The 55166-nt window shown below is 69.8% G+C and carries 57 protein-coding genes and 2 tRNA genes (1 of these 59 running past the window's edge); 34 read left to right on the top strand and 25 right to left on the bottom strand.

Annotated features, from left to right (window positions below):
• The 5 genes from ACIGCK_RS00005 to ACIGCK_RS00025 all read left to right on the top strand — a co-directional run.
• The coding region (locus ACIGCK_RS00005; protein ID WP_396662859.1) for a hypothetical protein at positions 1-312 on the top strand (312 nt) is incomplete at its 5' end.
• A 303-nt stretch (positions 313-615) separates the two neighbouring features.
• A complete protein-coding gene (locus ACIGCK_RS00010) occupies positions 616-879 on the top strand; it encodes a type II toxin-antitoxin system Phd/YefM family antitoxin (RefSeq protein WP_396662860.1) in 264 nt (87 codons plus the stop codon).
• Positions 876-1133, top strand: coding sequence for a type II toxin-antitoxin system RelE/ParE family toxin (locus ACIGCK_RS00015; protein WP_396662861.1), 258 nt, complete (start codon positions 876-878; stop codon positions 1131-1133). The genes ACIGCK_RS00010 and ACIGCK_RS00015 overlap by 4 nt, the downstream gene beginning before the upstream one ends.
• 477 nt (positions 1134-1610) lie before the next feature.
• Positions 1611-1686 (top strand) — tRNA-Ala (locus tag ACIGCK_RS00020).
• Positions 1687-1757: 71 nt separating this feature from the next.
• Positions 1758-2180 (top strand): NUDIX hydrolase, encoded by a 423-nt coding sequence (locus ACIGCK_RS00025; RefSeq protein ID WP_396662862.1) that lies wholly within the window; start codon positions 1758-1760, stop codon positions 2178-2180.
• Between the two features lies 1 nt (position 2181).
• On the opposite strand, the gene ACIGCK_RS00030 is transcribed toward ACIGCK_RS00025, so the two are convergent.
• The gene (locus tag ACIGCK_RS00030; RefSeq protein ID WP_396662863.1) at positions 2182-2670 is read right to left on the bottom strand and encodes an aminoacyl-tRNA deacylase; all 489 of its coding nucleotides are present in this window, start codon (positions 2668-2670) and stop codon (positions 2182-2184) included.
• Entirely contained in the window at positions 2663-3253 is a 591-nt protein-coding gene (locus ACIGCK_RS00035; protein ID WP_396662864.1) for a DNA helicase, read from the bottom strand. Before ACIGCK_RS00035 ends, ACIGCK_RS00030 begins: the two co-directional genes overlap by 8 nt.
• Before the next feature lie 105 nt (positions 3254-3358).
• Between ACIGCK_RS00035 and ACIGCK_RS00040 the strand changes: the two genes are divergently transcribed.
• Complete coding sequence (locus ACIGCK_RS00040; RefSeq protein WP_330170778.1) at positions 3359-3916, top strand: peptidylprolyl isomerase; 558 nt, start codon at positions 3359-3361, stop codon at positions 3914-3916.
• 6 nt (positions 3917-3922) lie between these two features.
• Complete coding sequence (locus ACIGCK_RS00045) at positions 3923-4750, top strand: rhomboid family intramembrane serine protease (protein WP_330170779.1); 828 nt, start codon at positions 3923-3925, stop codon at positions 4748-4750.
• A 67-nt stretch (positions 4751-4817) separates the two neighbouring features.
• Here ACIGCK_RS00045 and ACIGCK_RS00050 read toward each other — a convergent pair whose 3' ends face one another.
• Positions 4818-5051, bottom strand: a complete 234-nt coding sequence (locus ACIGCK_RS00050; protein ID WP_330170780.1) for a cell division protein CrgA — start codon at positions 5049-5051, stop codon at positions 4818-4820.
• 54 nt (positions 5052-5105) lie between these two features.
• Here ACIGCK_RS00050 and ACIGCK_RS00055 point away from each other — a divergent pair, with 54 nt between their 5' ends.
• The 3 genes from ACIGCK_RS00055 to ACIGCK_RS00065 are packed head-to-tail and all read left to right on the top strand — an operon-like array spanning position 5106 to position 6738.
• The gene (locus ACIGCK_RS00055) at positions 5106-5945 is read left to right on the top strand and encodes a class E sortase (RefSeq protein ID WP_396662865.1); all 840 of its coding nucleotides are present in this window, start codon (positions 5106-5108) and stop codon (positions 5943-5945) included.
• A complete protein-coding gene (locus ACIGCK_RS00060) occupies positions 5945-6100 on the top strand; it encodes a hypothetical protein (RefSeq protein WP_330170782.1) in 156 nt (51 codons plus the stop codon). The genes ACIGCK_RS00055 and ACIGCK_RS00060 overlap by 1 nt, the downstream gene beginning before the upstream one ends.
• Positions 6067-6738, top strand: a complete 672-nt coding sequence (locus ACIGCK_RS00065) for an anthranilate synthase component II (RefSeq protein WP_396662866.1) — start codon at positions 6067-6069, stop codon at positions 6736-6738. The genes ACIGCK_RS00060 and ACIGCK_RS00065 overlap by 34 nt, the downstream gene beginning before the upstream one ends.
• Positions 6739-6755: 17 nt before the next feature.
• On the opposite strand, the gene pknB is transcribed toward ACIGCK_RS00065, so the two are convergent.
• The 7 genes from pknB to ACIGCK_RS00100 all read right to left on the bottom strand — a co-directional run bounded on the left by pknB (position 6756) and on the right by ACIGCK_RS00100 (position 15706).
• Positions 6756-8465 carry a Stk1 family PASTA domain-containing Ser/Thr kinase gene (gene pknB, locus ACIGCK_RS00070; protein WP_396662867.1) on the bottom strand — a complete coding sequence of 570 codons (1710 nt, stop codon included), beginning with the start codon at positions 8463-8465 and terminating at the stop codon, positions 6756-6758.
• Positions 8466-8536: 71 nt separating this feature from the next.
• Positions 8537-10336 (bottom strand): protein kinase, encoded by a 1800-nt coding sequence (locus ACIGCK_RS00075; protein WP_396662868.1) that lies wholly within the window; start codon positions 10334-10336, stop codon positions 8537-8539.
• Complete coding sequence (locus ACIGCK_RS00080; RefSeq protein ID WP_396662869.1) at positions 10333-11790, bottom strand: peptidoglycan D,D-transpeptidase FtsI family protein; 1458 nt, start codon at positions 11788-11790, stop codon at positions 10333-10335. The genes ACIGCK_RS00075 and ACIGCK_RS00080 overlap by 4 nt, the downstream gene beginning before the upstream one ends.
• Positions 11787-13190, bottom strand: a complete 1404-nt coding sequence (locus ACIGCK_RS00085; RefSeq protein WP_330170787.1) for an FtsW/RodA/SpoVE family cell cycle protein — start codon at positions 13188-13190, stop codon at positions 11787-11789. The genes ACIGCK_RS00080 and ACIGCK_RS00085 overlap by 4 nt, the downstream gene beginning before the upstream one ends.
• On the bottom strand, positions 13187-14428 hold the full coding sequence (locus ACIGCK_RS00090) for a PP2C family protein-serine/threonine phosphatase (RefSeq protein ID WP_396663958.1): 1242 nt from the start codon (positions 14426-14428) through the stop codon (positions 13187-13189). Before ACIGCK_RS00090 ends, ACIGCK_RS00085 begins: the two co-directional genes overlap by 4 nt.
• A gap of 4 nt (positions 14429-14432) precedes the next feature.
• The gene (locus tag ACIGCK_RS00095; protein ID WP_396662870.1) at positions 14433-14963 is read right to left on the bottom strand and encodes an FHA domain-containing protein; all 531 of its coding nucleotides are present in this window, start codon (positions 14961-14963) and stop codon (positions 14433-14435) included.
• Positions 14960-15706, bottom strand: a complete 747-nt coding sequence (locus ACIGCK_RS00100; protein WP_396662871.1) for an FhaA domain-containing protein — start codon at positions 15704-15706, stop codon at positions 14960-14962. Before ACIGCK_RS00100 ends, ACIGCK_RS00095 begins: the two co-directional genes overlap by 4 nt.
• A gap of 149 nt (positions 15707-15855) precedes the next feature.
• On the opposite strand from ACIGCK_RS00100, the gene ACIGCK_RS00105 reads away from it, so the two are divergent.
• Positions 15856-15939, top strand: a tRNA-Leu gene (locus ACIGCK_RS00105).
• Positions 15940-16307: 368 nt separating this feature from the next.
• Here ACIGCK_RS00105 and ACIGCK_RS00110 read toward each other — a convergent pair.
• The 6 genes from ACIGCK_RS00110 to ACIGCK_RS00135 form a co-directional block, all read right to left on the bottom strand.
• Positions 16308-16799: a GNAT family N-acetyltransferase gene (locus ACIGCK_RS00110; protein ID WP_396662872.1), complete on the bottom strand. Its 492-nt coding sequence runs from the start codon at positions 16797-16799 to the stop codon at positions 16308-16310.
• 31 nt (positions 16800-16830) lie between these two features.
• The gene (locus tag ACIGCK_RS00115) at positions 16831-17475 is read right to left on the bottom strand and encodes a GntR family transcriptional regulator (RefSeq protein ID WP_396662873.1); all 645 of its coding nucleotides are present in this window, start codon (positions 17473-17475) and stop codon (positions 16831-16833) included.
• Positions 17476-17586: 111 nt separating this feature from the next.
• Positions 17587-19656, bottom strand: coding sequence for a bifunctional lysylphosphatidylglycerol flippase/synthetase MprF (locus ACIGCK_RS00120; RefSeq protein WP_396662874.1), 2070 nt, complete (start codon positions 19654-19656; stop codon positions 17587-17589).
• Between the two features lie 10 nt (positions 19657-19666).
• Entirely contained in the window at positions 19667-20344 is a 678-nt protein-coding gene (locus ACIGCK_RS00125; RefSeq protein ID WP_396662875.1) for an HAD hydrolase-like protein, read from the bottom strand.
• A gap of 32 nt (positions 20345-20376) precedes the next feature.
• Complete coding sequence (gene nucS / locus ACIGCK_RS00130; protein ID WP_396662876.1) at positions 20377-21072, bottom strand: endonuclease NucS; 696 nt, start codon at positions 21070-21072, stop codon at positions 20377-20379.
• A 9-nt stretch (positions 21073-21081) separates the two neighbouring features.
• Entirely contained in the window at positions 21082-22341 is a 1260-nt protein-coding gene (locus tag ACIGCK_RS00135; RefSeq protein ID WP_396662877.1) for an MFS transporter, read from the bottom strand.
• Between the two features lie 99 nt (positions 22342-22440).
• On the opposite strand from ACIGCK_RS00135, the gene ACIGCK_RS00140 reads away from it, so the two are divergent.
• The 7 genes from ACIGCK_RS00140 (at position 22441) to mnhG (ending at position 29843) form a co-directional block, all read left to right on the top strand.
• Positions 22441-23508, top strand: coding sequence for a LacI family DNA-binding transcriptional regulator (locus ACIGCK_RS00140; RefSeq protein ID WP_396662878.1), 1068 nt, complete (start codon positions 22441-22443; stop codon positions 23506-23508).
• Between the two features lie 118 nt (positions 23509-23626).
• The gene (locus tag ACIGCK_RS00145) at positions 23627-26551 is read left to right on the top strand and encodes a Na+/H+ antiporter subunit A (protein WP_396662879.1); all 2925 of its coding nucleotides are present in this window, start codon (positions 23627-23629) and stop codon (positions 26549-26551) included.
• Positions 26551-27072, top strand: coding sequence for a Na(+)/H(+) antiporter subunit C (locus ACIGCK_RS00150; protein WP_396662880.1), 522 nt, complete (start codon positions 26551-26553; stop codon positions 27070-27072). Before ACIGCK_RS00145 ends, ACIGCK_RS00150 begins: the two co-directional genes overlap by 1 nt.
• Positions 27069-28622, top strand: coding sequence for a Na+/H+ antiporter subunit D (locus tag ACIGCK_RS00155; RefSeq protein ID WP_396662881.1), 1554 nt, complete (start codon positions 27069-27071; stop codon positions 28620-28622). The genes ACIGCK_RS00150 and ACIGCK_RS00155 overlap by 4 nt, the downstream gene beginning before the upstream one ends.
• Entirely contained in the window at positions 28619-29203 is a 585-nt protein-coding gene (locus ACIGCK_RS00160) for a Na+/H+ antiporter subunit E (RefSeq protein WP_396662882.1), read from the top strand. Before ACIGCK_RS00155 ends, ACIGCK_RS00160 begins: the two co-directional genes overlap by 4 nt.
• A complete protein-coding gene (locus ACIGCK_RS00165; RefSeq protein WP_396662883.1) occupies positions 29200-29466 on the top strand; it encodes a monovalent cation/H+ antiporter complex subunit F in 267 nt (88 codons plus the stop codon). The genes ACIGCK_RS00160 and ACIGCK_RS00165 overlap by 4 nt, the downstream gene beginning before the upstream one ends.
• Positions 29463-29843 carry a monovalent cation/H(+) antiporter subunit G gene (gene mnhG, locus ACIGCK_RS00170; protein WP_330170802.1) on the top strand — a complete coding sequence of 127 codons (381 nt, stop codon included), beginning with the start codon at positions 29463-29465 and terminating at the stop codon, positions 29841-29843. Before ACIGCK_RS00165 ends, mnhG begins: the two co-directional genes overlap by 4 nt.
• Before the next feature lie 174 nt (positions 29844-30017).
• Here mnhG and ald read toward each other — a convergent pair whose 3' ends face one another.
• Positions 30018-31115: an alanine dehydrogenase gene (ald, locus tag ACIGCK_RS00175; RefSeq protein ID WP_396662884.1), complete on the bottom strand. Its 1098-nt coding sequence runs from the start codon at positions 31113-31115 to the stop codon at positions 30018-30020.
• A gap of 116 nt (positions 31116-31231) precedes the next feature.
• Between ald and ACIGCK_RS00180 the strand changes: the two genes are divergently transcribed.
• Positions 31232-31741 carry an Lrp/AsnC family transcriptional regulator gene (locus ACIGCK_RS00180; RefSeq protein ID WP_396662885.1) on the top strand — a complete coding sequence of 170 codons (510 nt, stop codon included), beginning with the start codon at positions 31232-31234 and terminating at the stop codon, positions 31739-31741.
• Positions 31742-31765: 24 nt separating this feature from the next.
• Here the strand turns inward: ACIGCK_RS00180 and argG are convergent, their stop codons facing one another.
• Together argG and ACIGCK_RS00190 are read right to left on the bottom strand one after the other, a co-directional pair.
• The gene (gene argG, locus ACIGCK_RS00185) at positions 31766-33208 is read right to left on the bottom strand and encodes an argininosuccinate synthase (RefSeq protein WP_396662886.1); all 1443 of its coding nucleotides are present in this window, start codon (positions 33206-33208) and stop codon (positions 31766-31768) included.
• A 10-nt stretch (positions 33209-33218) separates the two neighbouring features.
• Positions 33219-33956, bottom strand: coding sequence for a Pr6Pr family membrane protein (locus ACIGCK_RS00190; RefSeq protein ID WP_396662887.1), 738 nt, complete (start codon positions 33954-33956; stop codon positions 33219-33221).
• Positions 33957-34053: 97 nt separating this feature from the next.
• Between ACIGCK_RS00190 and ACIGCK_RS00195 the strand changes: the two genes are divergently transcribed.
• Together ACIGCK_RS00195 and ACIGCK_RS00200 are read left to right on the top strand one after the other, a co-directional pair.
• The gene (locus ACIGCK_RS00195; RefSeq protein ID WP_396662888.1) at positions 34054-35340 is read left to right on the top strand and encodes an adenylosuccinate synthase; all 1287 of its coding nucleotides are present in this window, start codon (positions 34054-34056) and stop codon (positions 35338-35340) included.
• Between the two features lie 2 nt (positions 35341-35342).
• Positions 35343-36533 carry a lactonase family protein gene (locus ACIGCK_RS00200; RefSeq protein WP_396662889.1) on the top strand — a complete coding sequence of 397 codons (1191 nt, stop codon included), beginning with the start codon at positions 35343-35345 and terminating at the stop codon, positions 36531-36533.
• An 18-nt stretch (positions 36534-36551) separates the two neighbouring features.
• Here the strand turns inward: ACIGCK_RS00200 and ACIGCK_RS00205 are convergent, their stop codons facing one another.
• Positions 36552-37655, bottom strand: coding sequence for an AI-2E family transporter (locus tag ACIGCK_RS00205; protein WP_396662890.1), 1104 nt, complete (start codon positions 37653-37655; stop codon positions 36552-36554).
• A 41-nt stretch (positions 37656-37696) separates the two neighbouring features.
• On the opposite strand from ACIGCK_RS00205, the gene ACIGCK_RS00210 reads away from it, so the two are divergent.
• The 4 genes from ACIGCK_RS00210 (at position 37697) to ACIGCK_RS00225 (ending at position 42645) form a co-directional block, all read left to right on the top strand.
• Positions 37697-38008 (top strand): chorismate mutase, encoded by a 312-nt coding sequence (locus tag ACIGCK_RS00210; RefSeq protein ID WP_396662891.1) that lies wholly within the window; start codon positions 37697-37699, stop codon positions 38006-38008.
• Positions 38009-38287: 279 nt separating this feature from the next.
• On the top strand, positions 38288-39667 hold the full coding sequence (locus tag ACIGCK_RS00215) for an aminomethyl transferase family protein (protein WP_330170810.1): 1380 nt from the start codon (positions 38288-38290) through the stop codon (positions 39665-39667).
• A 76-nt stretch (positions 39668-39743) separates the two neighbouring features.
• On the top strand, positions 39744-41567 hold the full coding sequence (locus ACIGCK_RS00220; protein WP_396662892.1) for a PEP-utilizing enzyme: 1824 nt from the start codon (positions 39744-39746) through the stop codon (positions 41565-41567).
• Positions 41568-41595: 28 nt separating this feature from the next.
• Positions 41596-42645, top strand: coding sequence for a PEP/pyruvate-binding domain-containing protein (locus ACIGCK_RS00225; protein ID WP_396662893.1), 1050 nt, complete (start codon positions 41596-41598; stop codon positions 42643-42645).
• 21 nt (positions 42646-42666) lie between these two features.
• Here ACIGCK_RS00225 and ACIGCK_RS00230 read toward each other — a convergent pair whose 3' ends face one another.
• The gene (locus tag ACIGCK_RS00230) at positions 42667-43446 is read right to left on the bottom strand and encodes an IclR family transcriptional regulator (protein WP_396662894.1); all 780 of its coding nucleotides are present in this window, start codon (positions 43444-43446) and stop codon (positions 42667-42669) included.
• A gap of 71 nt (positions 43447-43517) precedes the next feature.
• Between ACIGCK_RS00230 and ACIGCK_RS00235 the strand changes: the two genes are divergently transcribed.
• The 8 genes from ACIGCK_RS00235 to ACIGCK_RS00270 all read left to right on the top strand — a co-directional run bounded on the left by ACIGCK_RS00235 (position 43518) and on the right by ACIGCK_RS00270 (position 50398).
• Entirely contained in the window at positions 43518-44360 is an 843-nt protein-coding gene (locus ACIGCK_RS00235; RefSeq protein WP_396662895.1) for an HAD-IIA family hydrolase, read from the top strand.
• A gap of 78 nt (positions 44361-44438) precedes the next feature.
• Entirely contained in the window at positions 44439-45389 is a 951-nt protein-coding gene (locus ACIGCK_RS00240) for an AraC family transcriptional regulator (protein ID WP_396662896.1), read from the top strand.
• 107 nt (positions 45390-45496) lie between these two features.
• Complete coding sequence (locus tag ACIGCK_RS00245; protein WP_330170815.1) at positions 45497-46270, top strand: fumarylacetoacetate hydrolase family protein; 774 nt, start codon at positions 45497-45499, stop codon at positions 46268-46270.
• 14 nt (positions 46271-46284) lie between these two features.
• Positions 46285-47226, top strand: coding sequence for an acetaldehyde dehydrogenase (acetylating) (locus ACIGCK_RS00250; protein WP_396662897.1), 942 nt, complete (start codon positions 46285-46287; stop codon positions 47224-47226).
• A complete protein-coding gene (dmpG, locus tag ACIGCK_RS00255; RefSeq protein ID WP_396662898.1) occupies positions 47223-48284 on the top strand; it encodes a 4-hydroxy-2-oxovalerate aldolase in 1062 nt (353 codons plus the stop codon). Before ACIGCK_RS00250 ends, dmpG begins: the two co-directional genes overlap by 4 nt.
• Entirely contained in the window at positions 48281-49066 is a 786-nt protein-coding gene (locus ACIGCK_RS00260) for a 2-keto-4-pentenoate hydratase (RefSeq protein ID WP_396662899.1), read from the top strand. The genes dmpG and ACIGCK_RS00260 overlap by 4 nt, the downstream gene beginning before the upstream one ends.
• A gap of 51 nt (positions 49067-49117) precedes the next feature.
• Positions 49118-50170, top strand: coding sequence for a VOC family protein (locus ACIGCK_RS00265; RefSeq protein WP_396662900.1), 1053 nt, complete (start codon positions 49118-49120; stop codon positions 50168-50170).
• 15 nt (positions 50171-50185) lie between these two features.
• Positions 50186-50398, top strand: coding sequence for a tautomerase family protein (locus ACIGCK_RS00270; RefSeq protein ID WP_396662901.1), 213 nt, complete (start codon positions 50186-50188; stop codon positions 50396-50398).
• 25 nt (positions 50399-50423) lie between these two features.
• Here ACIGCK_RS00270 and purU read toward each other — a convergent pair whose 3' ends face one another.
• The 4 genes from purU to ACIGCK_RS00290 all read right to left on the bottom strand — a co-directional run bounded on the left by purU (position 50424) and on the right by ACIGCK_RS00290 (position 53538).
• Positions 50424-51281: a formyltetrahydrofolate deformylase gene (purU, locus tag ACIGCK_RS00275; protein WP_396662902.1), complete on the bottom strand. Its 858-nt coding sequence runs from the start codon at positions 51279-51281 to the stop codon at positions 50424-50426.
• A gap of 213 nt (positions 51282-51494) precedes the next feature.
• Complete coding sequence (locus ACIGCK_RS00280) at positions 51495-52181, bottom strand: hypothetical protein (RefSeq protein ID WP_396662903.1); 687 nt, start codon at positions 52179-52181, stop codon at positions 51495-51497.
• Positions 52178-53137 carry an ABC transporter ATP-binding protein gene (locus tag ACIGCK_RS00285; protein WP_396662904.1) on the bottom strand — a complete coding sequence of 320 codons (960 nt, stop codon included), beginning with the start codon at positions 53135-53137 and terminating at the stop codon, positions 52178-52180. The genes ACIGCK_RS00280 and ACIGCK_RS00285 overlap by 4 nt, the downstream gene beginning before the upstream one ends.
• Positions 53134-53538 carry a GntR family transcriptional regulator gene (locus ACIGCK_RS00290; protein WP_396662905.1) on the bottom strand — a complete coding sequence of 135 codons (405 nt, stop codon included), beginning with the start codon at positions 53536-53538 and terminating at the stop codon, positions 53134-53136. Before ACIGCK_RS00290 ends, ACIGCK_RS00285 begins: the two co-directional genes overlap by 4 nt.
• Positions 53539-53853: 315 nt before the next feature.
• Here ACIGCK_RS00290 and ACIGCK_RS00295 point away from each other — a divergent pair, with 315 nt between their 5' ends.
• Positions 53854-55166, top strand: partial view of a glycine betaine/L-proline ABC transporter ATP-binding protein gene (locus tag ACIGCK_RS00295; protein WP_396662906.1) — the 5' portion only. The gene runs 28 nt beyond the window's last position; only the first 1313 of its 1341 coding nucleotides appear in the window; it begins with the start codon at positions 53854-53856; its stop codon lies off the right edge, out of view.

Here is a 55166-nt window from a genome sequence, read left to right on the forward strand (position 1 = left end):
ATGATCAGAGCCGCATGGAACTTCGGCGTTTCCATTCATGCATTCCTGCAGTACGCCCCCACGAATCTGATCACCCGCCGCCTGCGCGGCGCGCACGACCTGTCACGGGCAGCTATCGCACTCATTCTGGCAGCCACCTACTTCTTCGCTTTCGGTATCTGCTTCACGCTTCTTGATCGCGGCGGACCTATATGGCTCGCGTTCCTCGGATTCTTGATGTTCTGGAACGCGTGCAAGTTCGGATGGGTATTCCTGCTCACCCCAGCCAGCATCCTGCGGAGAGCAGTCAACCGTCGTCGCGCACGGAGCTAGGCTCTGGTGCCTCAGACGGGGAATGCACGCCACGGATGGCCGTGATGGTGCTGCTTTTCCGCTTGAACGCTGCTGCGACGATGCCCTCACCGTCGACGATGCGGAACCCGAGCCGTGCTGCGATCGTGTCGATGGTCGGATCGGGGGATGAGTCCTGGCCTTCGACCGGCGCGGGCATGTATTTCAACTGACTGCAAAGTCGGCACAGCGGGGCGACGAGGCGACGAGCGGATGCGTCCGACACCACTGTGCCGTGATTGCGCCAACTGTGTACACAGTCGCGCTTTCTGCTACAATGATCGCATGGATACGCTGTCTGGTGAAATCACGACCCGAGAGCTGCGCAGCCAGCTCTCCGATGTACTCGGTCGCGCCATGTACGCCGGCGAGCGTATCGGCGTGACCCGCAATGGCAAGCTTGCTGCCGTCGTCGTGAGCGTCGAGGATCTCGAAGCACTCGAGGCGTTCGAGATGGCACAGGACGTCGCTGCATACCGCGATGCCAAGAGCGCCGACGACGGTGCTCGTGTCCCGCTCGAAGATCTACGCGCTGAGCTCGCTTCGTGAGCTATCGCGTCGAACTCACCACGGCCGCAGCGAAGCGGATCAAGAAACTCGCCCGCCCGGCCCGTGACCGAATCCTCGAGGCGATCGAGGATCTCAGTGACGACCCACGGCCTCACGGTGCAAAGAAGCTCGTCGGCGAGCAGACCGCCTGGAGGATCCGTATCGGCGACTACCGAGTGATCTACGACGTGTTCGACGACGAACTCGTCGTGACGGTTGTGAGGGCCGCGCATCGCCGAGAGGTGTATCGGTAGAACGACCAGATCCGGGGTCTATCCATCATCCGTGGAACCTGCGAAGCCGCCGGGCTCGATTCTGTTCGCTTGCTGATACTTGGTCGCTCCTTCCGCATCCGCCGTGGTGGTCCATGGCTGCGACTGTGTTCGGAGGTCGTTGCGGAGAGCGCTCTATGGGTGACATATTTAATGCCTGTAGTCTCTCGAGACAGGGACGCTTCTCAGAGTTGAGCGCTCCGGCCACACCAGGCTCCGAGACGCCCTGGACTCGAGAACCGCCGAAAACTCTCCAAGTACCACTCGATCTGTGTCGATGTAACCAGCCGCGAACTGATAACATAGAGGTGCGCCGACGAGGTGCCGTACCCAGGAAAACCCAGGGCAATCGGTACTTTCCGACGTTGTAGGGGCTCCTTTCGAGGGGATTGAGTTTTCACTCAATTGCTCGAAGAGGTCCCAGGTTCAAGTCCTGGTAGCCCCACTCCTCACCCGCACGGGGCCTTAGCTCAGTTGGTAGAGCGCCTGCTTTGCAAGCAGGATGTCAGGAGTTCGAATCTCCTAGGCTCCACCACTGCCTGGTCGGCCCCCGGCCAGGCCACCCGCTCGGTCCCTCGGCAGGCCCCGGCTCGGTAGGGTGGGCGGATGGACATGCGGGTCGCGGCATACGCCGTCATCGTCGAGGACGACCGCATCCTGCTCGCGCGGTGGACGGAAGGACTCCGTCCCGCGTGGACCCTGCCGGGCGGCGGCCTCGATCCGGGTGAGGATCCCGCTGCCGCCGCGCGACGCGAGGTTCGGGAGGAGACCGGCCTCGACGCCGTCATCGGCGAGCTGCTCGGCATCCACTCCCGCGTCATCCCCGCCGCCAACCGGGTGACGGCCGGGGCGGCGGCCCCGCTCCACACGCTGCGCATCGTCTACCGCGCGCGCGTGCGGGGCGGAACCTTGCGCAACGAGGTCGGCGGTTCGACCGATCGCGCGGAGTGGGTGCGCCTCGACGAGGTGGACCGACGCCAGCGCGTGAGCCTCGTCGGCATCGGCCTGAAGATGGCCGGCCTGCGCTGACTCAGTTCGAGATGTCGGCGATCGTCGCGCCGAGGGCGCTCAGCAGCTCGGCGGAGTCGACGAAGAGGCTGAACCCGTGCGCTCCCGCGCCCATCGCGATGCGGCCGGAGATGCGCTCGTCGGCGAAGACGGGCCACGCGGTCGTGCTGCCGAGCGGCACGATCGTGCCCCGCTCGTAGCCGGTCGCCGCGAGGGCGACCTCGGGTTCCGGCAGCCTCAGCTTGTTGACGCCCACCACGCTCCGCAGCTTGGGCCACGCGATCTGGCGATAACCGGGCACCAGTGCGAAGAGGAACGTGTCGTCGCTGCGTTTCACGACGAGCGTCTTGACGATGCGCGCGGGTTCTATCCCGAGTCCGGCCGCGGCCTCCTCGAGGGAGTGGGCGGCCGGTCGCGGTACGACGCTGACCGCAAGCCCCAATGCGGATGCCGCGTCCCGCACTCGTGCGGTCGCGGCATCCGTCGTCGTGTCGGTGTCCGGATCAGGCATCCGGAGCGGCGAGCGGGTCGTCGGCAACCCAGAGCTCGTCGTCGGCGCGCAGCGTCTGCCACGCGGCGTACAGGACTCCGGCCGCGGCGAGCACGCCGAAGACGATGGCGATGACACCGCCGACGCCGGGTCCCGACTTCTTGGGGGCCGGCTCGAGCGCGGCGAGGCGCTTCGCGATCGCCTTCGTCGCCTGCTTGCGGTACTTGTCGGCGTTCTTGCCGACCTTCCTCGTGTCGGGGAACTCGAAGCCCTTGCCGGAGGCGATCCGGGCGCGCGTGTCGTTGGCGGCGTCCCACACCGAGAGGGCCGAGCCCACGACGGTGCCGACGGCGGGAACGACCTTGTGGTCGAGCGCGTGACGACCGGCGCGCACTCCCCTGTCGACGGCGGGGAGGACTCGGTCGGTGTAGGTGTGCTGCACGGTCGGAACGACCTGCTCACGCGAGTAGTTGCCGAGCTGGCGGCCGGCCTCGCGGGCCATCCCGGCGGCCTCTCCGACCAGCACCTGCTGTGACTCCCACAGTTTGGTGGCGGAATCCTGCAGCTTGCGGAGTTCCTTCTTGCGCTTACGGCTCAGGCTCACGGGGCCTCCTCGATCGCTGGTGGACGACAGGCGTCGTGCCCCCATCTTGCCACGTGCATGCCCCGGGGCCGGGTTTCCTCCCGATTCCTATGGGAGAATGGCGGGATGCCGCACCACTCCGCTGTCGCAACCCTGCACACCAATCACGGCGACATCGTCGTCAACCTCTACGGCGACCACGCCCCCCGCACGGTCAAGAACTTCATCGGGCTGGCCGACGGCACGGGTGAGTGGACCGATCCCGCGACGGGCAAGCCCGGCGAGGGTCCCCTCTACAAGGACGTCATCTTCCACCGCATCATCCCCGGCTTCATGATCCAGGGCGGCGACCCGCTCGGTCAGGGCACCGGCGGACCCGGATACAACTTCGACGACGAGATCCACCCCGAGCTCACCTTCGGCTCGCCGTACGTCCTCGCCATGGCCAACGCGGGACTGCGACGCAACGCGATCACCGGCAAGGCCGAGGGCACGAACGGATCGCAGTTCTTCATCACGACCGATCCGACGCCGTGGCTGCAGGGCAAGCACACGATCTTCGGCGAGGTCGCGGACGACGCGTCCCGTTCGGTCGTCGATGCGATCGCACAGGTGCCGACGGCCTCCGGGGACCGCCCCATCGAGCCCGTGGTCATCCAGTCGATCGACGTCGTCTCGCTCTGACGACGCGTGTCCGCCGGCCAGCCGCGCAACGCAGAGGACTTCTGCTACCGGCATCCTGATCGGCGCAGCTATGTGCTGTGTCAGCGCTGCCTGCGCACGATCTGTCCGGAGTGCCAGACCCAGGCGGCGGTCGGCGTCATCTGCCCCGAGTGCTTGGCGCAGCAGCGCCAGCAGACGCCGCCGCGCGTCAAGCGGGCGGCACGAAGGCTCGATTCGCGCCCGCTGGTCAGCTACTGGATCGTCGGGATCACCGCGGCCCTCTTCGTCGTCGCCCTCTTCGTTCCGCTGACCGGGTTCCTCGCCTTCAACAGCCTGTATCTCATGCCCGAGCTGGGCGCCTTCCAGCCGTGGCGGCTCTTCACGGCGCTGCTGGCGCACGGAAGCTTCTGGCACCTGGCGCTGAATATGCTCGCCGTCTGGCTCATCGGGCGCAGTCTCGAGCCCCTCCTCGGGCACATGAGATTCCTGGCGCTCTATCTCATCGCCGGGCTCGGCGGCTCCGTCGCCGTGGCGCTGCTCGCTCCGGGCACGTTCGTCATCGGAGCATCCGGCGCGGTCTTCGGGCTTCTCGGCGCGCTGCTCATCATCGGACGCCACATCGGGGCGAACATCACCGGCATCCTCGTGATCCTCGGCATCAACCTGGTGCTGAGCTTCCTGCCCGGATCATCGATCTCGTGGCAGGCGCACGTGGGCGGCCTGGCGGTGGGCGCGCTTCTCGGTCTGATCTACGCGCGCACCCGCGCCGCGAGCCAGGCGACGATGCAGAACCTGCTGGTGGGCGCCGTCGCCGCGGGTCTCGTCGTGCTCTGCGCAGTGCCGGCGCTCACCTGAAGCGTCGACTTCTCCACACCTTTATCCACAGTGTGGAGAAGTTACACGCGTGTAGTTCCTCGCCGCGTCAGCGCCAGCGGGTGGTCATCAGGAACCCGATGAGCGCGATCCCGAAGCCGATCGCGAGGTTCCACGCGGCGATCCCGGGGATCGGCAGGTTGCCGCCGCTGATGTAGAAGACGAGCACCCACACCAGTCCGAGCAGCATGAAGCCGACCATGAGCGGCTTGAACCACACGGGGTTGGGGGCGTCGGCGTCGCGTCGGGGCGCCTCGGGATCGACCTCGTCGGAACGTGCCATGCCTCCCAGTCTACCGGGCACCCGGCGTCCAGCCGGGTGCCTTAGGATCGCCGCGTGGAGTCTGACGACACGGGGAGGCGTTCGGAGCACCCCGAAGGCGCGCCGATCACGCGCGGTGAGCGATCGCGCCGCCGTGCGGGTGCCGCCCCGCGGCGGCGCGCGAGCGTCACCGGGGTGATCGGCGAGGTCCTGTTGACGGCCGGCGTTTTCGTGTTCCTCTTCGTCGCCTGGCAGATGTGGATCGGCGATCTCATCGGCGCGGCGCGCAACACCGCCGAGGCGCAGTCGCTCGCGCAGGAGTGGGAGCAGCAGGCGCAGTCGCAGACCCCGTCCGCGCAGCCCACGCCGGATGCCACGGCCACCGAGGCCCCGGTCGCTCCCGTCGAGCCGGTCATCGCGCCCGAACCCGCCGACGGGCAGGAGTTCGGCATCATGTACATCCCCCGCTTCGGCCCCGACTACCAGGTGCGCATCGGCGGCGGCGTCTCTCGCTCCCGCACCCTCGACACCATCGGGATCGGCCACTACCCCGACACCCAGATGCCCGGCGAGGTCGGCAACTTCGCGGTCGCGGCCCACCGCACCGGCTACGGCGGCGCCCCCTTCTACCGGATCGCGGAGCTGCACTCGGGCGACCCCATCATCGTCGAGACCCAGGACGGCTGGTACACCTACCGCTTCCGCAACCTGGAGTATGTGCGCCCGAGCGCCGTCGAGGTGCTGAACGCCGTGCCCCAGGACACGGTCGAGGGCACGGGCGAGCGCTACCTCACGATGACCAGCTGCTCGCCCAAGCACACGATCATGGAGCGCATCATCGGCTACAGCGTCTTCGAGTCCTTCACGCCCCGTTCCGCGGGCGCGCCCGCCGAGCTCGCGGGACGGGGGGCCTGATGTACGCGGCGCTGTGGCGCGTGCTTCCGGGACCCTGGTGGGTGCGGCTGCTCATCCTCCTCGTTCTCGCCGCCGCGATCGTGTACGTCCTGTTCTTCTACGTCTTCCCCGTCGTGGGTCTATGGCTGACCCCGGAGGAGGTGACGGTCGAGTGAGCTTCCGGGTGCTCGTGGTCGACAACGACGACAGCTTCGTACACACCCTCTGCGACTACCTCGAGCAGCTGGGTGCGCAGGTGCACGTGCGGCGCAGCCGTGAGATCGCGGCGGATGCCGCGGCATCCGCCGTCGCCGACGCCGACGCCGTGCTCGTCTCCCCGGGCCCCGGACGCCCCTCGGACGCCGGGGCCTCGATCTCGGTGATTCACGCGGCGGCCGAGTCCGGCGTGCCCGTGCTGGGTGTCTGCCTCGGCCATCAGGCGCTCGCGGAGGCGTTCGGGGGACGCGTCTCCGTCGCCCCCGAGCTCATGCACGGCAAGATCTCACGCGTGACGCACGCGGGCGAGGATCTGTTCGCCGGGCTCCCCGAGCCGGTGACGGTCGGCCGGTATCACTCGCTCGCCGTCGAACCCGACTCGGTCCCCCCGGTGCTCCGGGTCACGGCAACGACGGAGAGCGGGACCATCATGGCCCTCGCGCATCGCACGCTCCCGCTGTGGGGAGTGCAGTTCCATCCGGAGAGCGTGCTCACCGAGGGTGGACATCGCCTGCTGGCGAACTGGCTCGCGGTGGCCGGGATGCCGGGTGCCGTCGCGGCCTCCCTCGGGTTGCACCCGCTGGTGGCCGCCTCCTGAGGGACGCCCGGTCGTGATCAGCCTGAGGCGGGGCCGGTGCAGTACGTCAGCGAGATCGTCGACCCCACCGGCGCCTCTCCCGGGGGGAGGGACTGCTGCGAGACCGTCGGCGGCTCGGTCGCCGGGCAGTTCGGGTCTTCGATCTGTTCGACGGTGAGGGCGACGTCGGGCCCCTCGATCTCGGCCGTCGCCGATTCGAGCGTGAAGCCGACGTAGTTCTTCAGCGCTACCCGGCCCGTCGCGGTGACGAGGTTGACCACCGAGCCGACGATCACCTCGTCGCCCGCGACCGGGGAGGATGAGATGACCTGGCCCTCCGCCAGGCCGGGCACGCTGCGCGCGGAGATCTGCCCGATCTGCAGGCCGGCCGATTCGAGGGCCGCGCGCGCGTCGTCGGTCGAGAGGCCTTCCACGGGGGGCACCGAGACGGTCTCGGCCCCCGTCGAGACGTAGACGGTGATGTCCTGGCCGACGTTCACACTCGTGCCGGCGCCGGGTGTGGTGCGGATGACCGAGCCGTCGGGCACGATGTCGCTCGCCTCGCTGCGGCGCACAACACCGAGGTCCTCCTCCGCGAGGGCGCGTTCGGCCGACTCGAAGGTGGAGCCGACGACGTCGGGCACGATGCGCGACGTGGACGGGACGTCCGATCCCGGCTGGATGGTGACGATCCAGAAGAAGAGGGAGATGATGACCACCGCGAGCACGGCGAGCCCCGTCCAGATCCACGCGGCGGGAGGACCGCTCTGCGTGCGCGCCATCGTCGTGTCGGTGCTCAGCTGACGCAGCGAGCGAGCCGTCTCGGCCGCCTGCCGCGGGTTGGCGCCGTAGAGCTCGCTGGAGAGGGCCGTCACCTGACGCTTGCTGGGCGCGGCGCCGGCCTGGGTCTCGGCGAGGGCCTCGCGGAACTGGGCGGCTGTCTGGAAGCGCTGGTAGGGGTCCTTCACGAGAGCCCGGAGCACGATCGCGTCAAGGGCGCGCGAGACCTCCGGTGCGATCTCTGACGGAGCCACCGGCGCCTCGCTCACGTGCTGGTAGGCCACGGCGACCGGCGAGTCGCCCCGGAACGGCGCTCGGCCGGTGAGCAGCTCGAAGAGGACGACGCCCGCCGAGTACAGGTCGGTGCGCGCGTCGACCGTCTCGCCCTTGGCCTGCTCGGGCGAGAAGTAGGCCGCGGTGCCGAGGATCGTCGTCGTCTCGGCGACCGTCGACGAGGAGTCGGAGACGGCGCGCGCAATGCCGAAGTCCATCACCTTCACTTGCCCGGAGGGGGTCACCATGACGTTCCCGGGCTTGATGTCCCGGTGGACGACGCCCGCCCGGTGGGAGTACTCGAGCGCCTCGAGGATGCCGTCGACGTAGCGCACCGCGTCGGCTTCCGGAACCGGGCCCTCCGCGACGATGTCCTTCAGCAGGCGCCCCTGGACGAGCTCCATCACGATGTACGGCACGGTGTGGACGACGCCCGAGGCATCCGTCTCGTCGTCTTCCCCCGCGTCGTAGACGCGCACGATCGTCGGGTTCGCCATGCGCGAGGCCGCCTGGGCTTCGAGGCGGAAGCGGGTGCGGAATCCCGTGTCGTCGGCGAGCTCGCGCTTGAGGATCTTGATCGCCACGGCTCGGCCGAGGGTGAGGTCGAAGCCCCGGTAGACGCTGGCCATGCCGCCACGGCCGATGAGGTCGTCGACCCGGTAGCGGCCGGACAGCACACGTGGCTCGGTCGTCACGAAGTACTCCTCGGCGGGTGGAACGGGTGTCTGCCTAGCCTACGTGGCCGCGGGCGATCGGGTGAGCGCTGCTAGTCGCCCTCGTCGTTCTGGCCGTTCCCGGGACCGCCGCCGTTGCCGCTTCCGTTCCCGTTGCTGGCGCCGGACGCTTCCGCGATGGTCGCCTGCGCCTCGGGCGAGGTCGGCGAGGTGCGCTCCCCGCCGCTGCCCCCGGCACACGTGACCGTGTAGGAGACGATGAGCGACTGCCCTTCCGCATCGGCGACGGTCACGTCGATCGGACGCTCCGACGGTCCTGCGGAATACGTGGACTGTCCGTTGGAGAAGAGACCGTTGACCGCCGTGACGGTGTACGAGACGACCGATCCGCTTCCGGACGGGCAGCTGTAGCCGGTCCAGTTGACGGGCACCGACGATTCCGCCTCGACGGAGGAGGCGCCGCCGTCGATCGTCGGCGCGCTCGGGTCGGGCATCGGCGTGAGCGCGGCGTAGCGGGTGAGCGTGAGCGTCGTGCCCTCGGGGACGCGCGGCCCCGACGGATCGACCTCGTAGACGATGCCCACCTCGCCGTCGTTGGATGCCGCGTTCCCGTTGACGCACGAGGCGTTCAGGCCCGCGTCGGAGGCGATCTGGCGCGCCTGCTCGCACTCCATGCCCTCGAGCCCGAGCGCGTCGACGTCCACGGTCGTGGGCGTCGGCGTGTCGTCGGGAGTCGACTGCGACGGGCTCGGCGCCGAACTCGTGGGCGAGCCGCTCGGGCCGTCTCCGCCTCCGCGGTCGGAGAGCAGCGCCCACAGCGAGAAGCCCAGCACGAGAAGAAGCAGCGCGATGAGCGCCACGAGCGGCCACGTCCAGGGGCTGCGCTTGCGCTTCCCGGTCTCGGGGGGAAGCGCGCCGCCGGCGCCCGCACCGAGGCCGGCCGCCGCGGCCGCCGTCGGCGTGAGGACGCGCGTGGCGTCGTCGCCCGCGGAGGGGGTGAGCAGCTGGGTGGCGTCGTCGCCCGCGAACCCCGCCCCCGCGATGGCGGGCACCGCCGCGATCGCCGCGGTGAGATCGCCCCGACGCAGCGCGGAAGCGGCGCGAGCCACGGCGGCGGCGGACGCAGGGCGGTCCTCGGGCTTCTTGGCGATCATCGCCATCACGAGGTTGCGCACGGGCTCGGCGACCGTGGGGGGCAGCGGCGGAGGCTGCTCGTTGATCTGCGCCATGGCGATCGCGACCTGCGACTCGCCCGTGAAGGGGCGCTTACCGGCCAGGCACTCGTAGGCCACGATGCCGAGCGAGTAGATGTCGGTCGCCGGGGATGCCGGGTGGCCCGACGCCTGCTCGGGCGACAGGTACTGCACCGTTCCCATCACCTGGCCGGTGGCCGTCAGGGGCACCTGGTCGGCGATGCGGGCGATGCCGAAGTCGGTGATCTTCACCCGTCCGTCGGGGGTGATCAGCAGATTGCCCGGCTTGATGTCGCGGTGCACGAGCCCCGCGGCGTGCGCGGCCTGCAGAGCGGCGGATGTCTGGGCGGTGATGTCGAGCGTCTTGTCGCTCGAGAGGGCCCCCTCGCGCTCGAGGATCGTCGAGAGCGCCTCGCCCGGAACCAGCTCCATGACGAGGAAGGCGCTGCCGTTCTCCTCGCCGTAGTCGAAGACGCTCGCGATGCCCTCGTGGTTGACGAGCGCGGCGTGACGGGCCTCGGCGCGGAAGCGCTCGAGGAACCCGGGGTCGCCCATGTACTCGTCTTTGAGGATCTTGATGGCGACCGTGCGTCCGATGACGTGGTCGGTGGCTTCCCACACCTCGCCCATGCCGCCGATGGCGATGCGCGAGATCAGCTCGTAGCGTCCCCCGAAGGACACACCCTGTGTCGGTCTCATCCGTTCAGCACCGCCTCCATGACCGCCTTGCCGATCGGGGCGGCGATCCTGTTGGAAAGCCCCGACTGACCCAATCCTCCGCCGTCCTCGATCACAACGGCGACCGCGACCTGCGGGTCTTCGGCGGGTGCGAAGCCTGTGAACCAGAGCGTGTACGGGTCATCCGGTCCGTTCTCCGCCGTCCCGGTCTTCCCGGCCACCTCGACGCCCTCTATTCTTGCACCCGACGCGATGCCGTCCCGGACATTGGCCACCATCATCTGCGTCATCGTCGCGGCATCCTCCTCGCTCAGGGCACGCTCGAACTCGCTGTCCTCGAAGACCTGCTGCGTGGACAGATCCGGACCGATCACGCGGTCGACCATCCGCGGGTTCATCACGACGCCCTCGTTCGCGACGCCCGCCGAGACCATCGCCATCTGCAGGGGCGTCGCGCGGACGTCGCCCTGTCCGAAGCCGCTGAGAGCGGTCTGCGCGTCGTCGAGGGCACGCGGGTACGTCGAGGCGGTGGAGACCAGGGGGAGCTCGAACGAGCTGTTGAAGCCGTACTTCTCGGCCTCCTCGCGGATGGCGTTGTCGCCGAGCTGCACCGCGAGCTGCGCCATCGGGATGTTGCACGACAGGGCCAGCGCGGTGGCGAGGGTCACCGTCTCGCCGGGACCACAGGTGCCACCACCGGAGTTGCTGATCGAGTCGGAGGACCCGGGCAGCTGCCACCGGGCGGGGTTGTCGAAGGTCGACTCCGGCGTGTACTCGCCCGAGGCGAGCGCAGCCGAGGCGACGACGAGCTTGAAGGTCGATCCGGGCGGGTTGAGGGCGCCCGCGATCGCGCGGTTCCCGAGCGGGTCGAGGGGGTCGGCCTCCAGGGCGGCGTACGTCTCGGTCACCGCCGCGTCGTCGTGCACCGCGAGGAGGTTCGTGTCGAAGCTCGGCGAGCTCACCATTGCCAGCACGCGGCCGGTGTCGGGCTCGATCGCGAGGACGGCGCCCTGAAGGTCGCCGAGAGCTTCGTATGCCGCGCGCTGCACCTGGGGATCGAGGCTGATCGACACGTTGGACCCCCGGGGGGTCTGACCGGTGAAGATCTGCTCGACACGCTGGAAGAACGCCGAGCCGCTGGACCCCGAGAGCTCCTGATTCATGGCCGCCTCGAGCCCCGTAGCCGATCCGAGCATCGGGTTGATGTAGCCCGTGACGGGGGCCCACATCTCGGCATCGGTGTAGACGCGTTGGAACGAGTAGATGTCGTTCGACGGCACCGAGTAGGCGATCGCCGCACCCTCGGCGAGGATCGCGCCGCGCTGCACCTGGTAGCTGTCGTAGAGCGCACGGGTGTTGCGGGGGTTCTCCGACAGGGCCTCGGCCTGAACGACCTGGATCCAGCTGGTCGCGCCGAACAGCGCGAGGAACATCGCGAGGATGACGATGGAGAGGCGCCTCAGCTCCTTGTTCATCCGATCACCACCCGGGGCTTGGAACGCACGGCATCCGACAGGCGCAGCAGCAGGGCGACGATGATCCAGTTCGCGATCAGCGACGACCCTCCGGCGGCCAGGAACGGCGTGGTGAGCCCCGTGAGCGGGATGACGCGGGTGACGCCGCCCACCATGATGAACACCTGCAGGGCGATCGTGAACGACAGGCCCGTCGCGAGCAGCTTGCCGAAGTCGTCCTGACCCGCCATGCCGATCCGGATTCCGCGGCTGACGAAGATCATGTAGAGGCAGAGGATCGCGAACACCCCGATGAGGCCGAGCTCCTCGCCGAGGCTCGGAAGGATGTAGTCGCTCTGCGACAGCGGGGTGAGGTACGGCCGTCCCTCGCCGAGGCCCGTGCCGAGCAGCCCGCCCTGCGCGAGCCCGAAGATGCCCTGCACGAGCTGGTAGCTGCCGCGCGGCGCGTCGATCATGGCGGGGTCGAAGGCGTTCAGCCAGGCCGAGAACCGCGAACCGACGTACGACATCACCTGCGACGCCAGGAGGACCCCGGCGATGGCGAGTCCGAGGCCGATGAGCACCCAGCTCGTGCGGCTCGTGGCCGTGTAGAGCATCGCGATGAACATGCCGAAGATGAGCACGCTCGTGCCGATGTCGCGCTGGAGCACGATGATGCCGAGCGAGATGAGCCAGAGGACGAGGAGGGGACCGAACTCCCGCGCCCGCGGCCACGTGAGTCCGAGGAACCGGTGACCGGTGGAGGCGAGGCTCTCGCGGGTGCGTACGAGGTAGCCGGCGAAGAAGATCGCGAGCGAGATCTTCGCCAGCTCGGCGGGCTGGAACGTGAAGAATCCGCCGATCGACACCCAGACCGCGGCGCCCGCGCCCTCCGCGGCGAGGCCCGGGATGACGGGGAGCAGCAGCAGCGCGAGGCCCACGAACCCGGCGATGTAGGTATAGCGGAAGAGCACGCGGTAGTTGTGCAGGAAGAACACGACGGCCACGGCACCGGCGATAGCGATCGCCGTCCACGCCATCTGCCGGGTGGAGTAGGCGTTCCACCCCTCCACGTCGGTGGCGAGGTCGATGCGGTAGATCATCGCGATGCCCAGACCCGTCAGGGTCGTGGCGATCGGGACGACGAGCGGGTCGGCGTTCGGCGCGCGAAGACGCAGCACGACGTGCAGCACCAGCACCAGCGCCGCGAGCACGCCCGCGTAGATGAGGATCGACCAGTCCACCGCGCCGAGCGCACCGAGCTGCACGAGCGCGATGGCGCCACCGGAGACGGCGAAGGCGAGCACGAGCAGACCGAGCTCGCGATTGCGGTGGGTCTGCGGCATCCGCAGCTTCTTGAGGGCGCGGATGACGGTGGTGTCCGCCGCCACGGGGGCGGTGTCGTTCGTCGACGCGGTCATCCTGCCGCCTCCGCCTGTCGCCGGAGCCGGTCGACGATCTCGCGGGCCTCGGTCAGGGAGCCCGCCGAGATCGTCGTCTCGACGGTCTGACGGGTGAACTCGGGCAGGTCTGCGAGGTCGATGCCGGTCTGCTCGTACTCGCTCGACAGCGCGATGGGCCCGATGTCCTGCTGCACCCCGCGGTAGATCACGACGGAGGTCTCATCGGCGCCCACGAAGAAGCGCGTCTGCGTCCAGTTGTATGCGAGAACGAGCCCGCCGATCATGAGCGCGATCACGACGACCGCCCCCACGATCCAGCCGATCCGCCGGCGCCTGGCGCGTCGCCGGTCCTCCTCGATCAGCTCCTCGAGGAACTCCGCGTCGGGTTCGAAGTGCGTCGGCTCGTTCGCGGCCTGACGATTCGGGTGCAGCCAGCCGGTCCATCCCGGGCGGGCGGAGCTCGGCACGTCGATATCGAGCGGGGTCGATGCCGAACCGACGATCGTGGGCGTGCCCGTGACGACCGGGTGCGGGCCGCCGACGTCGACGATGACGATCGTGACGTTGTCGGGGGCCCCGGCATCCAGCGTCTGCTTGAGAAGCAGGTCGCACGTGCGGGCCGGGGTGAAGCCCTGCGAGAGGATCTTTGTGGTGTGGGCGTCGTCGACGACGCCCGAAAGGCCGTCGGAGCACAGCAGCCAGCGGTCGCCCGGCTGGGTCGCCATGATGAACGTGTCGACCTCGGGGTCGGGGTCCATGTCGCCGAGCACGCGCATGAGCACCGAGCGACGCGGGTGGTACCGCGCCTCTTCGACCGTGATGCGGCCCGAGTCCACGAGTCGCTGAACGAACGTGTGGTCGGCCGTGATCTGGGTGAGCTGTCCCTCGCGGAAGAGGTAGACCCGCGAGTCGCCGATGTGGGCGATGACGGCGTGCTGGTCGACCATCATGAGAGCGCTGACGGTGGTGCCCATCCCCGAGAGCTCGGGGCGGCGGCCCACCATGGCGATGATGTCGCCGGCCGTCCCCGTGATGGCCTCGCGCAGGCTGCGCTCCGCGTCGCCGCTCGAGGCGAACGGACGATCGAGATCCTCGAGGCGGCGGATCGCCAGCGACGACGCGACGTCGCCGCCCGCGTGGCCGCCCATGCCGTCGGCGACGACGAAGAGATTGGACCCGGCATAGCCGGAATCCTGGTTGTTCGAGCGCACCTTTCCCGTATGGGAGAGCGCCGCGGAGGAGCCCTGGAAGATGATCGGCCTACTTCCGCAGCTCGAACGTCGTGGCGCCCACCTTGATGGGCGCACCGATCTGCACGGGCGTGGGCGTGTGCACGCGCGCGCCGTCGTGCCACGTTCCGTTGGTGGAATCGAGGTCCTGGATCATCCACTGATCTCCCCACAGCACGAGCCGCGCATGGTGGCTCGAGGTGTAGTCGTCGCGGATGACGAGGCCCGACTCGCTCGAGCGGCCGATCGTGAGGGGCTCGGTGCCGAGCGGAAGCTCGAGACCCGTCTTCGGGCCCGACGTGATGACGATGCGCTGCACCGTATCGATGGTCGCCGCGCCGCCCTTGCCCGGCGAGGGGGCGCGGCGGGGGGCCGCGGCGGGTTCGGCTCGGGGTGCCGGCGTGGCCGGTGCGGGCGGCGCCGCGGCCTCGGCGGGAACCGGCATCTGCCGCACCTTCATCCCGAAGAGATCAGCGCGCATCGAATACACGACGACGAACACGAAGCCCCACAGCAGCACGAGGAAGCCGATGCGCAGGAGTAAGAGGGTGAGCTCGCTCATCCGCGCCCTCCTCTGTCCCGCGCGTCGAACACCTGGGTCGCGTCCGAGGGCCGCGGGGGTCGGGGCGGGGCGCTCGGACGCGCCTGCGCCACGACGCGGAACACGATCTGGGTGCGACCGATGCGGATGGTGGAGTCGGGGGTGAGCGGAGCCTCGGTGATCTTTCGACCGTCGAGCGTCGTGCCGTTCGTCGATCCCAGGTCGCGGACCATCGCGCGCTCGCCGTCCCACAGGATCTCGACGTGCTTGCGGCTGGTCCCGGAGTCGGCGAGCGTGATGTCGGCGTCGCTGCCGCGCCCGATCACGGTGCGACTGGCCGAGAGGGGATGCCGCGTGCCGTCGATATCGAGCACCGCGCGCCACGACACCTGACCCTCCTGGGTCGCGGAGGCGACGCGCAGGGTCCCGGGCGAGAGCTGCGGGTCCGCCGTGAGGGAGACGGAGACGGGGCCGGCGAACGAGTAGCCCTGCGCCTTGGCGTGGGACTCGACGAGCGTGTGCAGCTCGGTCAACAGCGCGGTTCCGAGCCCCGCCATGCGCGCGTGGTCGTCGGGCGAGAGGGAGACCTCGAGCGTGTTGGGCGCGAGGATGCGGTCGCGGCTGACGACGGCGGCCTTCGTGTCGATCTCGCGACGCAGGGCCGAGGCGATCTCGACAGGCTGGATGCCGCTGCGGAAGGTCTTCGCGAAGGCGCCGTTCACGGCGCGCTCGAGACCCTTCTCGAAGCTGTCAAGTATTCCCACGGGGCTCCTCAGGCCGGGCGGATGGTAGGCCCATCGTAGCCAGCCACCCTGGCAGGGCCCGCAAAAGGGGTGCGGATGGCGGCGAAATGCGGGTTCGGCGCCGTGATATCCTCGGAAAGTTGAGGTGCGGGCGAAGGCCTTCTCTCGATGCGCGAGTGGCGGAATAGGTAGACGCGCTGGCTTCAGGTGCCAGTGCCCGCAAGGGCGTGGGGGTTCAAGTCCCCCCTCGCGCACAGTGTGTCCTGAGTCTCGACATCGTTTACGAACGTGTCGTGGCTCAGGGCTTTTTGTGGCTTCAGTGAGTTGACGGTGACGGGCTGTCGGTGAGTCGGGTCATCGTGGACGGGGCGGTTCATGGCTGGCGGGGCTGGTAGTCGCGTGCCGGCTCCGGCGACCGCGAGCTGGCGTTGGTGGAGTCGCAGGAGTCGTCCGCGAGCCCCCGGATGCAGTTCGCCGTCACGCGGGTGCGCTGACCCCGCCCCGAGGCAGGCGAACGCCCGAGGACAGGAGGATCCTGGGCGAATTCCCCTGTCCCGGGGCGAACGCCTGCGCCCGCCCTGCCATCGTGATCATGCCAGCGGGCGGGAATCTACAATGCCGCCTACCGGCCGTCGAGGGTGGGCAGGAGCGTGTAGACGAGTTCGTCCACGTCGTCACCGACGCCCGGGGCGAAGACCGTCGAGCGGGAGACCTCGGTGAAGCCGCCGTGCTCGAGCACGGCGACCGCCGCGGCATTGTGGGCGGCGACGCGCGCGTAGAGCGGCCGGGCGGGCTCACGGTCCACGAGAAGCCTCAGGGCCTCCGAGGCGACGCCACGATGCCATGCGTGTGCGGCGATCCAGAGCGTCACCTCGCGGTCGTCGTCGACCGTGAACAGCGCCGCCGTGCCGGCGAACCCGCCGTCTTCGGTGACCACGAACATGTCGACGCCCGGCGCATCGCGATGACGCACGATCCACTCGTCGAACTCGGTGCGATCGTCGGGGTGCTCAGCGGTGAAAGCCGCCATCCGCCGCGCGTCTGGTTCGCGCATCATCTCGAAGATCGCGTCGAGGTCGTCGTCCTCGACGACGCGCAGGGACACGTGGGCCATGACGGACACCCTACGCGCGGCCGCGCCTCTGTCAGGCCAGACCGTGCTGGTCGCGCACGATCCGCTCTGCCTCGTCGGCGTCCCGGGTCTGGACGGCCCGATGCAGCGACCGGAACGATTCGGCGGCGCGCTCGCCGTCTCCGTCGTAGGGGAGCCAAGCGCCTACGACGCGGATGACGGGGACGTGGGTCTCGCGAATGACCGACGTCAGCATCCGGTTGCCGCTCGCGATGGTCGAGATGCGATGGAAGGCGACCATGCGCTCCATGAACCGGGCGGAATCGGCCGCCTCAGCGGCATCCACGATCTCATCGATCAGACCGCAGAGCTCCGCGATCTTGGCGTCGTCCGCACGCCGGACGGCCTGCCGGAGCGCGGCGGCCGAGACGTAGCCGATGTACTCGGTCGCCTCCGCGGCGGCGGCGTCGTCGGGGGTCGTGACCCGCGTGTACCGGTGGGCCGCGATCTCGACCAGCCCCTGTCGTTCGAGGCGCTGGATCGCCTCCCGCACGGGCGTGCGCGAGATGCCGTACAGCTGGGCGATCTCGACGTCGCGGATGTGCTCGCCACCGGCGAGGCGTCCGTCGACGATCGCGCTGGCGAGGAGGTCGTAGACCTCGTCGGCCAGGGCGGAGCCGTGGGCTTCCAGACGACGTTCGGGCGCGTCAAGGGGCATGGTGGAGCAGCCTTCGTTAGAGGCATGGCGGGAGAACCGCCGTTCGGGTGGTGGCGTCATCATACGTCGGTGATCGCGCCGTCGCACACACGCAGCCCGTTCCGCGGCGGGTCACCCGTGGCGCACCATGTCGATCCCGGCCGCGGCGAACTGGCGGAGCGTGGCGTCGGGAAGGAAGGCCCGGGTGAGCCCGGCGGCGATCACCGGCAGGTCGCCCTCGTCGCGGTACAGGAGGTAGATCGGCTCGTAGCGAGGGTTGAACTTGGTCTTGAACCGATGCAGGGAGCGGAACCCGTAGACGGGCTCGAGCGCCTCGGACAACGACGACAGCAACCCGGCGATCGCGCCCTCGTCGCGTGTGGCCTCGTGGGCCAGGGGGGCGCCCGACAGCGACAGGATGCTCGCCCCCTCCGCCGCGAAGTCGCGCGCGGATGCCCCGATCAGATACTCCATCACCGGCCCGAAACCGCCCTCGCGCCGACGCATGAGATCGAGGGTCCAGCCGCGGATCGCCCCCTCCGGCCCGAAGACCGGCAGCCACGAGAGGAACCCGTCGACGTCGCCGTTGGGCGCGATCGCGAGCGCCAGGCGCACCTCGGGGTCCTCCGCCTCCTGCAGGGTGCCCAGCGTGAAGCGCATCTCGGGCAGGCCCTTGTCGCCGACCCAGGACTCCGAGATGGCGCGGATCTGCTGGCGCACACCCCACGGCTCGTCGCCGAGGCGGGTCAGGCGGAACGACATCCCGTCGCGCTCGCCGCGGTTGAGGGCCTGGCGCACCGACGACCACGCCTTGCCGGTGAAGGCGAGGCCCTCGAGGTCGACGATCGTGTCGTCGGCGATGATCAGCGATCGCCATCCGGCGGGCGCCGCGTCGTGCGTCGCAGCGCCGCAGCTGAAGAAGCAGGGCGCCAGACCGGCGTTCTCGCTCGCTCGCACGAAATCGCGCACGGAACCAGGGATCGTCTCCGGAGCCCCGAGGGGATCGGCGAGGGCGATCGCCGCCCCCAGGCGCTCCTGGAAGGGGACGAGACCCCCCTCGGTGCGCAGGTAGCGCAGTCCGTCCCACGTGGCCATCCACGAAAGGTTCCCGCCGCCTTCGGCGCGGATCAGGTCGCGGACGTCGTCGGCGGTGACCGGCGCCTGGCCCGCGAAGCGCTTGCGACGGCGTACCCGGAACGCGCGGCGAGTCGCGATGAGGTAGACGCAGAAGGCCGCCCACAGGACCGTCGTGGCGAGGGTGGCGTCAGGATCGCCGTAGCCGTCGTGCATCTCCCGCGGTGCGGCGATGAACAGGGCGATGATCACCGCCGCCACCGCCAGGTTGACCCCCGACCAGATGACGGAGAGCACCCACGCCCAGCGGCGGCCGCCTCGCAGGCCGCCGCCGACGAGCAGTATGACGACCGTGTCGATCGCGACGTCCAGCCAGGGCCCCGCGAGGGGCTCGGTGGGGCCGAACGGGCCGTCGGTGGGGAGCACGAGGGTGAGGATCTGGATGACGCCGAGCGAGACGATGATGGCGAACGCGAGCAGACGCTGTTCGCGCACCGTCGTGCGCTGGATGCGGAACGAGCGGTCGACGAAGAGCACCAGCAGGATCGCGAAGGCGTGCTCGACGTCTGCGAGGTCGCTGAGCAGGAACATGCTGATCGCGGCATATGCGAAGACGATCACCCAGCCGCGCTGCCGCCAGGGCGCCGGGAGGAGGCCGACCGCGGCCGCGATGCAGGCCATCGAGCCGCCCGACGGTCCAACATCCAGCTGCAGCGCCAGGGCGTCCGCCCAGGGCCACGGCAGCAGGCTCCCCAGCATGAGGAATGCGGACGCGGCGAAGACCGCGAACAGTTGACCGAAGGCGAAGTAGAGCAGGGCGACGCGGGAGCCCCGGCGCCATTCGAGGTAGGCCATCCCGGCGAAGCTGAGGAGCGTGGGGATGTACACCAGAGGGTGCGCGACGAAGAAGGTGCCGGTGAAGGGCGTCCACCAGCGACCCTGCTCGAGGGCGGGCAGGCCGTAGGCGATCGCGTCGAACCAGGGCTGCTCGCGAGTCGGCACCCAAAGTCCCTGACCTATCGCGCCGACCGCGATCAGGAGGAGGGCGAGCGCGAGCGTGGCGGGGATGCGGTGCAGCACTCGCGCCGCGCGCGAGGGAGGGGATGCCGTGGCGGGGGACGCGGTCACGCGCCCCAGGCTAGCGAGCCGGGGGTAGCAGGAGGGAGCGAAGCGCCGAGACGTCGTCGGCGACCGCAGCCGCGCCCTCGGACTCGTGCGGCCAGCTGAAGCCCCACCGCACGAAGATGACGGGCAGGCCGTGCTCGGCGCCGCCCTCGACGTCGTGGTGCCGGTCGCCGACGAGCACGGGTCGCGAGGTGTCGATGCCCGCGGCATCCAGGCGTCGCAGCGCCTCGGCGACGATGTCGGCCTTGCGGCTCAGCGTGCGCTCGTCGGGCGTCGCGCCCACGAGGGTCGCGAAGCAGGGCTCGAGGGCGAAATGCTCCATGAGTATGCGCACCTGGCGTTCCGGCTTGCTGCTCGCGGTCGCCTGCGGCACACCGGCATCCGAAAGCTCGTGGATGAGGTCGGCCATGCCGTCGAAAACCTTGGCTCCCGCGGTGAAGCCCTCCGCGGCGCCGAGCTCGCGGTACCAGCTGACGGCGGTGGCGGCCAGCTCGGGGTCCATGCCTGCCTGCGCCTGGAAGGAGTCGAACATCGGGGGGCCGATCCAGTGAACCAGCTCGGCGCGGGTCGGCGCGGGTCGGCCGAAGTGCTCGAGGGTGGTCGTCAGCCGGCGCAGGATCCCCTCCGACGCATCGATGATCGTGCCGTCGACGTCCCAGAGGACGCAGGACCAGGGGGATTTCTCGGGCATGTCACCCAGCCTATGGGGGCGGGCGGACGTGCTCAGAACAGCCGGGGCGCCCCGGAGTCGATCCCCTTCATCTCGTCGTAGTCGAGAGTGAGGCAGCGGATGCCGCGGTCGGTGGCCAGCACGCGGGCCTGCGGCTTGATCTCCTGGGCCGCGAACACGCCGCGCACGGGAGCCAGATGGGGGTCGCGCCCCAGCAGCTCGAGGTAGCGGGTGAGCTGCTCGACGCCGTCGATGTCGCCGCGCCGTTTCACCTCAACCGCAATCGTGCCGCCGGCCGGGTCGCGCACGAGGAGGTCGACGGGTCCGATCGCGGTGGGGAACTCCCGCCGGACGAGGGCCACCCCTTCGCCGATCAGCCCCACCTGCTCGGCGAGCAGCCGCTGCAGGTCGGCCTCGACGCCGTCCTTCTGCAGCCCCGGGTCCACTCCCAGCTCATGGGCGGAGTCGTGCAGCACCTCGTAGATGCTGACGAGGAGCGCGTCGCCGCTCTTGCCGTGGGTGACCCGCCACCGTTCGATGACACCGACGGACGCAGCCTCCTCGTCGGGCTCCTCCCGCACGAGAGTGCACGGCGGGCTCATCCAGTTGAGGGGCTTGTAGCTGCCGCCGTCGGAGTGCACGAGCAGGCTGCCGTCGCTCTTGTGCATCAGCAGACGCGTGGCGAGCGGGAGGTGGGCACTCAGACGACCGGAGTAATCGACGGAGCAGCGGGCGATGACGAGGCGCACCGCACGAGCCTAACGGCGCCGTCGGCGACGGGGGGACGTGTCGGCGGCGCTGCCCGCGAGGGGACGCGCGGCCCCCGAGGCGAAGCCCGACACCACGATGAGCGCGACGACCACGTACAGGGTGTTGAGCAGCCCGACGTGCTCGCTGATGAGGCCGAGGATCGGAGGGCCGCACAGGAACGCGACATAGCCGATCGTGGCCGCGGCGCTCACCCGCGCCGCCGCGCGCGCCGGGTCGTCCGCGGCTGCGGACATGCCGAGGGGGAATCCCAGCGACGTGCCCGCCCCCCACAGCGCCGCGCCGACGAACACCAGCGGCACCGTCGGCGCGAGGATGAAGAGGAGGAGCCCGAGGGCCGAGGTGAGAGCGAGCACGCGCAGCACGGCGACACGGCCGAAGCGGTCGACCAGCGGGCCGCCGAACAACCGCACGACGGTCATGCTCACGGAGAAGACGGCGAGCCCGACGGCTCCCAGGGCCTCCTCGCCGCCGTGTCCTTCCACGACGCCGAGCGCGAGCCAGTCGTTGGCCCCGCCCTCGGCGAACGACATGCCCAGCATGACCAGCCCGAGCGCATAGGTGCGCGGCTCGCGCCACGCGGAGAGCGCGACATGAAGCCGTGCGCGCCACCCCTGCGGCGCGGCCGGGTCGTCGGGGGCGTCGGGATCCATCGTGGCTGCGCGCGGGGGGACCTGCGCGATGCTGACGAGGGCGATCGCGCCGATCACCGCCGCGATCGCGAGCGTGTGTGCGAGGACGCCGGTGCCCGTGGCGGCTGCGAGGGCCCCGATGCCGGCCCCGATCACGGTCCCGAAGCTGAAGAAGGCGTGGAAGAGCGGCAGGATCGTCTTCTGCACCTGCTTCTCGATGGCCGCGCCCTCGACGTTCATCATCACGTCCACGGCCCCGTTGCCGAGGCCGAAGAGGACCAGCCCGAGCACGACGACGGCGTAGGACGGCACGAGGTCGGTGCCGATGCCGATGGTGGCGACGCCCGCGCCGAAGGTGAGCATCGCGCCGAGCATCCCGCGCCGGGCACCGAAGCGGGCGAGGATGACGGAGCTGAGCGAGAGTCCCGCGATCGAGGCGATGCCCGCCATCAGGAGCATGAGACCGACCTGGATGTTGTCGATGCCGAGGGCGTCCTTGATCGCGGGCACCCGCGACGCCCAGGTGGCGATCGAGAGGCCGCTGGCCGTGAAGATCGCGAAGATCGCCAGGCGCCACCGGCGGAGGGAGGTGTCGGCGATCGGGGAGGGGGTGCTCACCGCGTCAGTGTATCGAATCGATTCGATACCTGCGCCGAAGGGGGCTACGATCAAGGAACCGCTCCCCGATCCCGGCGCGATCCGCTCGACGGAGGAATCATGGCGTCAAGACGCCCGACGATCGCCGACGTGGCACAGGCCGCAGGCGTGTCCCCGTCGACCGCGTCCCTGGTCTTCAGCGGCCGCGGCAGGGTGAGCGACGCGACCCGTGATCGAGTGCTCGCCGCGGCGAGCGAACTCGACTACACGGGTCCGGACCCCCGCGCGGCGTCGCTGCGGCGCGGTCGCAGCGGCATCGTCGGCGTCGTCTTCGAGGGGCGCCTCGGCAGCGCCTTCCTCGATCCGGTCAACACCGTGATGATGGACGGCCTGGCCGAGGGGGTCGCGCCCCTGGGTGCCGGACTGCTGCTGCTGCGGGACGATGCCCCGGCGGAGACGATCGACGGCCCACCGCCCGCGTCGCTCGAGACGGCCCCCGTCGACGCTGTCGTGCTCGTGGGATGCAGCGGACGCCTCACGCAGTCGCTCGACACGGTACGCCGTCGCGGCATCCCCGTCGTGGTGATCGAGGGGGATGCGGGAGACGGGATCCCGCGCATCGAGCTCGACAACACGGAAGCGCAGCGGCAGGCCGCCAGTCACCTGCGCACGCTCGGGCACGAGCGCGTGACGATCCTCACCCTGCCCTGGACGGCCGAACGGGTGGCGGGGTGGCACGACGCCTCGCGGGAGCGACCCGTCGTCGACGTGACGCGCGACAGGCTCGCGGGTGCGCACGACGTGTATCCGGATGCCGCGGTGTTCGCCGCGCGGGAAAGCACGATCGATGCGGGTGTTGAGGCTGCCCGCGTCATCCTCGGCACCGAACCGGGCGATGCGCCCACCGCGGTCATCGCGCAGAGCGATCTGCTCGCGGCGGGAGTCATCCGCGCCGCCGTCGAGCGCGGGCTGCGGATTCCGGAGGACCTGAGCGTCACGGGCTTCGATGGCGTGCGGCTCGACGGCTTCGCGCCCTATGTGCTGACCACGCTGGAGCAGCCCGCCGCCGCGAAGGGCCGCGCCGCCGGTGAGGCGGTGGCGCGGATGCTGGCGGGCGACGTGGCGCCCTCGATCCGGTTCACCTGCGCGTTCCGCGCGGGCAATACGACCGCTCCTCCGCGCGGCTGAGTCCCGGGCCGGGCCCGCCTCGACCCGAGGGCGGGGCGCCTGCGGGCGGTCCCGTAGGATGGGAGGACGACGCCCGCCCCGCGAGCCGCCCCCGGCCGACGAGCCCGAGGAGACGCCCATGCTGCTGATCCTCGCGCTGTTCTGCCTGACGCCGCTGTTGATGCCGGTGCTCGTCCGCTGGATGGGGGCGCGAGCGTTCTATGTGTCGGCGCTCATCACGGCCGGCGCGTTCGCCCACGCCGTGGTGTTGGGTCCGGAGGTGGTTGCGGGCGGTATTCCGTTCGAGACATATCACTGGATCCCCACGCTCGACATCCAGATCTCGATGCGGATGGACGTGCTCGGCTGGATCATGACGCTCGTCGTCACCGGCGTAGGGGCGCTGGTCATGCTCTACTGCCGCTGGTACTTCCGAGGGAAGACGGAGGGGCTCGGGCAGTTCTCCGCCGTCCTGCTGGCCTTCGCGGGCGCGATGTACGGGCTGGTGCTGACCGACGACATCGTCGTGCTCGTGATGTTCTGGGAGATCACGAGCGTTCTCTCGTACCTTCTCATCGGCTACTACCACCGGCGCGCCGGCAGCCGCCGCTCGGCCCTCCAGGCGCTCCTGGTGACGACCCTCGGCGGACTGGTCATGCTGATCGGGGTCGTGCTGATCGTCGTCGAAACGGGCACGTCGAGCCTCTCCACGATCCTGTCCCTGGCGCCCGCCGGGCCGGTGATCGACGCCGCCCTCGTGCTGCTGCTCGTCGGCGCCCTCAGCAAGTCCGCCATCTTCCCGTTCCACTTCTGGCTGCCGGGCGCGATGGCCGCACCCACCCCCGTCAGCGCCTACCTGCACGCGGCGGCGATGGTGAAGGCGGGCATCTATCTCATCGCCCGGCTGGCTCCCGTCTTCGCGGACGCACCGGTCTGGCGGCCGCTCGTCATCGGTCTCGGCGTCTTCACGATGCTGCTCGGGGGCTTCCAGGCGCTCCGCGAGCGCGACCTGAAGCGCATCCTCGCGTTCGGGACGGTCAGCCAGCTGGGCTTCCTCACGGTCGTCCTGGGCTTCGGCACGAGGGACGCCGCGCTCGCCGGGCTCGCGCTGCTGCTCGCCCACGCCCTCTTCAAGTCCTGCCTCTTCCTCGTCGTGGGAGTCATCGACCGCCAGCTGTCCACGCGCGATGTCGACGAGCTGTCGGGCCTGTGGCGGCAGGCGCCCACCCTCGCGATCACGTCTGCCGTCGCCATCGCCTCGATGGCCGGGGTGATACCCACGCTCGGCTTCGTCGCGAAGGAGGGCGCGCTCACGGCCCTGCTGGATGCCGCGACGGCGGGGGACGCGTGGGGACTGGTCGCCCTCATCGGCGTGGTCCTCGGATCGGCGCTGACGGCGGCCTACGGACTCCGCTTCCTCTGGGGCGCCTTCGCGACCAAGCGCGCGGTCGCCCCGACGGCGTGGCCGGACCCGCCCCTCGGCTTCCTCTCCGCGCCCGTCGCGCTCGCGGCCCTCACGCTCGCCGGCGGATTCGCCGCCCCCTGGCTGGACGTCGCCCTCACGCCCTACGCCGACACCGCGCCCGCCGCGCCGGCCGGCGTCGCCGCGCCCGAGTACGCCTACCATCTCGCGCTCTGGCACGGTCTGGAGCCGGCGCTCTTCCTCTCTCTCGGCACGCTGATCGTGGGGGCCGTGGTCTTCTGGCTCGCCCTGCGTGCGGGCTTCGACCGACGCACACGGGCGTTGCCCGTCACGGCCGCCGACATCTACAACATGGCGCTGCGAACGGTCGATCGGCTCTCCGTCATCACCACGACCTTCACGCAGCGCGGCTCGCTCCCGATCTACGTCGGAACGATCTTCGTCGTCCTGGTGGCCGCCGAAGGCACGGTCATCCTGGCCTCTCCGACGTGGCGCGCCCAGCTGGATGCCTGGCAGTCGCCCTGGCAGCTGCTCGTCGCCCCCGTCATGATCGCCGCCGGCATCTTCGCGGTGCGGGCGCGCAAGCGGTTCTCGGGCGTCGTGCTCGTCTCCGGCACGGGGCTCGGGATGGTCGTGCTCTTCGCCACGAGCGGGGCGCCCGACCTCGCGCTCACGCAGGTGCTGATCGAGACCGTGACACTCGTGGCCTTCGCCCTCGTGCTGCGCCGGCTCCCGGCCCGCATGGGCGATCACAACGCCTCCGTCGCGCCCATCTTCCGCGGCGTGCTCGCTCTCGCCGTCGGCGCGACGATGGCGATGATCGCGATCATCGCGACCGGCGCCCGGATCCACGTTCCGATCTCGGAGCCGTGGCCCGAGCTGGCCTACGAGATCGGTCACGGCCAGAACGTCGTCAACGTCGCGCTGGTCGACATCCGCGGGTGGGACACGATGGGCGAGCTGTCGGTGCTCATCCTCGCGGCGACGGGTGTGGCATCCCTCGTCTTCGTCACCAACCGCTCGGACAACCTGCAGTCCCTCACCTCGGGTCTTCCCGTCGCGCCTCGCCGCCGTTCCCGGCGTCCGCTCGTCGAGACGGTCGACGGGCCGCGCCCCCAGACCGGAGCGACCCCGACGCAGCCGCGCACGTGGCTGCTCGGCGGGCAGCGACTGCGGCCGGAGAGCCGGTCGCTCATCCTCGAGGTCGTCGTGCGGGTGCTCTTCCACTCGATCATCGTCGTCTCGATCTATCTTCTGTTCGCCGGCCACAACCTCCCCGGTGGAGGCTTCGCGGGCGGGCTGGTCGCGGGCATGGCGCTCGTCATGCGCTACGTCGCGGGAGGCCGGTACGAACTCGGGGTGGCGGCGCCCACCGACGCCGGAATGCTCCTCGGCGTCGGCATGACGATCGCCGTCAGCTGCGCCATCGTCCCCCTCTTCTTCGGTGCGGCCCCCCTCACGAGCACGTACTGGGAGGGCGAGCTGCCGCTGCTCGGCCACGTGGAGTTCGTCACGACGACGATCTTCGACGTCGGGGTCTACCTGGTCGTCATCGGTCTCGTGCTCGACGTGCTGCGCAGCCTCGGTGCCGAGGTCGACCGGCAGGCGCAGTCGGCCCGCGGGCAGGAGGTGAGCGTCTGATGGATGTCTCGCTCGTCCTCATCGTGATCATGGGTGCGCTCTTCGCGTGCGGCGTCTACGCGATGCTGGAGCGCAGCCTCACGCGCGTCCTGATCGGCTTCCTGCTGCTGGGCAACGCCGCGAACCTGCTGCTGCTGATCGTGCTCGGCGCGCCGGGTGCCGCGCCGTTCTACGGCACCGAGGGCGTCTCCGATCCGTTGCCGCAGGCGCTCACGCTCACGGCGATCGTCATCACCTTCGCCGTCTCGGCCTTCCTGCTCGCGCTGATCTACCGCTCGTGGCAGTTGGGCACGGCCGATACGGTCGTCGACGACGAGACCGACATCGCCCTGCGCGAGCGGACGCCCGACACCGACGAGGGCATGGACGAGGGCGCGGATGCCGAGGCATCCACCGACTTCGTCGGCGTAGACACGGCGCCCATCACGGTGCTGCACAGCCGTGACTTCTCCGCGCTGCACGATGACGCCCCGACGGATCGGCCCTACGCCGGTCGCGACGACGAGGGGGAGCGGTCATGAGCGCCCTCGTCCCGCTGCTCGTCACGCTGCCGTTCCTCGGAGCGGCGGTCACGCTGATCTTCGGACGCCGCCCGCGCCTGCAGGTGGCCGTGTCGGTGGTAACGCTCTCGCTCGTCGTCGTGATCGCGAGCGTGCTGCTGGCGACGGTGGACCAGGGGGCCCCGATCGCGGTGTCGGTCGGGGGGTGGCCGATTCCCATCGGCATCGTGCTCTACGTCGACCGCCTGGCAGCGCTTCTGGTGCTGGTCTCGAGCATCGTGCTGATCGCCGTCCTGCTGTTCTCCGTCGGTCAGGGTGCCGCCGACGGCGACCAGGAGACGCCGGTGTCGATCTTCTATCCCTCGTACCTGATCCTCTCGGCCGGGATCTTCACGGCGTTCGTCGCGGGCGACCTCTTCAACCTCTACGTGGGCTTCGAGATCCTGCTCGTGGCGTCGTACGTGCTGATAACCCTGGGCAGCACGGAGTCGCGCATCCGCACGGGCGTCGTCTACATCGTCGTCTCGCTCGTGTCGTCGATCCTCTTCCTGTCCGCGATCGCCGTGATCTACGGCGCGCTCGGCACGGTCAACATGGCGCAGATCGCCGATCGCATGGCCGAGCTCCCCGGCGAGGTGCAGATGGTCCTGCACCTGCTGCTGCTCGTGGCGTTCGCGATCAAGGCGGCCGTCTTCCCGCTGTCCTTCTGGCTGCCCGACTCCTATCCCACGGCGCCGGCGCCGGTGACGGCAGTGTTCGCCGGCCTGCTCACCAAGGTGGGCGTCTACGCCATCATCCGCACCGAGACCCAGCTCTTCCCCGGTTCCGACGTCAACATGCTGCTCATGGTCATCGCGCTGGCGACGATGATCGTCGGCGTGCTCGGCGCGGTCGCCCAGGCGGAGCTCAAGCGGATCCTGTCGTTCACGCTCGTGAGCCACGTCGGCTATATGATCTTCGGGCTCGCCATCGCGACTCCCGAGGCCTACGGCGCGACGATCTACTACATCGTCCACCACATCATCGTGCAGACGACCCTGTTCCTCGCCGTGGGGCTCGTCGAACGTCGCGCCGGCAGCACGTCGATCCTTCGCGTGAAGGGGCTCATGCGTGCCGCCCCCGTCATCGCGGTTCTCTACTTCATCCCCGCGGTCAACCTCGGCGGCCTGCCGCCGTTCTCGGGCTTCATCGGCAAGTTCGCCCTCTTCGAAGCCGCCGCGGAGGTGGGCACGCCGGTCATGATGGTGCTGATCGTGGGCGGCATCGTGACCTCGCTGCTGACCCTGTACGCCCTGATGCGGGCGTGGAACCTCGCCTTCTGGCGCGAGGAGGACGACTCCGCCGAGACCGAGGCGCGCATCGCCTACCTGGGCGATGCGCCGGCCGCCGGCGTCGAGACGGGCCGTCGGGTCACGTCGCGGATCATGACGGGGGCGACCGCCCTGATGGTGTCAGCGACCGTGGCGCTGACCGTCTTCGCCGGTCCGCTGCTCGAGATCTGCATGCGAGCCGGTGAAGGCCTGGCGCAGCCCGTGGTCATCACACAGCTGAACGAGGAGGCCGAGCAATGAGCGGCTCTCCGCGCACGCACCGCAGCACCCTCTGGGTCCAGCTGCCCTTCTTCCTGTGGCTGATCGCCCTGTGGATGCTGCTGTGGGGGCAGTTCACCGTGCTCGCCTTCGTCACGGGGCTCGCCGTGGCCGTCGTCGTCACCCGCGTGTTCCGGCTGCCTCCCGTCGAGCTGTCGGGGCGGGTCAACGTCTGGTACGGGCTCGTCTTCGTCGTCACCTTCCTGGCGGCGCTCGTGCGCGGCTCGCTCCTGGTGGCGTGGCAGGTCCTCGATCCGCGAAAGCTGCCGGGCACGGCGATCATCGCCGTGCCGCTGCGGGTGGACGACGACCTCATCATGACCCATACGGGCGTGACCGCGTCGCTCATCCCGGGATCGCTCATCGTCGAGGCGGACCGCGAACGCCGCGTGCTCTACCTGCATGTCATCGGGGTGGACTCCGACGCGGACGTCGAGAAGCAGCGTCGTGCCGTCCTCGGGTGGGAGGCGCGCATCGTCCGCGCCGTCGGCTCCCGGGGGCAGCTCGAGCTCATCCGTCGCAGCGGCATCGACACACCGCGGAAGGGAGGGGCTCCCACGTGAGCGTCGTGATCATCGTCATCCTCGTGCTGTTCGTCGCGGCGGCCCTGCTCGCGCTCGTCCGCATCGTGCGCGGCCCGTCCATCCTCGACCGCGTCGTGGCCGCCGATGTCCTCCTCACCGAGGTGATGTGCATCGTCGGGGCCGAGATGGTCATCAACCACCACACCCGCAGCCTTACGCTGCTGCTCATCATCGCCGCCGCCGGGGTGTTCGGATCCATCTCGGTCGCCCGCTTCGTCGCCAGAAGGGACAACCCGCGATGACGGATGACGTGGTCTTCGACCTGCCGGCGGTGCTCGACGGCGCCGCGATCGTGCTGGTGTTCATCGGTGCGGTGCTGTGCCTCACCGCCTCGATCGGCCTGCTGCGCTTCCGTGACGTACCCAGCCGCCTCCACGCCGCGACGAAGCCGCAGGTGCTCGGCCTCATCCTCATCTGCATCGCCGTCGCGCTGTCGCTGCGCTCGTGGGCGGCGCTCGCATTCCTCGTGCCGGTCGTGGTGTTCCAGCTCGCTACTGCCCCCCTGTCGGCGCACATGGTCGCCCGCGCCGCGTATCGCAACGGCACCTTCGACGAGCGCGGGCTGCATGTCGACGAGCTGCGGGAGTCGAAGGAGACGCCGCCCGCCGCCGGCGGCTGAGCCCGTCCGCCCGGACCTGGGCGGGCGCCCGCGCGGCCGCAGCGGACAACACTCCGGAGAAGTGTGCTCTGCGCGGGACGCGGACCCCGTCGTTCCGGGGAGGCCGACGGCGCGGATGCGGTTGTCTCCGGAGTGTTGTCGGGCTGCGGCGCGCGGCCGAGATGATCCCGCGCGTCAGCCGTCGGCGGGAAGGCCGAACGCCGCCGCGACCGCGGCGTTCACGATGGCGCCCGCGCGGGTGTTCAGGCCGGCCGCGAGAGCGGGATCGGCGTGCAGGGCACGGTCGACGCCGCGGTCGGCCAGGGCCAGCAGGTACGGCAGGGTGGCACCCGTGAGGGAACGGGTGGACGTCACCGGGACGGCGCCCGGCATGTTCGCGACGCAGTAGTAGAGGGAGTCGTGCACGGCGAAGGTCGGGGCGTCGTGGGTCGTGGGGCGGGAACCCTCGAAGCATCCGCCCTGGTCGATCGCGATGTCCACCAGCACGGATCCCGGCTTCATCGCCGCCACCATGTCGTCGGCCACCAGGCGCGGCGCGGCCGCCCCCGGAACCAGGACGGCGCCGACGACGAGATCGGCGCGCCGCACCTGCTCGGCGATCTCGTAGCGGCTCGAGACGCGGGTCTGCAGCGCCGTGCCGTAGCGCTTCTCGAGCTCGCGCAACCGTTGCAGGGACACGTCGATGACGGTCACGCCCGCGCCGAGTCCCAGGGCGTTCACGATGGCGTTCTCGCCGGCGACCCCGCCGCCGATCACGACGACCTCGGCGCGGGGCACGCCCGCCACGCCGCCGAGGAGCGTCCCCCGTCCGCCCGCGGGGCGCATGAGCGTCTGCGCGCCGACGATGACGGAGAGCCGACCGGCGATCTCGCTCATGGGCGTCAGCAGGGGCAGGCTCCGATCACCCGTCTGCACCGTCTCGTACGCGATCGCCGTCGTTCCCGCGGCGCAGAGGGCCGCGGTGAGGGGTCGATCGGCGGCGAGGTGCAGGTACGCGAAGAGGGCGAGATCCTCGCGCAGGTAGCCGTACTCGGCGGCGACCGGCTCCTTCACCTTCGTCACGAGCTCCGCGTCGTGCCACACGTCGGCGGCATCCGGCACGATGACCGCGCCCGCGGCGGCGAAGTCCTCGTCCCCGACTCCCGCACCCAGGCCCGCCCCCGCCTGAACCAGGACGGTGTGCCCGTGCGCCGCCAGCGCGTCCACGCCCGCGGGCATGATGGCGACCCGGTACTCGCCGTTCTTGATCTCGGTGGGGATGCCGATCCTCATGGTGCTCCCTCGCTGGGTGACCCGATGCGAGCTCCAGGTTCGCAGGCGCGCACTCGTTCGGCCACCGCGCGCGAAAGACATTCGGCCGGACGGCCTTCCCGCGTAGGCTTCCCTGCATGGATGACGGAGCGCGAGCCGGTTCGCCGAACGATCTACGGTCATTCGCGGTGGATGCCGTGGATGTCGAGATCATCCGGATCCTCGCCGCCGACGGCCGCATCACCAACGTCGATCTCGCCGCAGCCCTCGGCCTCGCCCCCTCGACCGTGCACGCGCGCGTGCGCTCCCTGGTCGAGCGGGGGGTGATCACGGGCTTCCATGCGGCCGTGGATCACCGGGCGCTCGGCAAGGGGCTGCAGGCGATCATCGGGGTGACGCTGCGACCCGGGGCGCGGGCCGGCAGCATCCGCGCGTTCGCGGACGACGTGCGCCGTCTGCCGCAGGTGCTGCAGGTGTGGTTCGTCGGCGGGACCGACGACTTCCTCGTGCACATCGCGGTCGAGGGATCGTCCCAGATGAGGGAGTTCGTGGTCGAGCATCTGTCGGCGCAGCAGAGCGTGGCCTCGACGCGAACGAGCATCGTGTTCGAGTATCACCGCAATACGGTGACGGCGCCCTTCCGCTGAGTCTTCCCGCTCCCGCGGGCCGGGTCAGTCGGTGCCGGCGTCGAAGGCCGCGCTCTCCGAGGCGCCCTCCACGGCGTCCGCGAGCGCATCGCGGTCCGCGTCGTGCGGCGTCGCGCTCTCGATGATGTCGTCGGCTCCCCCCGCGGAGATCTGCCCGACGAGCGCTCCCGTGGCCCCGCCGATGAGCCCGAGACCCGCATACTGCTCGAGGCGCGAGCGGGAGTCCGCGATGTCGAGGTTGCGCATCGTGAGCTGGCCGATGCGGTCGATCGGACCGAACGCGGCATCCCCCACCCGCTCCATCGACAGCTTCTCCGGCGCGTAGGAGAGGTTGGGGCTCGTCGTGTCGAGGATCGTGTAGTCGTCGCCGCGGCGCAGGCGCAGCGTGACCGAGCCGTTGATCGTCGAGCCGACCCACTTCTGGATCGACTCGCGCAGCATGAGCGACTGGGGGTCGAGCCAGCGGCCCTCGTACATGAGGCGTCCGAGGCGACGGCCCTGCTCGTGGTAGGTCGCGAGCGTGTCCTCGTTGAGGATGCCGTTGACCAGGCGCTCGTAGGCGATGAACAGCAGGGCCATTCCCGGCGCCTCGTAGATGCCGCGCGACTTCGCCTCGATGATGCGGTTCTCGATCTGGTCGCTCATGCCGAGGCCGTGGCGTCCGCCGATCGTGTTCGCCTCGCGCACGAGAGCGACGGGGTCGCCGTACTCGACGCCGTTGATGGCCACCGGCCGGCCGGCCTCGAAAGTGATCGTGACGTCCTCGGTCGCGATCGCGACCGAGGAGTCCCAGAAGCGCACGCCCATGATGGGCTCGACGGTCTCGAGCGAGACGTCGAGGTGCTCGAGGGTCTTGGCCTCGTGCGTCGCGCCCCAGATGTTCGCATCGGTCGAGTACGCCTTCTCGGCGGAGTCGCGGTACGGGAAGCCGTGGGCGACGAGCCACTCGCTCATCTCGGTGCGGCCGCCGAGCTCCGTGACGAAGGTGGCGTCGAGCCACGGCTTGTAGATGCGCAGGCGGGGGTTGGCGAGGAGGCCGTAGCGGTAGAACCGCTCGATGTCGTTGCCCTTGTAGGTGGAGCCGTCGCCCCAGATGTCGACCCCGTCCTCCTTCATGGCGCGCACGAGGAGGGTGCCCGTGACGGCACGACCGAGCGGGGTCGTGTTGAAGTAGGTCTTCCCGCCCGAGCGGATGTGGAACGCGCCGCACGCCAGGGCGACGAAGCCCTCCTCGACGAGCGGGGCCTTCGCGTCGATCAGGCGCGAGATCTCGGCGCCGTACTCGAGGGCCCGGCCGGGGATCGCCTCGATGTCCGGCTCGTCGGGCTGGCCGAGGTCGCCCGTGTACGTGCAGGGGACGGCGCCCTTGTCACGCATCCATGCGACGGCGACGGAGGTGTCCAGGCCCCCCGAGAAAGCGATGCCGACGCGCTCGCCGACGGGGAGGGACTGAAGGACCTTCGACATGCGCTCAAGTCTAGTGATCGCGCGCGGTGCTCCCCGGCCGCGAGCGGACCGGCGCGGGGGTGGATGCCGCCGCCGCGCGCCAGCGTCCGATCGCGATCACCCCCGTCGCGACCACGATGATCCCCACCGCGATGCCGACCACGTAGCCGGTCACGCCGAGGTATCCGCCCGCGACGGCGTTCGGGTCGAGGAAAGGATACGGATACCAGTACGGGACCCCGGTGCCGGGGTTCGTGATGAAGGGGGCGCGAGCGAGCGTGTAGAGCGCCCACACGACGGGGTAGATCGCCACGATCCCGGCGGCCGACCAGCCGAGCGCGCGCCGACGGTACCCGACCAGCGCGTCCACGAGCATGAACACGGGGATCCACACGTGGAGGATCTCGTTCGACCAGCCAACGACCGCGCCCGGCGCCTGCTCGATGCCGCGCAGCAGGAGGTTGTAGACCACCCCGGTGACGATCATGTAGGTCGCGACGCACGTGAGCAGGACCGCGAACCACCGCGGCTCCTGCAGGCGATCGTGCCGGTGCCGGATGGCCCAGACGGCGCCCACCATCAGCGTCACGGCGGTGGCGAGGTTGGACTGGATCGTGAAGAAGCTGAAGAAGTTCGCGACCATCGTGGGGAGGTCGGACCCGTAGGGCGTCGTGCTCACGAGCGCGAGGGAGAAGGAACGCTCGAACTGTGCGAAGACGGCCGCGACGCCGGCCAGCGCGACGATGATGCGCACGACGGGGTAGAACATGACCCTCCTGCTCGTCGACGACGGGCCAAGAATACTGGCCCGGTAGGATCGATAAGCGCGTTCTGCGCCCGTCCCCCACCCATGAGGAGCCCTCCACATGCCAGGAATCGTCATCGTCGGCGTCCAGTGGGGCGACGAGGGCAAGGGCAAGGCCACCGACCTGCTCGGCGAGCGCACCGACTGGGTGGTCAAGTTCAACGGCGGCAACAACGCCGGCCACACCGTCGTGATCGGCGACGAGAAGTACGCGTTGCACCTGCTGCCCTCCGGCATCCTCTCGCCCGGCGTCAACGCCGTCATCGGCAACGGCGTCGTCGTCGATCTCGAGGTGCTCTTCTACGAGCTCGAGGCGCTCCACGCCCGCGGCGTGGACACCTCGCGCCTGAGGATCAGCGCGAACGCGCACATCATCACGCAGTACCACCGCACGCTCGACAAGGTCACCGAGCGCTTCCTCGGCAAGCGTCAGATCGGCACGACGGGCCGGGGCATCGGTCCCGCGTACGCCGACAAGATCAACCGCGTCGGCATCCGCGTGCAGGATCTCTTCGACGAGAACATCCTCCGGCAGAAGGTCGAGGGCGCCCTCGACCAGAAGAACCACCTCCTCGTCAAGGTCTTCAACCGCCGCGCGATCACCGTCGACGAGATCGTGGAGGATCTGCTCTCCTACGCCGAGCGCGTGCGCCCGATCGTCGCCGACACCGGTCTCCTGCTCAGCGAGGCGCTGGACGCCGGCGAGGTCGTCGTCTTCGAGGGCGGACAGGCGACAATGCTCGACGTCGATCACGGCACCTACCCGTTCGTGACCTCGTCCTCGGCCACGGCCGGTGGCGCGGCGACCGGTTCGGGCATCGGCCCCAATCGCCTCGACCGCATCGTGGGAATCGTCAAGGCCTACACGACCCGCGTCGGGTCGGGCCCGTTCCCCACCGAGCTGTTCGACGAGAGCGGCGACTGGCTCCGCTCGCGCGGGTTCGAGTTCGGCACCACCACCGGTCGTCCGCGGCGCGTGGGCTGGTACGACGCACCCATCACGCGCTACGCGACCCGCATCAACGGGATCACCGATCTCGTGCTCACGAAGCTCGACATCCTCACGGGGCTCGACCAGATCCCGGTGTGCGTCGCCTACGACGTCGACGGGGAGCGGTTCGACGAGGTGCCCGTCAACCAGACCGACTTCCACCACGCCAAGCCGATCCTCGAGTACTTCCCCGGGTGGAAGGAAGACATCACCGGCGCCCGGGCGTTCGAGGACCTGCCGGTCGCCGCTCAGGACTACGTGCTCGCCCTCGAGAAGATGAGCGGCACGCGCATCTCGGTGATCGGCGTCGGGGCGGCCCGCGACGCCGTCGTCGTGCGCCACGACCTGCTGGACTGACCGTGCTGCTCTGGCTCGGCGGCTGGGGCGCGGCGATGGACTCCGCCGCCGAGGGCATCGGGGTGCTCGCGGCCGGTGAGGCGGATGCCGGGACGGCGGGCGGCCCGCTCGGTTTCGTCGGCACGGCGGCGCGCGCCGAGTCCCCGTCGTGGCTGGCCGCGCACCCCGTGCGCGACGTCGTCTACGCGGCCCTCGAGAGCGAGGGCCGCGTGCAGGCCTTCCGCCGCACGGGCGAGGCGAGCCTCGCGCCGCTCGGCCGCCCGGTCGAGGTGGGCGAGGCCGTCTGTCACGTCGCCGTGTCGCCGGATGCCGGGTTCCTCGTCGCGACGTGCTGGGGCGACGGCCGCGTCGTGCGCGTGGCCCTCTCCCCCGAGGGAGCGCCCGGCGATATCGCGGCGGCCGCCGCCGCGACGGATCCGCATGCGCCGGAACGCGCCGATCGGGCGGATGCCGCGGCATCCACCGGCCCCGCCGACATCGACCTGCGCGCCGCCGCCCGCGCCCTGCGCGAGGCCGCAGGGGAGGAGTACGCGCACCTCGTCCCCGCGAACGACGAGCCCGTGGATCAGCCCGGCTCCCCGCAGACGCAGGAGCGCGTCTCGCGGGCTCACGCCAGCTTGTTCCTCCCTGACGGGCGCATCGCGACGACCGACCTCGGCTTCGACCTCGTGCGCATCTGGCGCCGCGGCACCGAGGGGCTGCGCGCCGACCACGAGGTCGTCCTGCCCGCGGGATCGGGACCGCGGCACCTCGTGTGGCACCCGAGCGGTCACGTCTACGTCGTGACGGAGTTCTCACGCGAGGTGTTCGTGCTCGCGGCCGACGAGACGGGACGGTGGCGGCTCGTCGCGGGAGCCGCGGCATCCGCGGCATCCCTCCCCGACGACACCGGCGCCGAGATCACGCTCTCCCGCGACGGGGAGTACGTCTATGCGGGCCTGAGGGGCAGCAACACGATCGCCGTGCTGCGCGTGCGGGGCGGTGGCGAGTCGCTCGCCCCGGTGGCCCTCGTCGATGCCGGGGTCGACTGGCCGCGCCATCACCTCGTGGTGCGCGACACGCTGCTCGTGGCCGGTCAGCGCTCCAACGACGTGGTGTCGATGAGCCTCGACATCCGCACCGGCGTGCCCGGGCGCGTGCGCCATCGCACCGCGGCGCCGTCGCCGACGCGGCTGCTGCCCGCACGCCCCTGAGCCCTCCGACGATGCCCGTCAGACTTTGGCGTCCTGCCGCGGTACCCAGACCTGCTTGATGATCAGCAGGATGGATGCCGAGACCGGGATCGCGACGAGCGCGCCGATCAGCCCGAGCAGCGTGCCGCCGACGAGCGCGCCGATCACCACGAGCGCGCCCGGTATCTCGATCGTGCGGTTCATGACCCGCGGCGTCAGCACGTATGCCTCGACCTGTATGTACGCCAGGTACAGGCCCGCGAAGATGAGGGCCGTGACGGGGTCGGAGAAGAGCGCGATCACGCTCGCGATGATCCAGTAGAGCACCGGTCCGATGAGCGGGATCAGCGTGATGAGGAAGGCCACGACGGCCATGAGCGCCGGGAACGGCAGCCCGAGGATGAGGTGCAGGATGAACGCGAAGATCGCGTTCGCCGTCGCGAGCACGACCATGCCGATGAGGTATCCGCCGATCGAGCCAGTGATCTGCTCGGTCATCGTCTGCAGCCCCGGGCGGTTGCGCGCGGGCGCGAGGCGGTAGAAGGCCTGCTTGATCGCCGGCATCGACGCGATGAAGTAGAGCGTCAGGACGAGGGTGATGAACGCGCCCGAGATGCCCGACACGATCGAGATGCCCACCTGCACCGCGCCGCCGCCGATCGCGGCGATGTTACCGGGGTCGGTGAGGAACGACTCGATGTTGTTGACGATGTCGGGCACGGCGGTGCCGAACTGCGCCTGCAGGAAGGCGAACCACTCCGACTGCTCGGCGGCGGTGACGAGCCCCGGGATGTCGCGGATGAACTGAGAGATCTGCGCCACGACCGTGGGGATCACGAGCCACAGGATGCCGACGAGGACGACGGCGACGCCGAGGAAGACGATCGCGATGGCCCATCCCCGTTTGACGCCGCGGTTCATGAGCCAGTCGACGACGGGCTCGAGACCCAGCGCGGCGAAGAGTGCCAGCACGATGTAGATGATCACGGTGGCGAGGTTGCTGACCGCGAGCCCCAGGAGAAGTGCCGCGAGACCGCCGAGGGTGAGGGTGAAGCCCACGGTGAAGGGGCGGTCGATCTTCGCCCAGAACGAGCGGATCCCCGACGACGAGGAGGGGTGCGCGGGGGGCGCGGGGTCGGTCATGGTCACACTCTAGGGCGGTCGGGCCCGGTACCCTCGACACCGTGAGCGAATCGGTGACCGGGAACGAGGAGGCGCGCGCCGAGCTGCTCCGGCTGCGCGCGAGCATCGACAACATCGACGCGGCGCTGGTGTACATGCTCGCCGAGCGGTTCCGGTGCACGAAGCAGGTCGGCGTGCTCAAGGCCACCCACGAGATGCCCCCCTCCGATCCCGCCCGCGAGGAGCACCAGGTCGCCCGGCTCCGCCGGCTGGCCCTCGACGCCGACCTCGATCCGGCCTTCGCCGAGAAGTGGTTCAACTTCGTCGTCGCCGAGGTCATCCACCACCACGAGCAGGCGGCCAACGGGCGCTGAGGCTCCGCACCCGCTCTGCATATCGACGCCCGCCCACTCGGGCGACCGCAGTGAGCCACTGTCCGCCGGTCCGATCGCCAGGCGCCGGATGTTCCGCTGAGCGAGACGCTTGCCGTCCGTATCGATCAGCGAGACGGGCCCGTGACGACGGAACGCGCCTCCAGTAACGTCCCGAGCCAGTTGGGCGCCCGCGGACCATCCCGGACGCCGTTGTCGAGCGATGAGGCTCCGGTGACCGAACCCTCCCGCTCGTCCCGAAACGAGGAAACGAGGAAACGGATGGGATCGCTGACCGAGGCCGTGAAGAAGGCCGGAAGCCCCGTGGAGCTGCTCCGCAATTCGACGGCGAGCCCGCAGGTCGTGCCGATCGAGGTGCCCCGCGAGTACACCAACTGGGAATCGGAGCAGCTCGCGTGGCACACCACGTGCGGACTTCTCGACCAGAGTCACCACATGGTGACCATTACGCTCGAAGGGCCGGACCTCGTGCCGTTCCTGGCGCGCATCGGCATCAACACATTCGCCAACTTCGGCGTCAACCGCGCGAAGCAGCTCGTCGCGTGCTCCCCCGATGGCTTCCTCATCGGCCAAGGGATCCTGTTCCGCATCTCCGAGGAGAAGGCGATCCTCGTCGGCCCGTGGGGCGTCATGGACTGGGTCGAGTATCAGTACGCGATCACCCCGAACAGGCTCCGCTTCCGCCGCGAGGGCACCTCGTTCTCGCGTGCAGGGGACCCCGAGTACTTCCGCTACGAGGTGCAGGGACCCACCGCGCCCGACGTCGTCCGCGACCTGCTCGGGGGCGAGCTCCCCGAGCTCGGCTTCTTCCACATGTCTCAGGCGAGCGTCTACGGTCGGGAGATCACCTTCCTCCGGCACGGCATGGTCGGCCAGCCCGGCTACGAGATCTTCGGCAAGTGGGAGGACAAGGACGTCGTCACGCGTGCCCTCCTGGCCGCCGGCGAGAAGCACGGGATGACTCGCACGGGCGCCTACGCCTACTTCACCACCGCTGTCTACTCGGGATACCTGCCGGGCGTCCTGCCCGCGATCTACACGAGCCCCGAGCTCGCCGACTACCGTGACTGGCTGAGCGACCGGTCGTTCGAGGCGACGGCGCCGCTCGGCGGCAGCTTCTTCTCCGACAACGTCGAGGACTACTACCTCACCCCGTTCGCGCTCGGCTACGACCGAGCGCTGAAGTTCGACCACGACTTCATCGGCCGCGAGGCGCTGCAGAGGATGGTCGACGACGGCGTCCCGGCCCGGAAGAAGAAGGTCACGCTGATCTGGAACCCCGACGACGTCGCATCGATCTATCGCTCGTGGTTCAACGAGGGCGAGAACGCGAAGATGCTGCAGCTGCCCGGCGGACCCGGCTACACAACCTTCCGATACGACTCGGTGCGCGCCGACGGGGTTCACGTCGGGACCTCGGGATACCCGGGCGCGGCGTCGATCTACCGGAAGGTGCTCTCGGTCGCGATCCTCGACAGCGAGTACGCCGTCGAGGGGCGAGAGCTGACTCTGCTGTGGGGCGAGGAGCCGAACTCGGGCAAGGCCCGCGTGGAGAGCCACCGCCAGAAGGAGATCCGCGTCACCGTCGCGCCCGCGCCGTACAGCGACTACGCGCGGACCGACTACCGCACGAAAGCGTGAGGAGACCGGCGCCGCCTTCGGGCGGCGCCGGTCTCCCTTTCCACCCCATCCAGAGATGACAAAGGAGTTATCAGACATGACCATCGAGAGTTTCGAGATCCCGTCCTCGGTGACGACGCCGGAGGGCGCGGAGGGCTGGGAGCGGATGTACCCCGCGTACATGCGCTTCTCGCCCGAGAACCGTGATGACGAAGACGCCACCCTGTGGTTCTGGGATTCCATGCATCACATGGAGGCGCTTCCGCCGTTCGACATGATCAGCCACGAGGCATGGGGGGTGGGCCTCGGCGAGTTCAACTCGCGCATCTTCCCGGTGCCGCCCGCATACGGGATCGACCAGCGCATCCTCAACGGCTACCTGTACATCCGTCCCGTCGCGGTGAGCGACGTCGAATGGATCGGCGAGCGGGCGCGGCTGTTCGCAGAGCGAGCCACCTACTACTACGAGAACTGGGACGACCTGTTCGAGAAGTGGAAGGAGAAGATGGAGGCGGTCATCCGCGAGGTCGAGGCGCTCGAGATCCCCGATCTCCCGCGGCTCGAAGACGAGAAGATCGTTACCGGCGCCACGGGAGTCAGCAGCGGGCATGTCCTCATCGGCGCGTACGACAAGCTGATCGAGAGCATCTTCCTCGCCTACCAGTACCACTTCGAGATGCTGAACCTCGCGTACGCCGCGTATCTCAACCTCCTCACCTTCTGCAAGGAGTCCTTCCCGGGCATCAAGGACGAGACGATCGTCCAGATGGTCGCGGGCAACGAGATCCTGTTCTTCCGTCCGGACGACGAGATCAAGGCCCTCGCCCGTCTCGCGATCGAGCTCGGCATCCACGAGGAGCTCACCGACGGCGCCGACGACCCGCAGGCCACGATCGCGCGGCTCGCGGGGACGCCCGAGGGCGACCGGTGGATCGAGCGGCTCGAAGCGGCCAAGGAGCCGTGGTTTAACTTCTCCGGCGGCACGGGTCTCTACCACCACGAGCGTTCGTGGGTCGACGACCTCACGGTCCCGTGGGTCGCGCTCACCGGGTACATCGGGAAGCTCCTCGCAGGCGAGAGCATCGACCGCCCCACCCAGGAGATCCTCGCCCGCCGCGACCGGGTCACGAGCGAGTACCGCAATCTGCTGCCCAACGACGAGGAACGCGTCATCTTCGACCAGAACGTCGACCTCGCGAGGCTCGTCGATCCGTATGTCGAGGACCACAACTTCTACATCGAGAACTGGTTCCACACGATCTTCTGGAACAAGATGCGCGACGTCGGCGACCGACTGGTGACCGGCGGGTTCATCGAGGACCGCGAGGACGTGTTCATGCTGAACCGCTGGGAGGTCGGCCAGGCGCTCTTCGAGATGGTGTTCGGCTGGGCGACCGGCGCGCGCAAGCGCCACACCCCGTGGAAGGCCGAGATCTCGGACCGCAAGCGGATCCTCGCCGCCCTGCGAGGCTGGACTCCGCCGCCCGCGCTCGGCCCGATCCCGGATGAGATCTCGGAGCCGTTCACGGTGCTGTTGTGGGGCATCACGACCGATCGGATCAAGGTCTGGCTGGGCGACGGCGACGACGATCCCGATGCGCTGCAGGGTGTGCCGGCGTCGCCGGGCGTGCGAGAGGGCACCGCACGCGTGATCCGCGACGCGAGCCAGCTGAGCGAGGTCGTTCAGGACGAGATCCTGGTCTGCCCGATCACCGCGCCCGCGTGGGGCGCGATCTTCGGCAAGATCCAGGCCGCCGTCTCCGACATCGGCGGCATCATGAGCCACGCGGCGATCGTGAGCCGCGAGTACGGCCTACCCGCGGTCGTCGGGACGGGCAACGGCACCACGAAGATCAAGACGGGAGACCGGATACGGGTCGATGGGGACACGGGACTGGTGACCATCCTGGAGCGCGTGTAGCGCCCGGGCCGGTCTGAGAGGAGAAGACATGAGCGAGCAGATCATCTGGTTGACCCCCTCCACCCCGCCCGACCCGGCAGTGCTGGGCGGCAAGGGCGTCGGCCTCGTCCGGCTGATCGGATTGGAGGCGCCCGTGCCCTCGGCCTTCGTGGTGACGACGGGCGCGTACCTCGACCACATCCGCCGGACGGGGCTGGACGAGCGGATCGTGGCGATCTCGAGCGGGGCGGAGTCGGTCGAGGAACAGGCGCGGGCCTCGCAGGAGATCGAAGAGCTCTTCCTCTCGACCCCTCTCTCCCCCGAGCTCGCGGACGGCCTCCGCGAGGCATACGGGCGGTACGACGACGCACCGGTCGCCGTGCGCTCGAGCGCGACGGCGGAGGACACCGCGGAGGCGTCGTTCGCGGGCCAGCAGGAGAGCTACCTGTGGGTCCGCGGCGGCGACTCCGTGGTCGAGCACGTCGCGAAGGTGTGGGCGAGCCTCTTCACGCCGCAGGCCATCGCCTACCGCGTGAAGAACGGCGTCGACGTACGCGAGGTCTCGATGGCGGTCGTCGTCCAGGAGATGGTCGAGTCGAGCGTCGCGGGCGTCATGCTCACGCTGAACCCGACGACGGGCGACGCGTCGGAGATCTACATCGAGGCGACCTACGGGCTCGGGCTCGGCCTGGTCTCGGGCGAGGTCACGCCGGACAGCTTCGGCGTCGACCGGGTGACCCTCGGCTTCCGGTCGAGGGCCGTGGGATCGAAGGAGAAGGCGTACCGACTCGATCCGGAGGCCGACGAGGTCGTCCTCCGGATCGTCTCGGACGAGGATCGAGCGGTCGCGTGCGTGACCGACGACGAGGCGCTCGCGATCGCCCGGATGGGCAAGTCGGTCGACGAGCGGCTCGGGTCTCGGCAGGACATCGAGTGGGCTCTCGGTCCCGGCGAACCCGGCGTGCGGGAGCTGTTCCTGCTGCAGACGCGTCCCGAGACGGTGTGGAGCAACCGTGTCGCCACCAAGCGCGCGCGCGGAGCAACGCCCGTCGACCGCATCCTGGCGATGATGCAGACGCCGATGCGCCTGCACGACTGATCCTGCTCGCGCCGGCCGGGCTCACTCCGCCGAGCCCGGCCGGCCCGGTGCGCCCAGCTGCCGTGACAGCGCGCGGGCCGCCACGGCGACGGCGGGTCCCATCTTGGTGAGGTCCATGGAGGACAGATGCACCGATACCGACAGGGCTGCGACGGCGCGGCCGTTCGCGTCGAGCACCGGGGAGGCGGCGCAGCCGACATCCGCGACCGACTCCTCCCGCTCGTATGCCAGTCGGTTCATCCGGATCGCGTGGAGCTCGCTGCGCAGGACTTCCGGGTCGGTGATGGTGCGCGGTCCGAGCGCCGCGAGAGGGGGATCGCCCAGGCGATCGAGTTCCTCCAGTGGCCTGAACGCGAGCAGCACCTTCCCGACACCGGTCGCGTGCGCCGGAAGTCGACCGCCGATGCGGGAGGGCAGCGGCGGTGTGAGCTTGCTGCGGAGCCGGTGAACGTAGACGACCTCGGTGCCCTCCAAGACCGCGAGGTGCACGGTCTGCTTCGTGGCCGACATGAGTTCGTACATGTAGGGCGCTGCGACGCGCCTCAGATCCGTCGTCCGGCTCGCCTGCTGGCCGAGCTCGAACAGCCGGATCCCGAGGCGGAAGTGGTCCCCGTCGCGCTCGAGGATGCTCTCGTCGACCAGGTCGCGTGCGATCCGCGAGACCGACGCCTTCGGGATGCCGGTGCGGCGGCTGAGCTCCGACACCGTGAATTCGCTCTCCTCGCGCAGGTAGAGCTGCAGGATCGTGGACACGCGGCTGATCATCGACGGCATCGTCGTGTCTCGCTCAATGGAACGCATGCTCAGAGTGTCGAGGGCCCGTCGATTTTCCGTCAACCCCCCTATCCGATTCGCGAACCCGAGGAGACCTCATGACTCCCAGCACCCCCGGCCGCCGTGGCTGGATCATCGATGTGGACGGCTGCCTCGTGCGTGCGGCCCGCTATGGCGGCGACGGTGGACAGCCGATCGAGGGCGCGGCCGAGTTCATCGCGCTCCTCGATCGCGTCGGCGAGCCCTATGTCGTCTGCACGAACGCGTCCGGCAACCCGCCGGACACGTACGCTGCAGGTCTGCGAGCCGAGGGCATCCCGGTCGACGACGCGCACTTCGAGACGGCGGGCAGCATGACCGCCGATCTCATCGCCCGACGGCATCCCGGGGAGGCCGTCGCCATCGTCGGCAGCCCCGCGTTCGCCGACACCGTCCGGTCATACGGCGTCGATGTCGCCGTGGGTGAGCGTGCGAGGTCCGCGCGTGTCGTCGCCGTAGGCGACGGGGTCGAGTTCCGAACGGCCGACCTCGACGCGGCGGCGCTCGCGGTCGACGCCGGAGCAGCCTTCTACAGCACGGTCGGCCAGCGCTGGTTCCATGGCGGGATGCAGAAGGGCATCACGAGCTCGGCATTGATCGCGGCGGGAATCGCCTGGACGACGGGAGTGCAGCCGGAGGTCACCGGAAAACCCTCCCGCGAACTCGGGCTCGCGCTCGCCGCGCAGATGGGAGTGGCTCCAGAGGACGTCGTCGTCGTCGGCGACGCGCTCGCCGAGGTCGAGCTCGCGCGCGTGATCGGCGGGACGTCGTACCTCGTGCTGACGGGCGGCGTCGACCGCGCGACCGCCGACGCCCTGCCGGCGGAGCGCCGCCCGGACGCCGTCTTCGAGGACATCGGTGGGGTTCTCGCGCACACCCGGGCGGAACTCGGCGACGTGTAGCCGGCCCGTAACGTAACCGCTGGCGCATCCCATGCGCCGGAGGAGATACTGAACGGTGGGATCGTCGAAGGAGACGACGTGGGACCCGACCCGCTGCAATATCACGTTCTCGCCAGCGCCGACGAAGACGAGCTTCGTGATGCCGGGAGCCGGATGTTCTCCCCGCACCGGCTGAGGCTCGGGGCGGGGGAGGCGCGCCTCGGGGCCGTCGATCTCGACGAGCTCCTCATCGGTCGCCTCCGCTACGGCTCCGACGCCGTGGTCGCGACGGATCCCATCCACTACTACTCCGTGCAGCTCCCGATCACGGGGCGCGGCGGCGCGCGCGTCCTCGACGAGGCGGTCACGATGCGCCGCGGGCAGGGACTCGTGCTCAATCCCGGGGATGCCGTGGCCTTCGAGCTCGACCGCGACCTGGATCGCATCGCGCTGAAGATCCCGGAGGCGGTGATCACCCGGCACCTTGCGATCCTGCTCGGGTATCCGGTCGGCGGTCCCCCGCGGTTCCGGCGGTCGTCGGAGTCTCCCCGTTCCCCCTGGGTGTCCGCGCTCTGCCTCCTCGCGCGCGAGGTCGATCCGTTCGGCACGCGCCCGGTGCCCCGACCGCTCGCCGGCCGGGTCGTGGATGCCTTCCTCACGAGCCTGCTTCTCAGCCAGACGCACGACTGGTCGGCGCGGCTGCACGACGCGCTGCCCTCGGAGCGCAGCGCGGTGACATCCGTGGTCGACCGAATCGAGGCGGACCCGCAACTGCCCTGGTCGCTCGCCACCCTGGCCGCGGAGGCGGGCGTCGGCGGGCGGTCGCTCCAGATCGCCTTCCGGCGCGAGCTCGGGGTATCCCCGATGCGGTACCTCCGCAATGTGCGTCTGCGTAGGTGCTACGCGGCGCTGCGCGACCCCGCGTTCGCGGGCATCTCGGTCTCCGATGTGGCGGCGGCGAACGGGTTCACCCATCTCGGCCGTTTCGCGCAGGTCTTTCGCGACACATACGGGCTGCTGCCGTCGGAGGTGCGCCGCTCCGTGCGGTAGCCGGAGGCGACGGTCGAGACCGGGGGCTGTCTCGGTGAGCGGATCGCCTCCTTGGCGGATTCGGCGGCGGACGCGACAGTGGCATCACCCGACAGCGAGGTCGCACCATGACAGCCCCACTCCTCTCCGATACCGCCGAACGTCTCCTGGCCGCGCGACGTGATCGTCGACCGATCGCCCCGCTGGGTCTGGACAGCATCGACGCGGCGTACGGGGTCCAGCTGGAGCAGGTCGAGGTGTGGCGGGCGGCGGGCGGCCGCATCGCCGGGTACAAGGTGGGGCTCACGTCGGCGGCGATCCAGCGCCAGCTCGGCGTCGACAGCCCCGACTTCGGTCATCTCCTCGAGGACGACTTCGTGCTCAGTGGCGCGCCGATCTCGGCGGACCGCTTCATCCAGCCGCGCGTCGAACCCGAGATCGCCTTCATCCTGGGGCGCGATCTCGCCGGACCCGGGGTGACCGCCGCGGACGCCGTGCGCGCGATCGACGCCGCCGTCGCCTCCCTCGAGATCATCGACTCCCGCATCGCCGACTGGAAGATCTCCCTCACCGACACGATCGCCGACAATGCCTCCGCCGGGGGCGTCGTGCTCGGCAGCACGCCCCGTTCGCTGGACGGCGTCGATCTCCGCTTGACCGGCGCCGTCCTGCGGCGGAACGGCCGGATCGCGCACACGGGAGCGGGGGCAGCCGTGCTCGGATCGCCGATCTCGGCACTGGTCTGGCTCGTCAACACGCTCGGCGCCCTCGGCACGACCATTCCGGCCGGATCGGTCGTGCTTCCCGGCGCGGTCACCGCCGCCGTCTCCGCGGCTCCCGGCGACATCATCACCGCTGAATTCGCCGGGCTCGGCTCCGTCACGGCGCGGTTCGCCGGCTGAACCGAAAGGACACCATGGATACGGGGACGCGGCGACCGCGGGTCGCCATCGTCGGTCCGGGCAACATCGGCACCGACCTGCTCATCAAACTCATCCGCCGCGACGTCTTCGACGTGCGCTACATGGTCGGTGTCGACCCCGAATCCGACGGTTTGGCGCGCGCGCGAAGACTCGGTCTCGAAGCGTCGGCGGGCGGTGTCGACTGGCTTCTCGAGCGGCCTGAGCTGCCGGACATCGTCTTCGAGGCGACCGCCGCCGGGCCGCATCTTGCCAACGCGCCGCGCTACGCCGAGGCGGGGATCACCGCGATCGACCTGACGCCCGCCGCGGTCGGGCCGTTCGTGTGCCCGGCGGTGAATCTCGACGTGCACCGCGATGCCGACAACATCAACATGATCACGTGCGGCGGCCAGGCGACCATTCCGATCGTGCACGCGATCAGCCGGGTCACGCCTGTTTCCTACGCCGAGATCGTCGCGTCGATCTCGTCGCGCTCCGCCGGTCCCGGCACGCGCGCCAACATCGACGAGTTCACCGCCACGACCGCGCGGGCGATCGAGCAGATCGGCGGCGCACAGCGCGGAAAGGCCATCATCATCCTCAACCCCGTCGATCCGCCGTTGGTCATGCGCGACACGGTGTTCGCCGCCATCGGCGGGGATGCCGACCGCGATGCGATCACCGCTTCGATCCACGACGCCGTGGCCGCCGTACAGGAGTACGTGCCCGGCTACCGGCTGAAGGCCGACCCGCAGTTCGACGACCCGCATGAGCGCTGGCACGGCGATGGCCGCGTCGCCGTGTTCCTCGAGGTGGCCGGCAACGGCGACTACCTGCCGCAGTGGGCGGGCAACCTCGACATCATGACCGCCGCCGCGAACCGCGCGGCCGAGCTCCTGATCGGGGAGCCCGAGACCGGTCCGGCGCACCCGCACGGGATGGAGGCCCCGGCGTGAACGCATCGCCTCGCGTCCGGATCACGGACACCACGCTCCGCGACGGTTCGCACGCCGTCGCCCACCGGTTCACCGTCGAGCAGGTCACGGCCGTGGCCGCCGCGCTCGACGCCGCCGGCGTCGATGTCATCGAGGTGACGCACGGCGACGGACTCTCCGGCTCCTCGTTCAACTACGGCTTCAGTGCCGTGCCGGAGCTCGAGCTCATCGCCGCCGCCGCCGGCTCGGTGAAGCGGGCGCGGATCGCCGCGCTGCTCCTGCCCGGGGTCGCGACGGTGGAGGACCTGCGGGAGGCGGTCGCGGCGGGCGCCACGTACGTGCGGATCGCGACCCACTCGACCGAGGCCGACGTCAGCATCCAGCACTTCGGGGCGGCGCGCGAGCTCGGTCTGCAGACGGCCGGGTTCCTCATGCTCTCGCATCGGACGCCACCCGGCGAGCTCGCGCGGCAGGCGCGCATCATGGCGGATGCCGGATGCCAGTGCGTCTACGTCGTCGATTCCGCCGGCGCGCTGCTGCCCGACGGCGTGCGCGACCGGGTCGCCGCGCTCGTAGACGAGCTCGGCACGGACGTCGAAGTGGGCTTCCACGGACACATGAATCTGGGCCTCGGCGTCGCCAACTCGCTCGCGGCCTACGAGGCGGGAGCGCGCCGCATCGACGGTACGCTGCGGGCGCTCGGTGCCGGTGCCGGCAACACCCCGACGGAGGTCCTGGTAGCGGCCTTCGACGCTGCGGGCGTGCCCACCGGCGTCGACCTCCCCTCGATCCTCGTGGCCGCGGAGGACGTCGCCGCACCGCTCATCCCGACCGTGCCGAGGATCGACCGCGACGCGATCGTTCAGGGCCGGTACGGCGTCTACAACTCGTTCCTCCTGCATGCGCAAGTCGCGGCGCAGCGCTACGGCGTGCCGTCCCACGAGATCCTCCGCCGTGTCGGGGAGGCCGGTTACGTGGGCGGTCAGGAGGACATGATCATCGACGTCGCGATCGAGCTCGCGGCCGAGGCCGGCCCTCCCGATGCGAACAATCCCGACGCGATCGGAGTGACACGATGAGCATCCAGGACATCTCCTCCGCGGTCGCGGCACTCCGCCGCGCGGAGGCGACGCGGACGCCCCGGGGCCGTCTCACCCGAGAGTGGGAGGGTCTCGACCTCGACACGGCCTACAGGGTGCAGAACGCCCTCGTGGAGGAGCGTGTCGCCGCCGGCGAAACCGTCGTCGGCATCAAGCTCGGTCTGACCAGCCGCGCCAAGCAGGAGCGGATGGGGATCTCCTCCCCGCTGACCGCAGTGCTCACCGACGCATACATGCTCCCGGCCGATGTCCCGGTGCCGCTCGACCGGCTCATCCAGCCGCGGGCCGAACCCGAGCTCGTCTTCGTCATGGGACAGCCGCTCCGCGGTCCCGGGGTGACGGCCGCCACGGCGCTCGCCGCCGTGGACCGGGTCTACGGCGGGTTCGAGATCATCGACAGCCGGTACGTCGATTACGACTTCGCGCTCCCGGACGTCGTCGCCGATAACGCGTCATCCGCCTTCTTCGTGGTCGGCGGCATCGGCCGGCGACCCGACGAGCTCGATCTCGCGCTCGAAGCCGTCGTCCTCTCGGTGGGTGGCGACGTCGTCGACACCGCCACGGGCGCGGCCGTGCAGGGGCACCCGGCCGAAGCGCTTGCGCTCGCAGCGAACGCGCTGGGCGCGCGCGGGCAGGAGATCCCGGCGGGCGCGATCGTGCTCACGGGGGGTCTCACCGACGCCATCGCGCTCACGCCCGGCGCATCTCTCGCGGCGGAGTTCACTCACCTCGGCACCGTCCATCTGAGCGTCGAGCGGTAGCACCGCCGCGCCGTATTCACCCGCCACACCGCATTCGAAGGAGAACGCACGATGAGCGCTTCAGCGCACGACTTTCCGGAGCCGATCTTCGACGTCGCCGACCTGTCGACGTTCGAGCTCTTCTCTCCGGTCGTCGACGAGACCGTCTGGTTCTTCACGAACCTGCTCGGCATGATCGAGACCGCCCGTTCGGGCGACTCCGTCTTCCTGCGCGGCTACGAGGATCCGTACGCGCACTCCCTGAAGATCACCCATCGCGAGAAATCGGGGATGGGATACGCGGGCTGGCGGGCGACGTCGCCGCAGGCCCTCGAACGCCGCGTGGAGGCCATCGACCGGTGCGGGCTCGGGCGGGGCTGGGTGGAGGGCGAGGTCGGAGTCGGCCCCGCGTACGAGTTCACGACGCCCGATGGATCGGTGCAGCGCATCAACTGGGAGGTGGAGTACTACCGTCCCGAGAAGGATCAGCGCAGCGTCGTGCTGAACCGCGTGCAGCGCCGCCCGCTCTCCGGGGTCCCGGTGCGGGCGCTCGACCACGTCAATCTGCTGTCGCTGGATGTGACCGCGAACAAGCGCTTCTTCGCCGAGCAGCTCGGGTTCAAACTGAGCGAGCACATCGTCCTCGGCGACGACGTGGAGGCCGGTGCGTGGCTGCGCAGCATGACGCGATCCCACGACGTGGCGCTCGTGAAGGATGCCGGAGGGGGCGGCCGCCTGCACCACGTCGCCTTCCTCTACGGCAACACGCAGCACCTCATCGATGCGTGCGACGTGCTCACCGACCACGGCATCGAGTTCGAGGCCGGTCCCGCCGCGCACGCGATCAGCCAGGCGCAGTTCATCTATGTGTTCGAACCCGGCGGCAACCGCATCGAGCTCGTCGGCACGCCGGGGTATCAGGTCACCGACCCGTCGTGGGAGCCGGTGCGCTGGGCTCAGGACACGATCGACGACGCGATCATCTGGTATGGCTCTCCGCTGCCCGCCGAGTTCGACACCTACGGCACGCCCCACTCCGGGCCCACCGCCTACCGCACCCCGAATCGCTATGTCGCCGCGGAGGCCGGCATGATTCTCCGCGCCGACCCGTCCGCCCGGGTCTGAGGAACGGAGGTCGCCATGCCGATCGTTCAGATATCGATCGCCGAAGGACGAGATCCCGACCAGATCCGTGCGCTCATCGGCGGCGTCACCGACGCCGTCGCCGAGTCCCTCGCGGCGCCCGTGGAGAGCATCCGCGTGATCGTCACGGAGGTGCCGTTGACGCACTGGGGCTCCGGGTCCGTCACCCTCGCCGAGAAGCGCGGCGCGCCGCCGCCGGTGACCGGCTGACGGCGCCCGGGTCAGGATCCGGCCGTCACGAGAAGACGATGGTCTCCCGGCCGTTGCGGATGACGCGGTCTTCGCAGTGCGCGAGCACGGCGCGCGAGAGCACCTCGCGCTCGACGTACGCGCCCTTGCGCTGGAGGCCGGCTGCAGAGTCCGCGTGCGTGACGCGGACGACGTCCTGCTCGATGATGGGACCCTCGTCGAGTTCTTCCGTCACGTAATGGGCCGTGGCGCCGATGAGCTTCACTCCGCGCTCCTTCGCCTTCCGGTAGGGGCCGGCGCCGATGAAGGCGGGCAGGAAAGAGTGATGGATGTTGATCACAGGCACCGCGACGTCGCTCAGGAAGGCGGGGCTGAGGATCTGCATGTAGCGCGCGAGCACGACGGCGTCGACGTTTCCGCTGAGCAGCTTCACGATCTCCGACTCCGCGTCCGACTTGTCGGGGCCCTGGCTCGGCACGTGGATGAAGGGGATGCCGAAGCTGCGCACATCCTCCGCGACGTTGGTGTGGTTGGAGATCACCATCGGCACCGTCATCGGGATCTCGCCGCGGCGGTGTCGCCACAGGAGGTCGAGGAGACAGTGGTCAGACGTCGACGTGAGGATCGCGACGCGCTTCGGCTGCGAGCGGTCGACGAGACGCCACTGGAGGCCGAGGGTGGTCAGCTCAGCCTCCAGCGACGCCTCCAGCGACGGGCGCATCGCGAAGAACTCGTTCATGTGGAAGACCGTGCGCTGGAAGAACGCGCCGCCCCCGGGGTCATCGGTGTACTGGTCGAGCGAGACGATGTTCGCTCCGTGTGCCGCGAGGACGCGGGTGACGGCGGCCACGATGCCAGCGCGGTCGGCTCCGTGGACGATCAGGACGCCGGTATTCGTGCTCACGCCAGCTTCCCCTCGAGCCTGCGTCGGATCTTCCACTGCACCTTGCCTCCCGTCCTCGCCGGCACTGCGCGGTCAGCGTCGACGCGGGCGAGTATATGGAAGCCGTACGGTCGCGATCGCGGCTCGTATCGGTGAGCGGAACGGCCACCGGCGACGGTCGGATTCGTCACGGGGGGGCGCGCCCGGGGCGCGCCGCGGCACCCGACCCCGGGGTCAGGGAACGGCGCGTCGCAGGGTCGCGAACGCCGATGCGGCGAGAACCGCGACGAGCAGCACTCCCCAGAGCGCCAGCCCGGTGGAGCCTTGCGCCGCGAACCACGCGAAGACGCCGGCCCAGGCGTTCAGTCGGCCGGTGAGCCACATGAGCCCGACGAGGACGAGCCCCACCCCGACGAGGGTGATGGTGAGCCACGTCGCACCGAAACGCTTGTAGATGGTGGCGGCCCAGAACCCCACCACGAAGAACAGCATCGCGACGACGAAGTAGAACAGCGCGGCACCCAGCGGTCCGGCCTGCCAGATCCAGTCGAGGAAGAAGAAGTAGCCGTTCATCCCCCACCCGACGGTCGCCTGCTCGATGAGCCCGCCGACGACGAAGATCGCGGAGAGGATGCCGGCGGTCAGCCCCGCGGTGAGGAGGGTGCCGAGCGCGAACTCCCGGCGGGTGACGCTCATGGCCTGGGAGAACGGGAACGTGAGCGTCAGCGCCTGCACGCCGACCACGCCGAAGTACCACAGGGGCGCCTGCGCGCCGCCGCTGTACTTCTCCGAGCCGGGCGGAAGCATCGCCCAGATCAGCATCGTGATCACGAGCGAGCCGCCGAGCACGATCAGCGGCACCCAGAGGTAGGTCTGCCGGTTGATCAGCTGCATGCGGACGACGTTCAGGGTGCGGCTCATTGCAGGGCTCCATCGTCGAGATCGGAGGCGATTCGGGGGGCGCCGGACGGGACGGCGCCGCCGGGGGATGCCGCGGCGCGTTCGTCCGCGGCCTTCTGCGTCACACGGACGATCAGTTGCTGCAGCGACACGGGGACCACGTCGAGCCCCGCGGCGTCGAGGTGCACGCGGTCGTCTGCGCTCAGCGCGCCGAGGATCGTGACCGACGCGACGCGTCCGAGGCTCTCGCGGTGCAGTACGTCGCGCCCGGTCGTGAAGGCGTCGACCGCGACCGCATCGCCGACGATCGTGGCCGCCCGGTCGCGGACGGCGTCGGTGTCCTCGTCCATGAGGATGCGGCCCTGGTCGATGACGATGATCTTCTCGATGAGGTTGGAGACCTCGTCGATGAGGTGGCTCGAGAGGATCACGGTGCGCGGATGCTCGGTGTAGTCCTCGAGCAGGCGGTCGTAGAAGATCTGGCGGGCCACGGCGTCGAGGCCCAGATAGGGCTCGTCGAAGAACGTGATCTCCGCGCGGGATGCAAGGCCGATGATGACGCCGACGGCCGAGAGCTGACCCCGCGAGAGCTTCTTGATGCGGCGCTTGAGGGGCAGCTGGAAGTCTGCGACGAGCCGGTCGGCGAGGCCCTGGTCCCAGTTCGGGAAGAACAGCCGCGCGGTGCGGAAGGCGTGCAGCGGCAGCGCGTCGTCGGGGTACTTCTGGCCTTCCCGCACGAAGCACATGCGCCGCAGCACGCGGCTGTTCTCGTACGGGTGCTCGCCGAAGATGTGCACATCGCCCGAGGTCGCGAAGTTCTGCGCCGTGAGGATCGACATGACGGTGGTCTTGCCGGCCCCGTTGCGGCCGAGCAGGCCGTAGATGCAGTCCTTCTCGATGCGGAAGCTCACGTCGTCGACGGCGAGGGTGTCGCGGTACCTCTTCGTGAGGTTCTGCACCTCGATCACGGAGGTCATGCGTCGGTCCTTTCGGGGTGGTCGGGGGAGGGGGCGGGCAAGGCGGATCCTGCACGCTCTCGGATCAGCGCGGAGAGGTCCGAGGGGCTGATCCCGAGCCGGCGTGCCTCCGCGAGGAGAGGCTCAAGGTAACGATCTGCAAACGCTTCACGTCGAGCCGAGAGCACCCGATCGCGCGCTCCGGCGGTGACGAACATGCCGACGCCGCGTCGCTTGTACAGCACCCCCGAGTCGACGAGCATGTTCACTCCCTTCGCGGCGGTCGCGGGGTTGATGCGGTAGAAGGCGGCGAGCTCGTTTGTGGACGGGGCCTGGGATTCTTCGCCCAGACTCTCGTCGACGATCTGGTCCTCGATCGCCTCGGCGATCTGCAGGAAGAGCGCTCTGCCGTCCTCGATCACGTACTCTCCTCGTGCCCAGCTCCCTGGTTAGTTACCTAACTAATGAACCATGCAGGAGGGCTGCGTGTCAACCCCGTCTGCGGAGGGCCCCTGAACTTGACCGGGGCATCCATCTCTGATTGCCTCGAAGTCGGGCCTTTTCGGCCCACAAGACCAGTCCGCGCCCCCGCCGCCCCCGAGAACCTCGGGTGAGGAGACGGGGACGTACGGTCGATGATCTGGGCGGAGAACCCGATGTACTCCGCCGGTAGCGATGCCGCCGGGGCCACCCGAAGGCCCCCTGCATCGCCGGTGATCATCACCCGGGCGTAACCGATGCGGCCCCACGAAGCGCAGCGGGCCGTCGAGGTGTCAGCAGTGACCGTCGCGCACGCAATCGAGGTAGAGAACCTCTACAAGGTCTTCGGGAAGAACCCGAAGCAGGCCGTCAAGCGGCTGAGCGCCGGAGAGAGCCGCACACAGGTCGCGGATGCCGGGACCGCCGCCGTCATCGACGCCAGCTTCACCGTCTCCCCCGGCGAGATCTTCGTCATCATGGGCCTGTCCGGCTCCGGCAAGTCGACCATCATCCGGATGCTCAACGGCCTCCACGACGCCACCGCCGGCACCATCACGGTGCAGGGCGAGACCATCACCGACATCCCGCCGAACAAGCTGCGCGAGATTCGTCGTGACCGCGTCTCGATGGTCTTCCAGCACTTCGCCCTGCTGCCCCACCGCACGGTGGCCGACAACGTCGCCTACTCGCTCGAGCTGCGCGGGGTCGGCAAGTCCGAGCGGCTCGCGAAGGCCGAGGAGATCCTCGGCATGGTGGGGCTCGAAGGGTGGGGCGACAAGCTCCCCTCCGCGCTCTCGGGCGGAATGCAGCAGCGAGTGGGCATCGCCCGCGCCCTCGCCGCCGACACCGACATCCTGCTCATGGACGAGGCGTTCAGTGCGCTGGACCCCCTGATCCGTCGCGAGATGCAGGAGCAGCTGCTCTCGCTGCAGCAGAAGCTGCAGAAGACGATCGTGTTCATCACGCACGATCTCAACGAGGCGATGTTCCTCGGCGACCGGATCGCGGTCATGCGCGACGGGCGCATCGTGCAGATCGGCACGCCCGAGGACATCCTCACCGACCCCGCCAACGACTACGTCGAGCAATTCGTGCAGGACGTGGACCGGGCCCGCGTGCTGACGGCGGCGAACGTCATGGAGCGTCCGCGCCCCGTCGTGAGCGAGAGCGGCGGACCCCGCACGGCGCTGCGGCAGATGCGCGACGCCTACTCGTCGGCCGCATACGTCGTGGGCCGCGATCGGCGCCTGCTCGGCATCGTGACCGACCGGGATGCCGTCAAGCTCGTGCGTCGCGGCGAGAACTCGCTCGCCTCGATCATCTCCCCCGTGCCGCAGAGCGTGTCGCAGGACGAGGTCCTGATGAACCTCTTCGTCCCGGCGGTCGAGTCGCAGCTGCCGCTCGCGGTGACGGATGACGAGGGCCGCCTCGTCGGCGTCATCCCGCGCGTCACCCTGCTGGCGGCCCTCGGCCCCGGCCCCAACGAGACCTCGGAGATCACCATCCTTCCGCAGCCGATGCCCTCGACCGAGATCGATGCCCTCCTGGCGGACTCCGCCGACGGAGCGTC

Source organism: Microbacterium sp. NPDC078428 (assembly GCF_044542535.1).
Lineage (GTDB): Bacteria > Actinomycetota > Actinomycetes > Actinomycetales > Microbacteriaceae > Microbacterium > Microbacterium limosum.

Excerpts from the sequence above, each read along its gene's own strand:
- ACIGCK_RS00010 (WP_396662860.1), top strand. The coding sequence starts at position 616 with ATGGATACGCTGTCTGGTGAAATCACGACCCGAGAGCTGCGCAGCCAG.
- ACIGCK_RS00025 (WP_396662862.1), top strand. The coding sequence starts at position 1,758 with ATGGACATGCGGGTCGCGGCATACGCCGTCATCGTCGAGGACGACCGC.
- ACIGCK_RS00030 (WP_396662863.1), bottom strand. The coding sequence starts at position 2,670 with ATGCCTGATCCGGACACCGACACGACGACGGATGCCGCGACCGCACGA.
- ACIGCK_RS00040 (WP_330170778.1), top strand. The coding sequence starts at position 3,359 with ATGCCGCACCACTCCGCTGTCGCAACCCTGCACACCAATCACGGCGAC.
- ACIGCK_RS00050 (WP_330170780.1), bottom strand. The coding sequence starts at position 5,051 with ATGGCACGTTCCGACGAGGTCGATCCCGAGGCGCCCCGACGCGACGCC.
- ACIGCK_RS00060 (WP_330170782.1), top strand. The coding sequence starts at position 5,945 with ATGTACGCGGCGCTGTGGCGCGTGCTTCCGGGACCCTGGTGGGTGCGG.
- ACIGCK_RS00065 (WP_396662866.1), top strand. The coding sequence starts at position 6,067 with ATGGCTGACCCCGGAGGAGGTGACGGTCGAGTGAGCTTCCGGGTGCTC.
- ACIGCK_RS00075 (WP_396662868.1), bottom strand. The coding sequence starts at position 10,336 with ATGAGACCGACACAGGGTGTGTCCTTCGGGGGACGCTACGAGCTGATC.
- ACIGCK_RS00080 (WP_396662869.1), bottom strand. The coding sequence starts at position 11,790 with ATGAACAAGGAGCTGAGGCGCCTCTCCATCGTCATCCTCGCGATGTTC.
- ACIGCK_RS00085 (WP_330170787.1), bottom strand. The coding sequence starts at position 13,190 with ATGACCGCGTCGACGAACGACACCGCCCCCGTGGCGGCGGACACCACC.
- ACIGCK_RS00095 (WP_396662870.1), bottom strand. The coding sequence starts at position 14,963 with ATGAGCGAGCTCACCCTCTTACTCCTGCGCATCGGCTTCCTCGTGCTG.
- ACIGCK_RS00110 (WP_396662872.1), bottom strand. The coding sequence starts at position 16,799 with ATGGCCCACGTGTCCCTGCGCGTCGTCGAGGACGACGACCTCGACGCG.
- ACIGCK_RS00115 (WP_396662873.1), bottom strand. The coding sequence starts at position 17,475 with ATGCCCCTTGACGCGCCCGAACGTCGTCTGGAAGCCCACGGCTCCGCC.
- ACIGCK_RS00125 (WP_396662875.1), bottom strand. The coding sequence starts at position 20,344 with ATGCCCGAGAAATCCCCCTGGTCCTGCGTCCTCTGGGACGTCGACGGC.
- ACIGCK_RS00140 (WP_396662878.1), top strand. The coding sequence starts at position 22,441 with ATGGCGTCAAGACGCCCGACGATCGCCGACGTGGCACAGGCCGCAGGC.
- ACIGCK_RS00145 (WP_396662879.1), top strand. The coding sequence starts at position 23,627 with ATGCTGCTGATCCTCGCGCTGTTCTGCCTGACGCCGCTGTTGATGCCG.
- ACIGCK_RS00150 (WP_396662880.1), top strand. The coding sequence starts at position 26,551 with ATGGATGTCTCGCTCGTCCTCATCGTGATCATGGGTGCGCTCTTCGCG.
- ACIGCK_RS00155 (WP_396662881.1), top strand. The coding sequence starts at position 27,069 with ATGAGCGCCCTCGTCCCGCTGCTCGTCACGCTGCCGTTCCTCGGAGCG.
- ACIGCK_RS00160 (WP_396662882.1), top strand. The coding sequence starts at position 28,619 with ATGAGCGGCTCTCCGCGCACGCACCGCAGCACCCTCTGGGTCCAGCTG.
- mnhG (WP_330170802.1), top strand. The coding sequence starts at position 29,463 with ATGACGGATGACGTGGTCTTCGACCTGCCGGCGGTGCTCGACGGCGCC.
- ald (WP_396662884.1), bottom strand. The coding sequence starts at position 31,115 with ATGAGGATCGGCATCCCCACCGAGATCAAGAACGGCGAGTACCGGGTC.
- ACIGCK_RS00180 (WP_396662885.1), top strand. The coding sequence starts at position 31,232 with ATGGATGACGGAGCGCGAGCCGGTTCGCCGAACGATCTACGGTCATTC.
- argG (WP_396662886.1), bottom strand. The coding sequence starts at position 33,208 with ATGTCGAAGGTCCTTCAGTCCCTCCCCGTCGGCGAGCGCGTCGGCATC.
- ACIGCK_RS00190 (WP_396662887.1), bottom strand. The coding sequence starts at position 33,956 with ATGTTCTACCCCGTCGTGCGCATCATCGTCGCGCTGGCCGGCGTCGCG.
- ACIGCK_RS00195 (WP_396662888.1), top strand. The coding sequence starts at position 34,054 with ATGCCAGGAATCGTCATCGTCGGCGTCCAGTGGGGCGACGAGGGCAAG.
- ACIGCK_RS00205 (WP_396662890.1), bottom strand. The coding sequence starts at position 37,655 with ATGACCGACCCCGCGCCCCCCGCGCACCCCTCCTCGTCGTCGGGGATC.
- ACIGCK_RS00215 (WP_330170810.1), top strand. The coding sequence starts at position 38,288 with ATGGGATCGCTGACCGAGGCCGTGAAGAAGGCCGGAAGCCCCGTGGAG.
- ACIGCK_RS00220 (WP_396662892.1), top strand. The coding sequence starts at position 39,744 with ATGACCATCGAGAGTTTCGAGATCCCGTCCTCGGTGACGACGCCGGAG.
- ACIGCK_RS00225 (WP_396662893.1), top strand. The coding sequence starts at position 41,596 with ATGAGCGAGCAGATCATCTGGTTGACCCCCTCCACCCCGCCCGACCCG.
- ACIGCK_RS00230 (WP_396662894.1), bottom strand. The coding sequence starts at position 43,446 with ATGCGTTCCATTGAGCGAGACACGACGATGCCGTCGATGATCAGCCGC.
- ACIGCK_RS00235 (WP_396662895.1), top strand. The coding sequence starts at position 43,518 with ATGACTCCCAGCACCCCCGGCCGCCGTGGCTGGATCATCGATGTGGAC.
- ACIGCK_RS00245 (WP_330170815.1), top strand. The coding sequence starts at position 45,497 with ATGACAGCCCCACTCCTCTCCGATACCGCCGAACGTCTCCTGGCCGCG.
- ACIGCK_RS00250 (WP_396662897.1), top strand. The coding sequence starts at position 46,285 with ATGGATACGGGGACGCGGCGACCGCGGGTCGCCATCGTCGGTCCGGGC.
- ACIGCK_RS00260 (WP_396662899.1), top strand. The coding sequence starts at position 48,281 with ATGAGCATCCAGGACATCTCCTCCGCGGTCGCGGCACTCCGCCGCGCG.
- ACIGCK_RS00265 (WP_396662900.1), top strand. The coding sequence starts at position 49,118 with ATGAGCGCTTCAGCGCACGACTTTCCGGAGCCGATCTTCGACGTCGCC.
- ACIGCK_RS00270 (WP_396662901.1), top strand. The coding sequence starts at position 50,186 with ATGCCGATCGTTCAGATATCGATCGCCGAAGGACGAGATCCCGACCAG.
- ACIGCK_RS00280 (WP_396662903.1), bottom strand. The coding sequence starts at position 52,181 with ATGAGCCGCACCCTGAACGTCGTCCGCATGCAGCTGATCAACCGGCAG.
- ACIGCK_RS00285 (WP_396662904.1), bottom strand. The coding sequence starts at position 53,137 with ATGACCTCCGTGATCGAGGTGCAGAACCTCACGAAGAGGTACCGCGAC.